This window comes from Streptomyces sp. NPDC058576 (assembly GCF_042718715.1).
GTDB lineage: Bacteria > Actinomycetota > Actinomycetes > Streptomycetales > Streptomycetaceae > Streptomyces.
The window spans coordinates 27,094-68,913 of the sequence record NZ_JBHXPF010000040.1 but is presented as its reverse complement, the minus strand read 5'-3'; the positions used below and the strand labels follow the sequence as shown (position 1 = coordinate 68,913).

At 71.7% G+C, this 41,820-nt stretch carries 40 protein-coding genes, 1 tRNA gene and 1 riboswitch; of the genes, 15 read left to right on the top strand and 26 right to left on the bottom strand.

The window, feature by feature from the left end:
* Positions 1–36 precede the first annotated feature (36 nt).
* A tRNA-Pro gene (locus tag ACFWRV_RS25285) sits at positions 37–110 on the bottom strand.
* Between the two features lie 127 nt (positions 111–237).
* On the opposite strand from ACFWRV_RS25285, the gene ACFWRV_RS25280 reads away from it, so the two are divergent.
* Positions 238–963: a transketolase gene (locus tag ACFWRV_RS25280; RefSeq protein WP_384338024.1), complete on the top strand. Its 726-nt coding sequence runs from the start codon at positions 238–240 to the stop codon at positions 961–963.
* 32 nt (positions 964–995) lie between these two features.
* Complete coding sequence (locus tag ACFWRV_RS25275; RefSeq protein ID WP_384338023.1) at positions 996–1,898, top strand: transketolase family protein; 903 nt, start codon at positions 996–998, stop codon at positions 1,896–1,898.
* A 41-nt stretch (positions 1,899–1,939) separates the two neighbouring features.
* Here ACFWRV_RS25275 and ACFWRV_RS25270 read toward each other — a convergent pair whose 3' ends face one another.
* Positions 1,940–2,323, bottom strand: coding sequence for an MmcQ/YjbR family DNA-binding protein (locus ACFWRV_RS25270; RefSeq protein WP_384338022.1), 384 nt, complete (start codon positions 2,321–2,323; stop codon positions 1,940–1,942).
* Between the two features lie 334 nt (positions 2,324–2,657).
* Here ACFWRV_RS25270 and ACFWRV_RS25265 point away from each other — a divergent pair, with 334 nt between their 5' ends.
* Complete coding sequence (locus tag ACFWRV_RS25265; protein ID WP_384338021.1) at positions 2,658–6,158, top strand: ThuA domain-containing protein; 3,501 nt, start codon at positions 2,658–2,660, stop codon at positions 6,156–6,158.
* A gap of 182 nt (positions 6,159–6,340) precedes the next feature.
* Positions 6,341–7,069: a sugar phosphate isomerase/epimerase family protein gene (locus ACFWRV_RS25260; protein WP_384338020.1), complete on the top strand. Its 729-nt coding sequence runs from the start codon at positions 6,341–6,343 to the stop codon at positions 7,067–7,069.
* A gap of 66 nt (positions 7,070–7,135) precedes the next feature.
* On the opposite strand, the gene ACFWRV_RS25255 is transcribed toward ACFWRV_RS25260, so the two are convergent.
* From ACFWRV_RS25255 to ACFWRV_RS25240, 4 genes are all read right to left on the bottom strand, one after another.
* Positions 7,136–8,086 carry an NAD-dependent epimerase/dehydratase family protein gene (locus tag ACFWRV_RS25255; protein ID WP_384338019.1) on the bottom strand — a complete coding sequence of 317 codons (951 nt, stop codon included), beginning with the start codon at positions 8,084–8,086 and terminating at the stop codon, positions 7,136–7,138.
* A 382-nt stretch (positions 8,087–8,468) separates the two neighbouring features.
* Positions 8,469–9,299, bottom strand: a complete 831-nt coding sequence (locus tag ACFWRV_RS25250; protein WP_384338018.1) for an ABC transporter ATP-binding protein — start codon at positions 9,297–9,299, stop codon at positions 8,469–8,471.
* Positions 9,296–10,315 (bottom strand): ABC transporter substrate-binding protein, encoded by a 1,020-nt coding sequence (locus ACFWRV_RS25245; protein WP_384338017.1) that lies wholly within the window; start codon positions 10,313–10,315, stop codon positions 9,296–9,298. Before ACFWRV_RS25245 ends, ACFWRV_RS25250 begins: the two co-directional genes overlap by 4 nt.
* Positions 10,316–10,363: 48 nt before the next feature.
* The gene (locus ACFWRV_RS25240; RefSeq protein ID WP_384338016.1) at positions 10,364–11,227 is read right to left on the bottom strand and encodes an ABC transporter permease; all 864 of its coding nucleotides are present in this window, start codon (positions 11,225–11,227) and stop codon (positions 10,364–10,366) included.
* Between the two features lie 256 nt (positions 11,228–11,483).
* Here ACFWRV_RS25240 and ACFWRV_RS25235 point away from each other — a divergent pair, with 256 nt between their 5' ends.
* Positions 11,484–12,506 (top strand): LacI family DNA-binding transcriptional regulator, encoded by a 1,023-nt coding sequence (locus tag ACFWRV_RS25235; RefSeq protein WP_384338028.1) that lies wholly within the window; start codon positions 11,484–11,486, stop codon positions 12,504–12,506.
* Between the two features lie 65 nt (positions 12,507–12,571).
* Here ACFWRV_RS25235 and ACFWRV_RS25230 read toward each other — a convergent pair whose 3' ends face one another.
* From ACFWRV_RS25230 to ACFWRV_RS25210, 5 genes are read right to left on the bottom strand one after another with little or no spacing between them, the layout of a single operon-like run.
* On the bottom strand, positions 12,572–13,156 hold the full coding sequence (locus ACFWRV_RS25230) for a GAF domain-containing protein (RefSeq protein WP_384338015.1): 585 nt from the start codon (positions 13,154–13,156) through the stop codon (positions 12,572–12,574).
* Positions 13,153–13,776, bottom strand: coding sequence for an ATP/GTP-binding protein (locus tag ACFWRV_RS25225; RefSeq protein WP_384338014.1), 624 nt, complete (start codon positions 13,774–13,776; stop codon positions 13,153–13,155). Before ACFWRV_RS25225 ends, ACFWRV_RS25230 begins: the two co-directional genes overlap by 4 nt.
* Complete coding sequence (locus ACFWRV_RS25220; RefSeq protein WP_384338013.1) at positions 13,754–14,125, bottom strand: DUF742 domain-containing protein; 372 nt, start codon at positions 14,123–14,125, stop codon at positions 13,754–13,756. The genes ACFWRV_RS25225 and ACFWRV_RS25220 overlap by 23 nt, the downstream gene beginning before the upstream one ends.
* Before the next feature lie 2 nt (positions 14,126–14,127).
* On the bottom strand, positions 14,128–14,562 hold the full coding sequence (locus ACFWRV_RS25215) for a roadblock/LC7 domain-containing protein (protein WP_006128963.1): 435 nt from the start codon (positions 14,560–14,562) through the stop codon (positions 14,128–14,130).
* A gap of 5 nt (positions 14,563–14,567) precedes the next feature.
* Positions 14,568–16,688: an ATP-binding protein gene (locus ACFWRV_RS25210; protein ID WP_384338012.1), complete on the bottom strand. Its 2,121-nt coding sequence runs from the start codon at positions 16,686–16,688 to the stop codon at positions 14,568–14,570.
* A 422-nt stretch (positions 16,689–17,110) separates the two neighbouring features.
* Between ACFWRV_RS25210 and ACFWRV_RS25205 the strand changes: the two genes are divergently transcribed.
* A complete protein-coding gene (locus ACFWRV_RS25205; RefSeq protein ID WP_384338011.1) occupies positions 17,111–18,556 on the top strand; it encodes a glyceraldehyde-3-phosphate dehydrogenase in 1,446 nt (481 codons plus the stop codon).
* A gap of 153 nt (positions 18,557–18,709) precedes the next feature.
* Here the strand turns inward: ACFWRV_RS25205 and ACFWRV_RS25200 are convergent, their stop codons facing one another.
* From ACFWRV_RS25200 to ACFWRV_RS25190, 3 genes are all read right to left on the bottom strand, one after another.
* Positions 18,710–19,639: an oxidoreductase gene (locus tag ACFWRV_RS25200; protein WP_384338010.1), complete on the bottom strand. Its 930-nt coding sequence runs from the start codon at positions 19,637–19,639 to the stop codon at positions 18,710–18,712.
* 90 nt (positions 19,640–19,729) lie between these two features.
* Positions 19,730–20,158: a pyridoxamine 5'-phosphate oxidase family protein gene (locus tag ACFWRV_RS25195; RefSeq protein ID WP_384338009.1), complete on the bottom strand. Its 429-nt coding sequence runs from the start codon at positions 20,156–20,158 to the stop codon at positions 19,730–19,732.
* Between the two features lie 87 nt (positions 20,159–20,245).
* Complete coding sequence (locus ACFWRV_RS25190) at positions 20,246–20,725, bottom strand: hypothetical protein (protein WP_384338008.1); 480 nt, start codon at positions 20,723–20,725, stop codon at positions 20,246–20,248.
* A gap of 358 nt (positions 20,726–21,083) precedes the next feature.
* On the opposite strand from ACFWRV_RS25190, the gene ACFWRV_RS25185 reads away from it, so the two are divergent.
* The gene (locus tag ACFWRV_RS25185) at positions 21,084–21,845 is read left to right on the top strand and encodes a MerR family transcriptional regulator (protein WP_384338007.1); all 762 of its coding nucleotides are present in this window, start codon (positions 21,084–21,086) and stop codon (positions 21,843–21,845) included.
* A gap of 94 nt (positions 21,846–21,939) precedes the next feature.
* Here ACFWRV_RS25185 and ACFWRV_RS25180 read toward each other — a convergent pair whose 3' ends face one another.
* Positions 21,940–23,163, bottom strand: a complete 1,224-nt coding sequence (locus ACFWRV_RS25180; protein WP_384338006.1) for an MBL fold metallo-hydrolase — start codon at positions 23,161–23,163, stop codon at positions 21,940–21,942.
* Positions 23,164–23,265: 102 nt separating this feature from the next.
* Entirely contained in the window at positions 23,266–23,706 is a 441-nt protein-coding gene (locus ACFWRV_RS25175) for a PPOX class F420-dependent oxidoreductase (RefSeq protein WP_384338005.1), read from the bottom strand.
* A gap of 112 nt (positions 23,707–23,818) precedes the next feature.
* Between ACFWRV_RS25175 and ACFWRV_RS25170 the strand changes: the two genes are divergently transcribed.
* Positions 23,819–24,445 carry a TetR/AcrR family transcriptional regulator gene (locus ACFWRV_RS25170; RefSeq protein ID WP_384338004.1) on the top strand — a complete coding sequence of 209 codons (627 nt, stop codon included), beginning with the start codon at positions 23,819–23,821 and terminating at the stop codon, positions 24,443–24,445.
* A 10-nt stretch (positions 24,446–24,455) separates the two neighbouring features.
* On the opposite strand, the gene ACFWRV_RS25165 is transcribed toward ACFWRV_RS25170, so the two are convergent.
* Together ACFWRV_RS25165 and ACFWRV_RS25160 are read right to left on the bottom strand one after the other, a co-directional pair.
* On the bottom strand, positions 24,456–25,457 hold the full coding sequence (locus tag ACFWRV_RS25165; protein WP_384338003.1) for a DUF6745 domain-containing protein: 1,002 nt from the start codon (positions 25,455–25,457) through the stop codon (positions 24,456–24,458).
* A gap of 60 nt (positions 25,458–25,517) precedes the next feature.
* The gene (locus ACFWRV_RS25160) at positions 25,518–25,844 is read right to left on the bottom strand and encodes a hypothetical protein (protein ID WP_007449868.1); all 327 of its coding nucleotides are present in this window, start codon (positions 25,842–25,844) and stop codon (positions 25,518–25,520) included.
* Positions 25,845–26,020: 176 nt separating this feature from the next.
* Here ACFWRV_RS25160 and ACFWRV_RS25155 point away from each other — a divergent pair, with 176 nt between their 5' ends.
* From ACFWRV_RS25155 to ACFWRV_RS25130, 6 genes are all read left to right on the top strand, one after another.
* The gene (locus ACFWRV_RS25155) at positions 26,021–26,983 is read left to right on the top strand and encodes an STM4015 family protein (RefSeq protein WP_384338002.1); all 963 of its coding nucleotides are present in this window, start codon (positions 26,021–26,023) and stop codon (positions 26,981–26,983) included.
* 5 nt (positions 26,984–26,988) lie between these two features.
* Positions 26,989–27,939 carry an STM4015 family protein gene (locus ACFWRV_RS25150; RefSeq protein ID WP_384338001.1) on the top strand — a complete coding sequence of 317 codons (951 nt, stop codon included), beginning with the start codon at positions 26,989–26,991 and terminating at the stop codon, positions 27,937–27,939.
* Positions 27,920–29,077 (top strand): STM4014 family protein, encoded by a 1,158-nt coding sequence (locus tag ACFWRV_RS25145; protein ID WP_384338000.1) that lies wholly within the window; start codon positions 27,920–27,922, stop codon positions 29,075–29,077. Before ACFWRV_RS25150 ends, ACFWRV_RS25145 begins: the two co-directional genes overlap by 20 nt.
* Before the next feature lie 61 nt (positions 29,078–29,138).
* Complete coding sequence (locus tag ACFWRV_RS25140; protein WP_384338027.1) at positions 29,139–29,984, top strand: STM4013/SEN3800 family hydrolase; 846 nt, start codon at positions 29,139–29,141, stop codon at positions 29,982–29,984.
* Positions 29,981–31,375 carry an STM4012 family radical SAM protein gene (locus ACFWRV_RS25135; protein ID WP_384337999.1) on the top strand — a complete coding sequence of 465 codons (1,395 nt, stop codon included), beginning with the start codon at positions 29,981–29,983 and terminating at the stop codon, positions 31,373–31,375. The genes ACFWRV_RS25140 and ACFWRV_RS25135 overlap by 4 nt, the downstream gene beginning before the upstream one ends.
* A 7-nt stretch (positions 31,376–31,382) precedes the next feature.
* Positions 31,383–32,300: an STM4011 family radical SAM protein gene (locus ACFWRV_RS25130; RefSeq protein ID WP_384337998.1), complete on the top strand. Its 918-nt coding sequence runs from the start codon at positions 31,383–31,385 to the stop codon at positions 32,298–32,300.
* An 8-nt stretch (positions 32,301–32,308) separates the two neighbouring features.
* Here the strand turns inward: ACFWRV_RS25130 and ACFWRV_RS25125 are convergent, their stop codons facing one another.
* Together ACFWRV_RS25125 and ACFWRV_RS25120 are read right to left on the bottom strand one after the other, a co-directional pair.
* Entirely contained in the window at positions 32,309–33,136 is an 828-nt protein-coding gene (locus ACFWRV_RS25125) for an SGNH/GDSL hydrolase family protein (protein WP_384337997.1), read from the bottom strand.
* A 161-nt stretch (positions 33,137–33,297) separates the two neighbouring features.
* Positions 33,298–34,254, bottom strand: coding sequence for a peptidoglycan DD-metalloendopeptidase family protein (locus ACFWRV_RS25120; protein ID WP_384337996.1), 957 nt, complete (start codon positions 34,252–34,254; stop codon positions 33,298–33,300).
* A 3-nt stretch (positions 34,255–34,257) separates the two neighbouring features.
* A riboswitch (cyclic di-AMP (ydaO/yuaA leader) is annotated at positions 34,258–34,418 on the bottom strand.
* Positions 34,419–34,864: 446 nt separating this feature from the next.
* Here ACFWRV_RS25120 and ACFWRV_RS25115 point away from each other — a divergent pair.
* Positions 34,865–35,677 (top strand): tyrosine-protein phosphatase, encoded by an 813-nt coding sequence (locus tag ACFWRV_RS25115; protein ID WP_384337995.1) that lies wholly within the window; start codon positions 34,865–34,867, stop codon positions 35,675–35,677.
* Positions 35,678–35,696: 19 nt separating this feature from the next.
* On the opposite strand, the gene ACFWRV_RS25110 is transcribed toward ACFWRV_RS25115, so the two are convergent.
* The 6 genes from ACFWRV_RS25110 to shc form a co-directional block, all read right to left on the bottom strand.
* Entirely contained in the window at positions 35,697–35,870 is a 174-nt protein-coding gene (locus ACFWRV_RS25110; protein WP_384337994.1) for a DUF6126 family protein, read from the bottom strand.
* Positions 35,871–35,934: 64 nt separating this feature from the next.
* The gene (locus ACFWRV_RS25105) at positions 35,935–36,543 is read right to left on the bottom strand and encodes a helix-turn-helix domain-containing protein (protein WP_384337993.1); all 609 of its coding nucleotides are present in this window, start codon (positions 36,541–36,543) and stop codon (positions 35,935–35,937) included.
* 65 nt (positions 36,544–36,608) lie between these two features.
* On the bottom strand, positions 36,609–38,006 hold the full coding sequence (locus ACFWRV_RS25100) for an aspartate aminotransferase family protein (RefSeq protein ID WP_384337992.1): 1,398 nt from the start codon (positions 38,004–38,006) through the stop codon (positions 36,609–36,611).
* Complete coding sequence (hpnH, locus tag ACFWRV_RS25095; RefSeq protein WP_384337991.1) at positions 38,003–39,022, bottom strand: adenosyl-hopene transferase HpnH; 1,020 nt, start codon at positions 39,020–39,022, stop codon at positions 38,003–38,005. The genes ACFWRV_RS25100 and hpnH overlap by 4 nt, the downstream gene beginning before the upstream one ends.
* 5 nt (positions 39,023–39,027) lie before the next feature.
* Positions 39,028–39,675, bottom strand: a complete 648-nt coding sequence (locus ACFWRV_RS25090) for a 1-hydroxy-2-methyl-2-butenyl 4-diphosphate reductase (RefSeq protein ID WP_384337990.1) — start codon at positions 39,673–39,675, stop codon at positions 39,028–39,030.
* A complete protein-coding gene (gene shc / locus ACFWRV_RS25085) occupies positions 39,675–41,675 on the bottom strand; it encodes a squalene--hopene cyclase (RefSeq protein WP_384337989.1) in 2,001 nt (666 codons plus the stop codon). The genes ACFWRV_RS25090 and shc overlap by 1 nt, the downstream gene beginning before the upstream one ends.
* Between the last annotated feature and the right edge of the window lie 145 nt (positions 41,676–41,820).

Below are 41,820 nucleotides of genomic sequence, written 5' to 3'. Positions count from 1 at the left end.
CTCCGAAACCGGCCCTCGATCGACGACTGCTTCCAGTCGGGACGACAGGATTTGAACCTGCGACCCCTTGACCCCCAGTCAAGTGCGCTACCAAGCTGCGCCACGTCCCGCTGCCCGCCTGACCTGGGGTTTCCCCCGGCCCGAACGCGCATGAGAACAATACCGCACTCCAGCAGGTGGTCACCAACACCATTCCGCGCTTGACCTCAACCATGGTTGATGTTGAACGCTCGGATCATGACGAACACGACCGCCGCACCTGCCCTCGACCGCCGGGACGCCCCGACCCACGACCGCCAGGACCTGGCCCGCCTGATCGGCCTGATGACCGGAGACGAGAAGCACGCCCCCGCCGCGCATTCCACACTGGACGCCCTGTGGGTGCTCTACAGCAGGGTGCTCCGGGTCACACCGGCCACCGTCGACGACCCCGGGCGGGACCGATTCCTGTTGTCCAAGGGGCACGGGCCGATGGCCTACTACGCCGTCCTCGCCGCGCACGGCTTCTTCGGCGAGGATCTGCTGCCCGGCTTCGGAGCGTACGACTCGCCGCTCGGCCACCACCCGGACCGCCTGCTGGTGCCGGGGGCGGAGATCGGCAGCGGGTCCCTGGGGCACGGGCTGCCGCTCGCGGTCGGGACGGTGCTGGGGCTGCGCGCCCAGGGCCTCGGCGACCCCCGGGTATGGGTCCTGATCGGCGACGCCGAGCTGGACGAGGGCAGCAATCACGAAGCCATCGCCCACGCGGGCCCGGCCGGACTCGAACAGCTCCACACGCTGGTGATCGACAACGCGTCCGCCACCCACGGCTGGCCCGGCGGGATCGCCTCCCGCTTCGCGTCCGCCGGATGGGACGCCGTGACCGTGGACGGGCGCGACCACGAGGCCCTGTACGCGGCGTTCACCACGCCCCACCCGGGCAGGCCGCTGGCCGTCGTCGCCCGCGTCGAACCGAAGAACTGACCCCAGCGAACCGCACTCGGGAGGAACCCCTCATGGACACCATGCGTGACCGATTCATCAGCACCGCCTCACAGCTCCTGGACGAGGAGCCCCGGCTGGCCGTCGTCCTCGCCGACATCAGCGCCGACGGCTTCGCTCCGGCCCGGCGCACCCATCCGGACCGGGTGATCAACGTCGGCATCCGGGAACAGCTGCTGGTCGGGGCCGGCGCGGGCATGGCGCTGACGGGCATGCGGCCGATCGTGCACACCTTCGCCAGCTTCCTGGTCGAGCGCCCGTTCGAGCAGGTGAAGCTGGACTTCGGGCATCAGGGGGTCGGCGGGATCCTGGTGAGCGCCGGTGGCTCGTACGACTGGCCGGCCGGGGGCTTCACGCACATGGCGCCCGGTGACGTCGCCCTCCTGGACACACTGGACGGCTGCACGGTCCACGTGCCGGGCCATCCGGACGAGGCCGAGGCTCTGCTGCGGGAGGCGGCCACCGGCGACGACCGGGTGTACGTACGTCTCTCGCTCCAGGCGAACCGGGAGGCGCGGCAGGTGAGCGGTGCGGCCGGGTTCACCGCGGTGCGCGAGGGGCGGCGCGGGACCGTGGTCGCGGTCGGCCCGATGCTCGACAACGTCCTCGCCGCCACCGAGGGGCTGGACGTGACCGTGCTGTACGCGACGACCGTGCGGCCCTTCGACGCGGCAGGGGTGCGCCGGGCCGCCGGTGCGACCGCTTCCGCGGACGTGGTGATCGTGGAACCGTATCTGGCCGGTACCTCCGCCGCGGCGGCGGGCGAAGCGCTCATCGACCTGCCGCACCGGGTGCTCGGGCTGGGCGTGGGCCGCGCCGAGCTGCGCCGGTACGGTCAGATGGAGGAGCACCTCACGGCTCACGGCCTGGACCCGAAGGGGCTGCGGGAGCGGATCACCGGGTTCCTGCGCCCCTGACCGGCGAGCGCCCCGGGGGGCTGTGACGGCGGCCGCCGCCCTCAGCCGTCACTCTCCCCCGCCTCGCCCAGCTCCGGGTGAGCCGCCGCCAGCCGGCGTGGGGCGACCTGCCGCCAGGAGTCTGCGAGGATGGCGGCCAGCTCGTCCGTGCCCTCAAGCGCCGCCAGCCGGACGCGCATCCACGCGTAGTGGTCGTCGTGCCCCTCGCGGATGAAGAACTTCGCCGGTTCGGCGGCGATCAGCTCGGCACGGTCCTCCTGCGGGCACTTCACGCCCATCGCCGTCTCGTCGTCGCCGAGCGAGGCGAAGATCTTGCCCGCCACCCGGAAAGTGGGCTGCCCCCAGGCGAGCTTCTCGGTGGTGTCGGGCAGGGACAGCGCGACCGACCGGACGTCGGCGGCGGTGATCGTGGCATCGGCGGTCATCCGGGTCTCCGATCGACAGGTGCGACAGCTTCGGCTGGTGAGACGGGTTCAGCTGGTGCGGCAGGTCCGACGCGTTCAGCTGGTGCGGCAGGTCCGACGGGTACGGCTGGTTCTTGGGGCCCGGCGCGAGCCATTGCCGGGATTCGACCGTAACGCCCGGCACCGACATCCACCCGTGATCGTCCCCGCGCCCCGCGTCCCACGTCCCGCCGCCACGGTGGGCGCTGCAGACCCATTGACCCCGTCGGAAGGCTGAACCTACTCTGAACGGCGTACTTCAGAAAGCGCTTTCTATACACCCCACAGTCGGCTTCTACCGCACAGGGAGCGCCCCATGAGACGCCGTTCGTTACGCCGGGCCGGCCGCGTCGGCCGATCCCCCGGCGGCCCGTCCCCCCTCATCGCCGTCACCTCGCTCCTGGCGCTGGTCCTCGCCCTGCTGGTGGCCTCACCGGCCGGCGCGCAGGCGGCCCCCTCGTACCGGGTGCTCGTCTACTCCGAGGTCACCCATTCCGATCACCCCTCGATCCCGGCCGGGATCGAGGCGGTGAAGAAGCTCGGAGCCGAGCACGACTTCGAGGTGGAGGCCACCGCCGACTCCTCGGTCTTCAACGACACGGACCTCGGCCGCTTCCAGGCGGTCGTCTTCAACAACACCAACTCCACCCCGGAGACGGGTGACTTGCTGAACGCCGAGGAGCGGGCCGCCCTCCAGCGGTACATCCGGGCGGGCGGCGGGTGGGTCGGGCTGCACTCCGCGTCCGCCAGCGAGCGCGACTGGGAGTGGTACGAGGGCCTCGTCGGCGCGATCTTCGACAAGCACCCCACCCCGCAGACCGGCCGGATCAAGGTCCTCGACCACGCGCACCCCTCGACGCAGCACCTTCCCGACCTCTGGGAGCGCCAGGAGGAGTGGTACAACTGGCGCACCAACCCCACGTCCAAGGTGCACACCCTCGCCCAGATCAAGGTGCGCGACGGGATCGACGGGCTCGACGAGGGCGTGGACCACCCGTTCTCCTGGTGCCAGAACTACGACGGTGGCCGCTCCTGGTTCACGGCGGGCGGGCACGACAAGGCGTCCTTCGAGGAGGAGGCGTTCGTCCAGCATCTGCTCGGCGGCATCCAGTGGGCGGCCGGCGCGGCGGAGGGCGACTGCACGGCGACGCGCACCGGTTCGTTCCAGCGGACCCCGCTCGCCACGAGCGATCTGGCCGACCCGTTCGAGCTGGCCGTCGCCCCCGACCGCCGGGTGTTCTTCGCTCAGCGGACCGGGAAGCTGAAGGTGATCGACCAGGAGACGATGAAGGTCTCCACCGCGCTGGACTTCGCGTACACGCCGGAGATGACCAGCCAGTCGGACGGACTGCTGGGGCTCACCCTCGACCCCGGGTTCGCGGAGAACAACTGGCTGTATCTGCTCTACTCCGACAAGGTCGAGAAGCGGCTGAACCTGTCCCGGTTCACCGCGGACGGCAACACCGTCGACCCGGCGTCCGAGAAACGCCTGTTGACCGTGCCGACGCTGCGCGGCGAGGGCCGGGCCAACTCGCACATGGCCGGTTCGCTCGCCTTCGACAAGGACGGCAACCTGTACGCGGCGACCGGCGACAACACCGACCCGTTCGCCTCGGACGGCTTCACGCCGATCGACGAGGGCGAGGGTCGCCGGGCCTGGGACGCGCAGATGACCGCGGGCAACACCAACGACCTGCGGGGCAAGGTCCTGCGGATCACTCCCGAGGACGACGGGACGTACTCCGTCCCCGAGGGGAACCTCTTCGCCCCGGGCACGGAGAAGACCCGGTCCGAGATCTACGCGATGGGGATGCGCAACCCGTTCCGGATCACCACCGATCCGCTCAGCGGAGCCCTGATGGTCGCCGACTACGGCCCCGACGCCCGTGAGGCGAAGGCGGACCGGGGGCCGGAGGGCACGGTCGAGTACACCCGTATCACCGAGGCGGGCAACTTCGGCTGGCCGTACTGCATCGGCGACAACACCCCCTTCAACGACTACGACTTCGCCACGAAGAAGTCCGGCCCCACGTTCGACTGCGGGGCGCTGGTGAACGACTCTCCGAACAACACCGGCCTGCGGGAGCTGCCGCCGGCCCAGCCCGCGACGGCCTGGTACGCCTACTCCGCATCGGCCGAGTTCCCGGAGGTGGGAACCGGGGGCGGCGGTCCGATGGGCGGTCCGGTCTACGACTACGACCCGGACAACACCTACCGGACCAAATTCCCGGAGTACTTCGAAGGGAAGGCGTTCAACTACGAGTTGACCCGGCGCTGGTTCAAGACGTTCTCCTTCCAGAGCGAGGACCAGACGTTCACCGATCCCCGGTTCGACCCGGTGAAGGCGGGGGACCTCCAGTCGATCAACGGCATTTTCGAGGACATGGAGTGGAACCAGCCCTTCGACGCGGACTTCGGTCCTGACGGAGCGATGTACGTCATCGACTTCGGACTCGGCAGCGGTACCGGGCGCGGCGGGAGCAACGAGGGCGCGGGCATCTACCGGATCGACTACGTCGGCGACGGCCGGCTGCCCGACGCCAAGATCTCCGTCGACCGGGACAGCGGACCGGACCCGCTGACCGTGGAGTTCTCCAGCGAGGGGTCCGGCCTGCCCGACGACCAACCGATCGGCCTCGCCTGGGACTTCGACGGCGACGGCACCACGGACTCGACCGAGGCCAACCCCACGCACACGTACACAGACAAGGGGCTGCACACCGCGCGGCTCACCGTGACCGGTCCCGACGAGCTGACGGCGCTCGCGGTGCAGGACATCACGGTGGGCAACACCCGGCCTGAGGTGACGATCCAGCAGCCGCCGGACGGAGGGATGTTCGGCTTCGGGGACACCATCCCCTTCACGGTGAAGGTGACGGACGCGGAGGACGACGCGAGCGGTCCGATCGACTGCTCGCGGGTCGTGGTGCAGTCGCAGCTCGGCCATGACACCCACCTGCATCCGCTGGACAACTACACCGGCTGCACGGGGGAGATCGTCACGGACGCCGGGGACAGCCACGGTCCGGGACAGAACCTCTACTACGGGATCACCGCCCAGTACGAGGACAAGGGCGCCCCGGACGCTCCGGCGCTGACCGGCTCCACCTCACTGACCCTGCGCACCTCCTTCCGTGAGGCAGAGCACCGCACGACGACCGGTGGCGCCAACGGCGGCGTGGACATCGGGAGTCGGGCCGACGCGTCCGGCGGGAAGCGGCTGATCGAGATCGAGGACGGTGACTGGGTCGCCTTCGACCCGGTGAACCTGAAGAACGTCGACTCGGTGACGGTAGGCGCTTCCTCCGGCGGGCTCGGCGGCACGGTGGAGTTCCGGGCCGGCTCCCCCACCGGCGAGCTGCTGGGCTCGGTGGACATCCCGAACACCGGCGGCTACGAGAAGTTGATCTCCCCGACGACGGAGCTGAAGGATCCGGGCGGCTCGACCACGCTGTACGCGGTCTTCACCAACCCGGACTGGAGCCCCGGCAAGGCCGACCTTCTCTCGGTCGACTGGCTGCACTTCAACGGCCCGGGCGTGGAGAAGGAGGGCGGTACCACGGTGGCGGTGAAGGCCGAGCCGACGTCCGGCACCGCGCCTCTCGCCGTGTCGCTGAGCAGCACGGTCGAGCCCGCCGAGGGCCGCACGATCGCCTCGTACCACTGGGACTTCGGCGACAACGTGAAGCCTGCCGGGGCCGAGGGGCCGACGGCGACGCACACCTATGACCGCAAGGGCGCCTACACCGCGCATCTGACGGTCACCGACGACAAGGGCGACACGACCACCGGCGCCGTCCGCATCGACGTGAAGTGAGTCGGGGCAACGTGAATCGACGTGAAGTGAGGAGTCTCGTGGGAACGCAGCACGTGAACGGAGCCCGAAGAGCCTTTCTCGGTACGGCGTTGGGGGCGGTGGCAGCCGTCGGACTGGGCGCGGCCCCGGCCGCCGCGTCCGGTCGGCGGGGCTGCCGGCGCATCCCGCCGTCGGGGATCGGCATGCACCTGTACACCATGCGGACGCCGCTCGCGGCGGACTTCGCGGGGACGCTGGAGCAGCTCGCGGAGATCGGGTACGCGACGGTCGGCGTGAGCGGACGGCACGGCAACTCCCCCGCCGCCATCCGGCAGATGCTCGACCGGGTCCGGCTCAAGGCGGTGCTGGAGCACGTCGGCTACGACATCGTGACGGGCACCGGGCTGCCGCAGGCACTGGAGGACGTCCATACCCTCGGCGGTCAGTGGATCGTGGTGCCGAGCCTGCCGGGTTCGCTGCACTCGCCGGACGGATACCGGGAGGTGGCACGGCAGTTCAACCGGGCGGGGCTGGCCGCCCGGGAGTCCGGGCTGAAGCTGCTGTACCACAATCACGGCAGCGACCATGAGGTGGTGGACGGCGTCAGCCTGTACGACATCCTGCTGAACGAGACCGATCCGGAGCTGGTCGGCTTCGAGCTGGATCTGTACTGGGCGGCCGACGGCGGCTCCTCCGACCCGGGCGAGCTGTTCGTCCGGCACCGTGGCCGCTTCCCGGCGCTCCATGTGAAGGACATGGCCCCGAACGGGGACTTCGCGGGCGTCGGGTCGGGGATCCTGGACTTCCCGGCGATGTTCGACACCGCGCGGCAGGGCGGGGTGAAGCAGTGGCTGGTGGAGCACGACGCCCCGGCCGACCCGTTCGCCTCGGCGCGGGCCAGCTACCGGTATCTGTCCAGGCTGCGCTACTGAGCGGTGGTCCGTGGGTTCCGGTCCGGCCCCGGGTGTGCGGTACGGCGCCCGGGGCCGGACCGCGTCTCAGTGGTGCGCGGCGAGGAACTCCTCGTACCAGGCGAGGGTGGCGTCCACTGCCTTCTCCAGCGGGGTGGGGGTGAGGCCGTAGGCCTTCTCGATGGCGGAGGAGTCCAGGATCTGCGGTTCGGTGTGCTGGTAGAACATCTCGGCGTACTCCGCCATGAAGGTCTCGTCGAAGGGGCCGAAGGGGCGGGGCTCGGCGACGACGGTGAGGTCGATGGACCGGCCGGTGCGCTGCTCGACGAGCGCGAGGATCTCGCGGGTGGAGCGGGCCGGCGCGGTGGGCAGGTGCCAGACCCGGCCGTCGCCGTCCGGGTGTTCGCCGAGGGTGGCGAGGCCGGCGGCCACGTCCTCGATGTACGTGTAGCTGTGCGGCAGATCGATGTCGCCGAGCGCGGGTACGGGCTGCCCGGTGAGCGCGGCGGGGAAAACAGCCCCGCCGAGCGTGGAGTTGAGGACCCCGGGCCCGACGAAGTCGGCGGAACGCCCGAGCACGACGGGGAGCCGGCCCTCACGGTGGGCGGCGAGGTAGCGGGCGTCCAGTTCGGCGCGCATCCGGCCCTTCCGGGTGGTGGCGTTCCACGGGGTCTCCTCGGTCATCACCGCGCCGTGCGTCTCCCCGTACGGGTACACCGTGTCGAGCACGACCAGCCTCGCCCCCTCCGCCTCGGCGGCGCCGAGGACCGCCTCCTGGATCTTCGGCATGACCTCCACCTGGAGGTGATAGCCGACGTTGACGCATTGGTGGACGACGCCGGCCCCGGCCACGGCGGCGCGGGCGCCCTCGGAGGTGGCGACATCGGCGGCGTACCGCTCGACGCCGTCGAGCACGGGACCGCTCCCCGACCGGTCGACCAGCCGGACGGGGTGGCCCCGGCGGACCAGCTCGCGAGCGAGGGCGGTACCGGCGGGTCCGGAGCCGAGGACGGTGTGGAGGGGGCGGGTGGTGGCCATGGCAGGTCCCTTCGGGGCGGAGGCGGCGAGAGAAACAGCCCGTTTGCAGGCGCTCACTTCTGTTAGAGACCATAACTTTCGCGAGAGCTAATCGCAAGTGCTCCCGTTAGAGACCTTAACGAGAATGAACAGCCTTATCTGCGGCCGACGACAGCCGGACGCTCCCCGAGGCCCGGGCGTTGCTGGAGCTGATACTCGGTGGTGGCCATCACGGCACCGGGCCCGAGATCGAGCTGCTGGCACGGAGACTGCGCGCGGTCGGCATCGCCGCCTCGGCCGTGCGGCCTTAGCCCCGCCGCGCGGCACTCACCGCCCCCGTAAACGCGCCGGTGCCGGGCAGGAGACCCTGCCCGGCACCAAACACAACCTCGCGAGGACGACCTCAGTCGTGCGCGGACACCGCCCCCAGCAGATCCCGGATGTGGGCCGCTGCCGCCCGGAACTCCGGGCGGCCCAGCGTCTCGCTGTAGTCGCGCTCGGCGGGCAGGCCCACCTCGATGATCTCCGTGACGGTGCCGGGGCGCGGGCTCATCACCACGACCCGGTCGGCCAGGTAGACCGCCTCCGAGATGGAGTGGGTGACCAGCAGGACCGTGGTGCCGGTGGTGCGCCAGATGCGGTTCAGTTCGGTGTTCATCTGCTCGCGGGTGAGGGCGTCCAGCGCGCCGAACGGCTCGTCCATCAGCAGGACCGGCGGTTCGTGCAGCAACGCCCTGCAGAGCGCGACGCGTTGCTGCATTCCGCCGGACAGCTCGTGGGGGTAGGCGTCCTCGAATCCGGTCAGTCCGGTCATCCGGATCAGCTCGTCGGCCCGGCCGCGCGCCTGCGCCGGCTCCATGCGGCGGATCTCGGCCTGGAGCAGGATGTTGCGCAGCGCCGAGCGCCACTCCAGCAGGGCCGCGCGCTGGAAGACGTACCCGATGTCGTGGCGGGGCCCGGTGACACGCTCGCCCCCGAGCAGGACCTCCCCCGAGGAGGCGGTGAGCAGACCGGCCACCAGCTTGAGGAGCGTCGACTTGCCGCACCCGGACGGCCCGACGATCGCGACGAACTCCCCCGGCGCCACGTCCAGCGAGACATCGCTGAGCGCGGTGACATCGCGCTTCTTGCTGCGGAACCGGACCGCCACGTCCGCGAGCCGGACCCCCGCCGCCGGACCCGCCCCGAAGGCGGCGGAGGCGCGCGGGGTCGTCTGCTGCTTCGGCATCGTCATCCCTTCAGCGCCGTCTTCGCGTCCCAGTACTCACCGACGGCCTTCGGCTTCGTGACCATGCCGGCCTCCGCGAAGACGTCGATGGTCTGCTGCCAGTCCTCCTCGGTGTTGACGCCGGGCGCCTTGCCCTCGGTCGCCGCCGTGTGCAGCAGGGTCAGCGTCGTCGCGAACTGCTCGGACAGCACGGCTTTCGGCGGCAGTTGCTCGGAGGCGCCCTCCATCGCCGCCACGGCCGGCTCGGGCGCCTTCGCGGCGGCCGCCCAGGCCTCGCTGACCGCCTTCACCATCCGCTCCGCCACCTCCGGCTTCGAGCTGAGGATCCTCTGACCGGCGAGCAGCCCGTTGGAGTAGAAGTTCAGGCCGTGCTCGGAGAACCGGAGGTAGGAGACCGGCTTCTTGGCCTTGTCCTGCATGGTCGGGCCCTGGTCGCTGGCGTAGCCGAGGAGCCCGTCCGTCTTCCCGGAGATCACCGCGGCGATCTTGCCCGCCGGGTCGGTGTTCTGGACGGTGACGTCGGATTCCCCGATGCCGTTCTTCTTGAGGAAGATCGGGAAGGTCTTCGACAGCGCGTCCCCGGCCGTCCCGGCGATCGTCCGCCCCTTGAGGTCGTCGGGGGCCCCGATCCCCTTCGCGTCGAAGGACTGCACGGAGGCCGGGGTGGTCTGGAGGAAGACACCGAGGCTCTTCACCTTCACGCCCTGGTCGACACCCGCGAGCAGGGCCGGGGTGTCGGCCCAGCCGAAGTCGCTCTGCCCGGCGGCCGTCGCCTGGACCGTCTTCTGGGAGCCCTGGCCCGCCCGGATGTCCAGGTCGATGCCGTGCTTCTCGAAGATCTTCTGCTGCTTGCCGTAGTAGAACGGCGCGTGTTCGCCGTACGGATACCAGTTGAGCGTCAGCGTGACCTTGTCCAGCTTCTTGCCGGAGTCGCTGGTACTGGTCGACGCGTCCTCGCCGCCGCAGGCGGTGGCCACCAGGACGAGGGGTACGACACCGATCAGGAGTCTGCGCGCATGCATGGGCTGGCCCTTCTCGCAACGGGGAGGTACGTGGGGCACCTTGGGTGCTCAGTACGTGGTGGTGGCCGAGGACTCCCGGCGGCTGGCGTGCCACGGCAGGAGCAGCTTCTCGGCGATCTCGACGACGACGAACAGCACGACGCCGATCAGCGACATGACCAGCAGCCCCGCGAAGAGCATCGGGGTGTCGAGGTTGCCGTTGGCCTGGAGGATGACGTAGCCGAGGCCTTCGTTGGCTCCGACGAACTCGCCGACGACCGCACCGGTCACCGCGAGGGTGACGGCCACCTTGAGTCCGGAGAACAGGTGCGGCAGGGAGGCCGGGAAGCGGATCTTCACGAAGGTCTGCCAGGGCTTCGCCCCCATGGTGGCGGACAGTTGGAGCATCTCCGGGTCGACGGCCTTGAGCCCGGTGACCATGGAGATCACCACCGGGAAGAAGGCGATGAGCACGGCGATCAGGATCTTGGGGGCGATACCGAATCCGAGCCACACCACGAACAGCGGGGCGATGGCGATCTTCGGCACGACCTGGGCGAAGAGCAGGATCGGGTAGAGCGTGCGCTCCACCGTGGAGGAGTACACCATCACGACGGCCGCGAGCACGCCGACGGCGACCGCGATGACGAAGCCGAGGAGCGTCTCGTACGTCGTCACCCAGGTGTGCTGCCAGAGGTACCCGGTCTTCGAGGTCAGGACGTCGAGCGTCGCACCGGGCGACGGTACGAGATAGGCCTCGATCAGCTCGGCGGCCGCGATCGCCCACCAGACCACCAGGGCGGCCAGCAGCAGGGCGAGGGGCCGCCAGCTCTGCTCGACCGCTCGGGCGAGCCGCTCCCCCGCCGTGGGACCGGCCCTGCGGGCGACCCCCGCCACATCGGCGGGGCGCTTGGTAAGCGCGCTCTGGCTCACGGTGAACTCCCTGGACTTCGGGGGCAGTTGTGGAGAGCTGTGCAATGCTGCGATGCTGCGGACCCGAACCGTGAAGGCGCTTTCAGAAAGCGCTTTCTGGTAAGGTGCCGCCACGCTAATGACTGCTCCCGCGCACGGTCAATAGGTCGTCCCGAAGTTTCGGGGCCCTGCCACCACCGCACCCCTGGGGGTCGAGTTGAGTGAACGGGAAACACCGGTCCACCCCGATACGCGACGACGGGCCCCCGCCGCCCACGTGACGCTCGACGCGGTGGCGCGCGAGGCGGGCGTCTCGCTCGCCACCGCGTCCCGCGCGCTGAACGGCACCACCCGGGTCCGCGACGACCTGCGCGGCCGGGTCCGCGCGGCGGCCGATCTCCTCGGCTACATCCCCAACGCCCATGCCCAGGCCCTCGCGAGCCCCGAGGGCAACCGTACGGTGGGGCTGATCTGCCACGACGTCGGCGACCCCTACTTCGCCGGCATCGCCGGCGGGGTGATGCGCGCGGCGGCCGAGCAGGATCTGCTGGTGATGCTGGCCTCCACCTTCCGCGAACCGGCGCGGGAGATCGCGTACGTCTCGATGCTGCGGGCCCAGCGGGCGCGGGCCATCCTGCTGATCGGCTCGGGCTTCCAGGACCGGGCGTGGGAGCGGGCGATGGACGCGGAGCTGGAGCCGTACGTCCGGGCGGGCGGCCGGGTCGCGGTGGTCAGCCGGCACCGGAGTATGCGGGTGGACACCGTGCAGCCGGAGAACCGGGCCGGGGCGGCGGCACTCGCGGCCTCGCTGGTGGCACTGGGGCACCGGGACTTCGCGGTGCTCAGCGGGCCGCCAGAACTGACCACGGTGGCCGACCGGTTGGCGGGGTTCCGCGAGGGGCTCGCCGGCGCGGGCATCACCCTGGAGCGAGTGGTGCGGGGCGCGTTCACCCGGGAGGGCGGGCACGCGGCGGCACGGGAGCTGCTGGCCGCCGGGGGCGCGCGGCCGACCTGTGTGTTCGCGGTGACCGACGTGATGGCGGTCGGCGCGCTGGCCGCTCTGCGGGAGGCAGGGGTGCGCGTCCCCGCGGACATGTCGCTCGCGGGGTTCGACGACATCCCCGTCGTACGGGAGGTGTCGCCGCCGCTGACCACGGTGGCACTGCCGCTCACGGAGATGGGCGAGCAGGTGATCGCCCTCGCCCTGCGGACGCCGTCGGGGACGGGGCGCTCCCGGGTCCTGCGGATCGAGGGGAACGTGGTCCTGCGGGGCAGTACCGGTGCGCCGCCCGGGAGTTGAGCATGACACCGCACCGCATCACACCGCACCGCCGACGAGAGCGGGGGGTGCCGAGGGCGGCGGTGTCAGGCGGTGTGGTGGCCCTCCCGGTCGTCGATCTGGCGGACGAGTTCATGGGCGAGCGACTTGATGGTGTCGAGACCGGCCCGCCCCCAGGGGCGCGGCACGGTGTCGACGGCGCAGACGGTGCCCAGGGCGATGCCGGTGCGGTCGATCAGCGGCGCCCCGAGGTAGGAGCGGATGCCTATGTCGTCCACCACCGGATTGCCCGCGAAGCGCGGGTAGTCGCAGACGTCGTCCAGAACGAGGGCCTTGCGCCGGACGAGGACGTGCGGGCAGTAGCCGTGGTCGCGGGCCATGTAGCGGCTGCTTCGGTTGCTGCCCGCGGCGGCCGAACCGAGTTCCTGGCCTCGGCGGTTGCCCGCCGGGGTGTGCAGCCCGGCGAAGAACTGCCGGTTCTCGTCGATGAAGTTGACCATCGAGAAGGGCGTCGCGGTGACTTCGGCCACCTTGTCGGCGAAGGCGTCGAAGTTGTCGTAGGAGGAGTCGGGGCGTTCGCCGAGGTCCAGTTTCCGCAACCGCCGTGCGCGGGCGGGGCCGTGCCGGTCGGTGGGCGTGAGAAGCATCCGGCCGGTGGCGAAGGATGTCACGGGTGGGCTCCGAAGGTCTGGAGTGGGGCGGGGGCCGAGGTGGCGTTGATGAGGTGCTGTACGAGCGTGACGAGGGCGCCCGTGCCGGAGCTGGCGATCCGGGCGTCGCACAGGACGACGGGCACCTCGGGCCCGAGGTCGAGCGCGGAGCGGACCTCGTCCGGCTCGTAGCGGTAGGCGCCGTCGAACTCGTTGACGGCGACGATGAATCCGATGCCGCGTCGTTCGAAGAAGTCCACCGCGCCGAAGCACTCCGCGAGGCGCCGGGTGTCGGCCAGCACCACCGCTCCGAGCGCGCCGTGGGAGAGCTCGTCCCACATGAACCAGAAGCGCTCCTGGCCCGGTGTGCCGAACAGGTAGAGCACGTGCTGCTCGGAGAGGGTGATGCGGCCGAAGTCCATGGCGACGGTGGTGGCCGTCTTGGACTCGACGCCCTCCAGGCTGTCGGTGCCCACACTGCTCTGGGTCAGCAACTCCTCGGTGGACAGCGGGGCGATCTCGCTGACCGCTCCCACGAACGTCGTCTTGCCGACGCCGAATCCTCCGGCGACCAGAACCTTGAGGGCTACGGGGAAGAACTCGGGGGTTCCGGTGCGGTCAGAGCTGTCGTCGTAAACCATCGAGCACTGCCTCCAGCAGGGATCGGTCGGTGGGCATGTCGTGGAAAGCGGGAGCGTGCGCGGTGACCGCGCCGCAGGCGACCAGGTCGGAGAGGATGACCTTGGCGACGACCGCGGGCAGCCGGAGGTGTGCGGCGATCTCGGCGACGGACATCGGCCCCTCGCACATGCCGAGGGCGATGGTGTGTTCCGGGCCGAGCGGAACGTCCGGGTCGATGCCCGTGGCCATGATCAGGGACAGCAGGTCGAACGCGGTGGACGGCCGGGTGCGGCCGTTGCTGATCGTGTACGGGCGGATCAGCCGGCCGGCCGCGTCGTCGAGCAGGGGCCCGTCCTGCGGGGCCGGCACCCTCAGATCCCCGGGGTGAACGGCGCCCCGGCCGGCTGCCGCAGCGGGGTCGTCAGATAGGGGCGGACACTCTTGACCAGCATCGCCATCTCGTAGCCGAGCACCGCGGCGTCCGCCTCGCGCCCGGCGAGGACCGCGAGACACGTGCCGGATCCGGCGGTGGAGACGAACAGGAGCGTGGAGTCCAGTTCGACGACCACCTGCCGGACGTCCCCGTTGTCCCCGAAGCGGGCCCCGGCGCTGCGGCCCAGCGAGTAGAGGCCGGCGGCCAGGGCCGCCATGTGGTCGGCGCTGTCGGGGTCCATGCCGTGCACGGATTTCACCAGCCCGTCGGCGGAGAGCAGAACCGCGCTGCGCGTGTAGGGCACGCGCTGGACCAGTCCGCTCAGCAGCCAGTCCAGGTCCGAGACCTGACCGGACGGCATATCGCTCGTCATGGTGTCTACTCCTTGAAGGTGGTGTCTTTGCGGGGTTCCGGGCCGGCCTGGCCCGGCACGAAGGGCTCGGCCGTGAACGCTCCGGGCTCGCCCGCTTCGCGGTCGTGGGCGCCCTCGGCGTAGGTGCCGCGCTGATACGTGGCGGTGTCGTGCGGGTACGCGTCGGGCGGGTAGCTGTCCGGTACGGGCAGGCCGGCCGCGGGCAGCGCGTGGTCCGGCAGCGATGCCCGGCCCGGGACGGGGCGGTCGGGCGGAGCCGTGGCTCCGCGTACGGGAAGCGGCGAGAGGGATTCCAGGGGGGCGTCGAGTGCGGTCTGCCCCCCGGTCCGCGTGCGGCCGGGGCTCCCGTAGCCGCCGTCGGGGCTCTCCTCCTGGGCGTTCTGGGCCTCGGCGAGGTCGACGCCGCGCCGGAAGGCCGCCATGAGGCCCGGATCGTGCAGGGCGTGCTCGTCCTCGACGCGCGGGGCGGGTGCTTCGCGGAGCTGCGGGACGAGGCTTTCCTGGTTCGTCCGCTTGGGCAGTTCGGGCCGGGCGGGCGGCGGAGCCGAGTGGTCGCGCTCGTGGACGATCGCCGACGCGGGCCGGCCGTCGCGCTCGGGCGGGGAGGCGGGCGGAGTCGGGCGGTCGATGCGCTCGGCGCGCAGCGGGAGGGGCGGCGCCTCGCCCGCTGGCGGTTGCGGGCGGCCGTTCGGCCCGTGGCCGGGCGCCTGGTGCGGCACAACCGTGGGAGCCGGGGCCGCGGGCACCTGGGCTACGGACGTCCGGGCCGGGGCCGCGGGCCGGGGCGTGCCGCTCCGCGGCGGAGCGGCGGAGGCGCCGGCCTCGACGGGCGGCCGGTGCACAGCGCCGGGGGGCGGCACGGGCACGGCGTCGGGCGACGGCGGGGCGTCGGGATCGGCCCCGAGCAGCGACTGCGGGAGGACCAGCACCGCCTGCGTACCGCCGTAGATGTTGCTCTGGAGGCGGACGGCGATGCCGTGGCGGCGGGCCAGGGCCGAGACGACGAACAGGCCGATCCGGCCGTCCTGGAGCAGATGGGCGACGTTGACCTGGTCGGGGTCGGAGAGCAGGGCGTTCATCCGCTTCTGCTCGTGGTCCGGCATCCCGAGACCGCGGTCCTCCACCTCCAGGGCGAGCCCGGCGGTGACGTGCTGGACGCGCAGCAGCACCTGGGTGTGCGGGGCGGAGAACACCGTGGCGTTCTCGACCAGCTCGGCCAGCAGGTGGATCACATCGGCGACGGCGTGGCCGCGCAGGGTGCCGTCCATCGGCGGGACCAGCTTGACCCGGGGGTACTGCTCGACCTCGGCGATGGCCGAGCGGAGCACCTCGGTCATGGTGACCGGGTTGCTCCACTGCCGCCGGGAGACGGCCCCGCCGAGGACGGCGAGGTTCTCCGCGTGGCGGCGGATCCGGGTGGCGAGGTGGTCGACGTGGAAGAGGCCCTTGAGGAGGTCGGGGTCCTCGACCTCGTGCTCCAGCTCGTCGAGGATCTGGATCTCGCGGTGGACGAGGGATTGCAGCCGTCGCGCGAGGTTGACGAAGACCTCGACCTTCTGTTCGTTGCCGGCGCTGCTGAAGAGCTGGGACGCCTGGACGACGGCGGCGACGGCGGCGTCCTGGCCCCGCGCCATCTCCTGTCCGAGCAGGTCGAAGGCGTCGGCCCCGGGCGTGGGGGGTTGCGCCGGTCGCCGCGCGGCGACGGTTTCCCCGTTGCGGAGCTGTTCCACCACCCGCTGCAGCTCGGCCTGTCCCTGGGCGCTGGCGCGGCGGAGCGCGAGGGCCCGGTCGAGCACCTGGCCCGCCACGCGGTTGGCGCCGAGGTAGGCGGCGGCGACGGCGGCGACGGCCAGGGCGGCCGATCCACCGAGCGCGGCCCAGAGGCTGGGCGAGGAACCGGCGTCTCCGGCGCGGACGGTGAAGATGACGGCCGCGGCGCCGCTGAGCACCGCGGCGACGGCCGGGAGAAGCGCGGTCCGCAGCAGCTGGGGGCGGATGCGGGCGTCGGGGGAAGGCCCTGTGGCGCGTGGCCTGCTCGGGGCCGAGTGGCCGCGCGTGCCGGGGCGGCCGTGCCGCCCGCCCTCACGGCGGTCCGGTCGCGCGTCGGGTGCGCGAAGTTGAGACATCAGCGTCCTCGGTACAGGGGGCACCGGGGATCGGCGGTCGTGCCGGCGTCCATGTGGTGGCCCCTACGGTGGTCGGTCAGGCGCGGGTCATCGGTCGGGCAGGCCCGAACGTCATGAGCCCACCGTTGATCACCGGGCACACACGGTAGTCGTCAATGACGTATGCGCGACGGGCAGTTGTCGAACTTGCCCGCCATCCGTCCCACTCTGGTATGACCTCTCGCACGCGCGCCCGATTGCGCCGCCTTGGCCCAGAATCGGCCCGCGCCGGCGCCGGCCGCCCACATGCTGGACACCGCGAGCCCGTCAAGACCCCGCACGGGGCTCCGATTCAGGGTTTACCCGCAGGTAGGGCACCGCCCGAAGGGGCGACGACGCGGCCGGTTACCATATGAGCGCCGCCTAGCTCGAAAGATAAACTTGTGACTGTCAATGACGACTCGTTCACCAACTGGATGCACCGCGAGGAGATCGCGGAGTCGATGATCCCGATCATCGGGAAGCTGCACCGCGAGCAGGACGTGAATGTCCTGCTGCACAGCCGCTCCCTGGTGAACAAGTCGGTGGTCAGCATCCTCAAGACGCACCGCTTCGCCCGGCAGATCGCGGGCGAGGAGCTCTCGGTCACCGAGACGATGCCCTTCCTGAAGGCTCTGACGACGCTCGATCTCGGCCCCTCCCAGATCGACATAGGCATGCTGGCCGCGACGTACCGGGCCGACGGGCGCGGACTCTCGGTCGAGGAGTTCACCGCCGAGTCCGTCGCCGGGGCGACCGGCGACAACAAGATCGAGCGGCGCGAGTCGCGCGATGTCGTGCTCTACGGTTTCGGCCGCATCGGACGGCTCATCGCCCGCCTGCTCATCGAGAAGGCCGGTTCGGGCAACGGCCTGCGCCTGCGGGCCATCGTCGTCCGCAAGGGCTCCGGCCAGGACATCGTCAAACGCGCTTCGCTGCTGCGGCGCGACTCGATCCACGGCCAGTTCCAGGGCACGATCACCGTCGACGAGGCGAACAGCAAGATCATCGCCAACGGCAACGAGATCCAGATGATCTACTCCGACGACCCGACGACGGTCGACTACACGGCGTACGGCATCAAGGACGCCATCCTGATCGACAACACCGGCCGGTGGCGCGACCGCGAGGGCCTGTCCAAGCACCTCCAGGCGGGGATCGCCAAGGTCGTGCTCACCGCGCCGGGCAAGGGCGACGTCCCCAACATCGTGCACGGCGTCAACCACGACACGGTCAAGCCGGACGAGCGGATCCTGTCCTGCGCGTCCTGCACGACCAACGCGATCGTCCCGCCGCTGAAGGCGATGGCCGACGAGTACGGCGTACTGCGCGGGCACGTGGAGACCGTCCACTCGTACACCAACGACCAGAACCTGCTGGACAACTACCACAGCTCCGACCGCCGTGGCCGTTCGGCGGCGCTCAACATGGTCATCACCGAGACCGGGGCCGCCTCGGCCGTGGCGAAGGCGCTGCCCGACCTGGACGCCCCGATCACGGGCAGCTCGATCCGCGTCCCGGTGCCGGACGTCTCGATCGCGATCCTCAGCCTGCGGCTGGAGCGCGAGACCACCCGCGAGGAGGTCCTCGACTACCTCCGCAACGTGTCGCTGGCCTCGCCGCTCAAGCGCCAGATCGACTTCATCAGCGCGCCCGACGCGGTCTCCAGCGACTTCATCGGCTCGCGCCACGCCTCGATCGTCGACGCGGGGGCCACCAAGGTCGACGGCGACAACGCGATCCTCTACCTCTGGTACGACAACGAGTTCGGCTACTCGTGCCAGGTCATCCGGGTCGTCCAGCACGTCTCCGGGGTGGAGTACCCGACCTACCCGGCCCCGGCGGTCTGACCCCGGCGCTCGTCCGGTACGTCGCCCGGTGCCCGGCAGGTCCTCCTGCCGGGCACCGGCGTCTCTCCCGACTTCCCTGCGCCCAGAGCCGGGCGTCCGCCTCGCCAACGCGCCCCCGGGCCGCACGACATGTCTTCGGCGCTCCCTCACGCGTCACACGGCGTCGGCGTCCAGCCCGGTCAGCCGGGCCGACTCGTCCCACAACGCCCGTGCCGTGGAGGCGTCCTGGGCGCGGTGCGACTTCCTGGCGGGCGCGGGGGCTCCCCGGGTCTCGCCGAGCCGGGCGGGGCCGTAGTAGGAGCCGCCCGGGGCGTCGGGCAGCGTCGCCGCGTACAGGACGGGCAGGGCGCCCGCCGAGGCCGGCTGGGTGTACAGGCGGGAGGTCCGCTCCAGCTTCGCGGCCCAGTTCCGCCCGGCCAGGCGCGGCCCGGCCTGCCCCAACTCCGTGGCGGAGAGGCCGGGATGGGCCGCCAGGGCGACCAGGTCCCGGCCGGCGGCGCGGGCTCGCCGGTCCAGCTCGTTCGTGAACAGGAGATTGGCGAGCTTGGACTGGCCGTAGGCCCGCCATTTGCCGTACGAGCGCTCGGCGTTGAGGTCGTCGAGATCGATGCGGCCGATGCGGTGGCCGAGCGAGGAGAGGGTCACCACGCGCGCCGGGCCCTTGACCCCGAGGACCGGGAGCAGGCGGAGCGTCAGAGCGAAATGCCCCAGGTGGTTGGTGCCGAACTGCATCTCGAAACCGTCCGCCGTACGGAGTGGCGGCAGGGCCATCACCCCGGCGTTGTTGACCAGCAGGTCGAGCCGCCCGTCGACCTCCTTGGCGATGACCTCGGCGGCCTCGGCCACGCTGCTCAGATCGGCCAGGTCGAGGCGGACGAGCCGCACGTCCGAGCCGGGGGCGGCCCGGCGGACGGCTTCCACGGCACGCCGGCCGCGCTCAGGGTCGCGGCACGCGAGAAGGGTACGGGCGCCGGAGCGGGCCAGCACGAGGGCGGTCACCGCGCCGATGCCGCTGTTGGCGCCGGTGACCACGGCGGTGGTCCCGCCGAGGTCGGGCATGTCGTCAAGGGTCCAGGAGTGCATGGGGCACCCCTCCCCCGTGTCGGCGTCGCCACACGTGGAAGGCCCCCGCCGGTCCGGGGGGCCTCCGTGTGCGGGCCGCACGGCCGGGGCTCAGACCTGGCCGAGGTCCGAGCTGACCCAGCGCTCGGGGCGCAGGGTGATCACCACTTGCTCACCGTGGTTCTCCCAGGCGAAGTCCACGTAGCCGGCGACCTTCTCGGCCGGGAGGTAGCGCGCCGACACCTCCTCCAGGTCCGCGCGCGTCGCGGGGCGGGTGTCGATGACGCGTCCCTCGACGGAGACGTACCGGATGGTCGGCTCCAGCCGGTCGACCAGCAGCGTGAACCGGCCTGCGGCAGCGATCAGTTCAGCCTTGCGCGAGGTCCGGCCGGTGAGGATGCGGACATCGCCGCCTGCTTCGTACTCGTACCAGATGGGCACGCTGAGCGGGGCCCGGTCGCCGTCCCCCGAAGCGACCGCCAGCGCGGCGACATGGGGTTCGGCGAGGAACTGCTCGCGCTCTTCACGGGTGAGTGCCACGGGACTCTCCTTCGTACGGGGATTTCGGGGGCTGCCCCAGTGTGCCCGCGCGCCGGGCGTGTCTCCCGTCCCCGCCGTCGGCGTGTCCTAAGCGGTGCCCGGGGATCGGGGAACCTCCTCGGCGCGCCGTACGACGGCCGCCCCGCGCAGTGCGACCGCGCACCAGACGGCCACCAGCAGCAGCCCCGCCGCAGCGAGACCGGCGACTTCCAGAGGCTCCGGCCGCCAGCCGAGGGAGAGCCGCGTGCCGATCATGACGACGCCGATGACGGCCGTCTCCGGTTCGTAGACCGGCACCCTGGCGGCCACGAACCGCAGGACGGCGGCCAGCGTCAGGCCGATCACGGTCCAGGCGAGCAGATAGGGCCAGAGCGCTCCCGGAGCGGCGGGCGGCAGACCGAACTCCTCCGGCCCGATGCGGAACAAGGCGCCCACCCATCCCAGCGCCACTCCGGCGGCGGTGACGGCCGCGGCCCACACCGCATGGCGCCAGAACGGGCCGGGGCGGACGCTCGCGTCGTCGTCGTCGTAGCTGTCAGCGGTGGCCGGAGACTCAGGAAGATCCATCACGCTTGATGAGACGCGCACCGGGCGGAGATCGTTGCGCCACTTCCGCGAAGAGACCGCGCAGGCCCGTCCCCGGCCGCCCCGAAACCGCCCCAAACGGCCCGGAACAGCCGACACTTGGGCTCCCGGGCAGGAGCAAGGGCCATGGCGGTCACCGGGCCTGACGAGCATCGAGGTCAGCCTCTCCATGACCGTCGAGGAGGGCCGGTGCTGAGCCCGGCCGTGCCGCCCGGTGGCCCGGTCCGCCGACGGGTGCGGATCGGGGCTTGAAGTTGCCCCTGCGGCAGCTTCTACGGTCATGACCAGGGCCGGAGAAGCCGGCCCGGTGAGGCGCTTGTGAGGGAGTGAGGACGTGGCGATGGACTGGCCGATCTCCGAGGTCGCCCGGATGTCGGGGGTGACCGCCCGGACACTGCGGCACTACGACGAGATCGGTCTGCTGCCGCCGGCCCGGATCGGCTCCAACGGCCACCGCTACTACGAGGAGCACCAGCTTCTGCTGCTGCAGCAGATCCTCGTGCTGAGGGCGTTGGACGTAGGGCTGCCGGAGATCGGCAGGGTCCTCGCCGACCAGGTCGACACGTTGGAGGCCCTGCGCGGACACCATCTGCGGCTGCTCGCCGAGCGGGACCGGCTGGACGCCCTGGCCGCGACCGTCTCCCGCACGATCGCCGAGCTGGAACAGTCCAGAAAGGACGGTAGGCCCATGGCCGCGATCAACCGACCGGAGAACCTGTTCGAGGGCATCCAGCCCTCTCAGTACGAGGGGAATCTGCGCGACTTTCCCGAGCTCGCCGAGGAGGCCGGCCGACGGGCGGCCGCCATGACCCCGGCCGAGACCGAGGCCGGACAGCGCGAGCGCACGGCGCTGATGATCCGGCTGGCCGAGCACATGGCCGCGGGCGCCCCGGCCGACGCCGGGCCCGTGCAGGCCGAGATCGAAGCGCAGTACCGGGCGCTCACGGCACTGCACGCCGTGTCCGCCGACGAATACCGGGCGATCGGGCGCTCCTGTGTGGACAACGCGCAGTGGCGCGCCGCGTACGAGGCCATCGCCCCGGGGCTGGCCGCGTATCAGCGGGACGCCATCGAGGTCTACACGGCGTCCCGGCTCGCCTGACGGCCACGCCAGGCTCCAGGGGCCGCCGCCGGACGACCCGGCGGCGGCCCTCAGGTGTGAGCGGTACGGGAGGAGTGCTCCGCCGCGCGCGTGGTCAGCGCTCCCCGGCGAGGTCGAGATCGCCCCGCGCCGCCGGTGCGGGGCCGGGGCCGGGGTCGGGCGCGGTTCCGGTCTGCTCCCCGGCGAGGCGCCACGGGCGGGCGAGCACGGGCGACAGCGCTCGCCACCAGGACTCCACGGGGAGCACCCCGGCAGGCTCGAACGGTTCGCCCGGGCGGGGAAACGCCACCGGCTGGTCGGCCTCCTCGCCGGCGTCCTTCGTCCACTCGCCCGGCTCCGCCCAGGCGTGCGGCGCCAGGTTGAACGTGCCCCAGTGGATCGGGAGCAGCACGCCGTGCGGGCGGCCGCCCTGGAGGTCCAGGTGGGCGCGCATGCCTTCGGCGGGGGTCATGTGGATGTCCGGCCAGTACTCCGAGTACGCGCCGATCTGGATCATGGTGGCGTCGAAGGGCCCGTGCTCGGCCCCGATGTCCCGGAAGCCGGGGAAATAGCCGGTGTCCCCGCTGTGGTAGATCCGGTGCTCCGGGCCCGTGACGACCCAGGACGCCCAGAGGGTGTGCTGCCCGTTGCGCAGCCCGCGCCCGCAGAAGTGGCGTGCGGGGGTGGCGGTGAGGCTGATTCCGGCGACCGTCGCGGTCTCGTTCCAGTCGAGCTCGCGCATCCGGTCGGCGGGAACGCCCCAGCGCTCCAGATGGGCTCCGACACCGAGCGGCACGGCGAAGACCGTGTCGGTGCCGGCCAGTGCGCGGATCGTCGGCAGGTCGAGGTGGTCGTAGTGGTCGTGGGAGATCACGACGACGTCGACGGGTCCGAGCGCGGCCAGCGACAGCGGAGTGGGGTGCAGCCGCTTGGGCCCGGCGAACGGGAACGGGGAACAGCGCTCGCCCCAGACCGGGTCGAACAGGATCCGTCGGCCGTCGATCTCCGCCAGCACGCTGGAGTGGCCCATCCAGGTCAGTCGGAGCCCGGTGACGGGCGGTGCGGCCAGATCGGCGAGGGTCGTGGGATGGACGGGCACGGTGCCGTTCGGCGTCCTGCGGGCCCGCTGCTCCTTCTGGAAATAGATCTTGGCGAATTCGACGGTGGACCCGGAGGGCCTGGTCCGGGCTCCCACCGGGTTCTGGAACGCTCCGTCGACGAAATGGGGCGAGCGGCGGATGCGCTCCATCCGCGCTCCGGCCGGATCGGCCCCGAAGGACTCGGTGCGCATCGAGCGCAACTTGGTGCGGAGCGGAAGCAAGTAGTCAGCGCCGGTCACAACATCTCCTGAGGGAGTCGGTGTCGTCTCATTATGGTCGGCCTGTACGACAGGGCGAGCAGAGGATGCTGAACGGGGCAGCCGCTCCGGCCGTCGGGGGTGTCAGCCACGTGGTTGCCCGTAGACGTGGTCGATGTGCAGGGTGAGCAGCACCCTGCGGTCCTGGACCATGGCCCGCCGGTAGTCGTCCCAGTCGGGGTGCTCGCCCCGGACGTCCCGGTAGAGCCCGATCAGGGCCTCCACCGTGGCGTCGTCGGCCGCCGCGGCGGGCGGGGTCAGCTCGGCGGTCGCGTCGGCGACGGTCCACGCCCAGCGGTCGTCACTGGTGACGTGGTAGCTAGCCCGGGGGTCGCGCCGCAGGTTCCGGGTCTTGGCCCGGCCCTCGGTGATCGAGACGCGGATGACCTGCTCGTCGGGGTAGTAGGCGTGATTGACGTTGGACAGCTGGGGGCGTCCATCCTGCTTGAGGGTGACCAGAACACCGCCGTCGTGCTCGCCGAGCAGACGGAGCAGTGCTTCCTGTGCCGGTTCGATGCGCGTCATGCAGGATGCAACGTCCGAGGCGGCCACAGGATTCCGGTGCGGGCACCTTCCCGTCACCTTCTCGGCCGCCGTATCACCATCGCTGACCTGGCGTATTGGTTAGGGTGTCCCGGTGGCAAGAGTCCGGTTGAACGTGGCGGAGCGGCGTGAGGAGCTGCTGCGCGCGGCGGTCGAGCAGATCGAGGTCCGCGGGGTCTCGGCCGTCCGGATCGCCGACGTTGCCTCGGTGCTGGGCGTGAGCAACGCGCTCGTTCTCTACCACTTCTCGACCAAGGAGAAGCTGGTCGCGGCGGCGTTCGCGTACGCGGCCGAGGGCGATCTCGCCCACCTCCGCAAGCTGCTGGCCCGCCGCACCAGCGCTGTACGACGGCTGCGGGCCGCCGTGCGGTGGTACGCGCCGACGGGGCAGGCCAAGGGCTGGCGGCTGTGGATCGAGGGCTGGGCGGCCTCCCTGCGCGACGCCGCCCTCCGTGAGGTCGCCGGCGACCTCGACCAGCGGTGGAAGGCGGAGCTGGCCCAGGTCATCGAGGAGGGCGCCGCCGCCGGAGAGTTCCGGTGCGAGGATCCCCGGTCGGCGGCCTGGCGGCTGACCGCCCTGCTGGACGGGATGGCGGTGCAGACGACCTCGTACTCGGGTCCGCTGTCCCGGTCCACGATGCTGCGGTGGACCGACGAGGCGCTCGCCCGCGAGCTGGGCATCGACCTCGCGGACCTGACCGGCTCCCCCGCCGGCGGCTGACCGCCCGGTCTCAGGTCTGGCGCACCGGGGCGTAGACCGCACCCTCCAGTCCGAACGTCCAGGCGACCCCGTCCTTCGCGGTCCGGGTCGCGGGTGGCACGCGAAGCCAGTAGGTGCGGTAGGTGCCGTCCGGCTCGGGGGTGGAGTTGACCACCTCGACCATCACCACGTCCTCGTCGCCGTCGAGCGCGATGCGCCAGAGGATGCCCGTCTCGTCGCGGTGGACGGGCTCGGCGCCCGACTCGGTGAGATACCGGTCGTAGCCGTAGTACTCCAGCATCACGCGGCGCAGCTCCGCGTTCTCCTCGGCGCGGATCCGCTCGGGGGTGAGGGCGGACAGCTCGGCCAGGAACGCGGCGGGAACGGGCATGCCGCGCCAGGCGTGGAGGGCGAACCCGTCCCCGTACGCCAGGGCCGGGCCCTCGCCGTGGTCGAGCCGGCCCGCCTCGTCCCGGTGGAGGACGTCGGGCCGCTCGGTGATGACCACGGCCCTCTCGTAGGGCCACCACCAGCCGGCGTTGCGGGCCACCTCCGCGAGGCCCGTCAGCCGGTCGCCGCGCCCGTCGAAGGCCGCGAGCCAGGCGGCGTCGTGCTGGCCGAGGACCGCGTCCAGGAGCACCAGCCGGACGGCCCCCTCGTCCTCGGGCCGCGGCGCCAGGTCGGCGACGACACCGGTCCGTATCCGTTCGGCGAGGGCGGCAGTGGTCTCCCACAGCTGCGCTCCGGTGGCGGACCAGAGCGCCGACCAGCCCGCCGGGCCCAGCTCGTCGTACATCCGGCGGCGTTCCTCGGCCCAGGGACGGGTGCGGACCTCCTCGCGCACCGACCGTCCGGCGTCGGTCAGCTTCTCCACCGTCTCGACGGCGGCCCGGGGCGATGGGGCCCAGATGATCCGGTCCGGCTCGGCCAGTCCGGCGGTGCGGTAGGCGCACCGCACCCCGGCCTCGGCCGCCACCCGGTCCGCCCGGCCGGTCGCCGCCGCCACGCTCCGCCAGGAATTCACGTTCTGCATCGGTTGTCCCCGTCCCCTGCTGTACTGGTTGGCTGTGCTTGCTCCGGCATGGCGGAGCGGTCAGTCCGCCACGATGCGGATGGCGCCCGGTGCGTACTCCCGCTGGCGCACGACGCGGAACCAGCCCTTGGGGAGCGGGATCACCGCGTGCTCCTCGTGCACCACCCGCCCGCCCTCGGGGAGATGGAGCAGCATCGGGCCGAACTGTCCGGCTTCCCGGATCAGCCGGCCGGGGCCCTGCACGGCGTGCGCGTGTCCGGTGACCTCGCCCAGCGCGAGCACCAGCCGCCCCCGCCCGTCGCGCAGTTCGCCCGGGGCCTCCAGGAAGGGGGCGGGCACCGCCGACTCCTCCAGCTCCATGATCAGTACATCTCCCTGCCGGTACACAGACGTCTCCCCTCGGTCGCGGCACCCGCTGTGCCGGCCACGGGAAAAACGCTAAGGGCAGGGTCTGACAACGGACCCTCGCGGCCGCCGTGAACGGGTCCCGGTCGCGGCGTTGTCAGTGCGGCTTGATACACCTAGCGGACATCAGCCGTCCCCAGGATCAGGAGTTCAGGGCCATGTACGGTGCGCAGCATCTGCACGAGTTCGGCGGCCTTTCGGCCGTCGACTTCCGGCACTCGACCGACGAGGGCTCCCGGCCCTCCCCGGACGCCGTGGCCTGGCGCGTCTCCGCCGATCCGTACGGCGGCGACGACGACGGGGACCGCTCCTGGGCGGAGGAGTTCGCCCTCTTCCTGGACACGGTCGATCCGGCCCGGGTCCGGGCCCTGATCATCGGTCAGTGGGGCGAGGCGTACGAGGAGAAGTCCTCCGTGCCGATCGACCTGGTGATCGCCGCCGCCGACCGGCTGACCTCCTTGGAGGCGGTGTTCGTCGGTGATCTGGAGGCGGAGGAGGCCGAGATCACCTGGATCGAGCAGTCGGACGTGACGGCGTTGCTCGCCGCCTTCCCTGCGCTGACGGAGCTCGGAGTGCGCGGCGGGACGGATCTGGTGTTCCCGCCGACGAAGCACGAGCGGCTGCGGTCGCTGACCGTCCAGGCGGGCGGGCTGCCGGTCGAGGTGGTGCGCGGGATTCTGGACAGCGAACTGCCCGCGCTGGAGCGGCTGGACCTCTGGCTCGGAGTGTCCGCCTACGAGGGGAACACCGATGTCGCCGACCTCGCCCCGCTGCTGTCCGGCACCCGTTTCCCCCGGCTGAGCCGGCTGGGCCTGCGCAACAGCGAGATCCAGAACGAGATCGCCGCCGCCATCGCCTCGGCTCCGGTCGTGGCCCAGCTGCGGGTTCTCGACCTGTCGAACGGGACGCTGGGCGACGAGGGGGCGGCCGCCCTGCTCGAAGGACAGCCGCTGACCCACCTGGAAGTCCTGGATCTGCACCACCACTTCCTGACCGGGGCGATGGAGGAGCGGGTGCGTTCCGCCCTGGAGCCGCACGGCGTGCGCGTCGATCTCTCCGAGAAGTGCGAGCCATGGGGCGACCGGGGCGCCGAGGGCCGCTACACCGCCGTATCGGAGTAGGCGCCATGACGTATCTCGGCATTGAGCGTCTCGACCACTTCCACGGGCTGCCGGTCCACACCCCGGAGCCGTCGTCCGTCGCCCTGCCCGCCGCCGACTCCGTCGCCTGGCGGCTGGTGTACGACTACGACGAGGAGGCCGGCTTCGCCGTTCTCTGGGAGCGGTTCCTGGAGACGGTGGACACGACCCGGGTCCGGGCGCTCGTCATCGGCCCCTGGTGGGAGGACGATTACACGCCCTTCGCCCCGGTGATGGAGCTGATCGTCGCCCACGCCGACCGCTTCCCGGCGCTGCGCGCGCTCTTCCTCGCCGATGTGGTGGGCGAGGAGTGCGAGGTGTCCTGGCTGAAGATGTGCGATGTCACCCCGGTGCTCGAAGCGCTGCCGGCGCTGGAGGAGTTCGGCGTGCGCGGCTGCGGTCAGGAGGGGCTCGGACTGCGTCCGCTGCGCCACGCGGCGCTGAAGACGCTGCGTTTCGAGTCCGGCGGTCTGCCCGGCGAGCTGGTGCGGGCGGTCGCCGCTAGCGAACTGCCCGCGCTGGAGCGGCTGGATCTGTGGTTCGGCAGTTCCTGGTACGGGGGCGACGCCACGGTCGACGACCTCCGGCCGGTCCTGTCGGGCGGCGTGTTCCCCCGGCTGCGCCACCTGGGGCTGCAGAACAGCGAGATCCAGGACGAGATCGCCGCCGCGGTGGGATCGGCCGCCGTCGTCGCCCAGTTGGAGTCCCTGGCGTTGTCGATGGGGACCCTGAGCGACACGGGCGGCGAGGCCCTGGTCAACGGTCAGCCCCTGAGCCACCTGTCCACGCTCGACCTGCGCCACCACTTCCTCAGCGACCCGGTGCTGGACCGCATCAGGGCCGCGTGTGCCCCGGCCGTCGTCGAGGCCGGCGAGGCCGAGGAGGACTACGGGGACCCGGACGACGAACCGGAACGCTATGTCGCGGTCAGCGAGTAGCGCCGGGGCCGGCCCGGCGCCGCGCTTCGTGGTCGTCGGCAATCCGGACAACCGCCGGGTCGCCTTCTTCGAGGAGGCCGCACGGGCCGCCGGCCTGCCGCCGGTCCGGGTCGTGTCCTGGCTCCAGGTGCTGCGCGGCGAGGCGGCGTTCCATGCCGGCGAGAGCGTACGGATCGATTCGCCCGGCGAGGACGCCGCGGTGGAGCGGCTGTTGCGCGGGGTCGACGACCCGACCCGGGTGGAGGGTTCGGCCCGGTGGTACGCGCACTTCACCGCGGCGGTGGAGGCGGTGGCGAGCGCGGCGTCCAAGGCGGGCGCCGAGGTGCTGGGCTCCCCCGCCGACATCGCCGTGCTCTTCGACAAGCGGCTGTGCCACGGGCTCCTCGACCGGGCGGGCGTCCCCGTGCCGCCTTCGCCGACGTCCGGACCGGGGGCGGCCCCGGTGCGCGGCTGGTCGGACGTGCGGGAGTCGCTGCGCGAGCACCGGATGCCCCGGGCGTTCGTGAAGCTCGCGCACGGTTCCTCCGCCTCCGGGGTGCTGGCGGTGGAGACGGCGGGCCCCGGGCGGGTGCGGGCGAGCACCTCGGTGGAACGGGACGCGTCGGGGCGGCTGTTCAACTCGCTGCGGATCAGGCGCTACACCTCGGAGGCGGAGGTCGGCGCGGTCGTGGACGCGCTGGCCCCGGACGGGCTGCACATCGAACGCTGGCTGCCGAAGGCGTCCCAGCGGGGGCGGGCCGCGGATCTGCGGATCGTGGTGGTCGGCGGCCGGGCGACGCACGCCGTGGTGCGGACGAGCCTGAGCCCCATGACCAATCTGCATCTCGGCGGCGCGCGCGGTGACCTCGACGAGGTCCGGCGCGCCGTGGCGGCGGCGGGCGGCTGCTGGCGCGAGGCGCTGGCGATGTGCGAGCGGGCGGCGGCCTGCTTCCCCGGGACGCCCTGTGTGGGCGTCGACCTCCTGCCCACGGCCGGCTGGCGGCGCTTCGCCGTCGGCGAGGTCAACGCCTTCGGCGATCTGCTGCCCGGACTGACCGGTCTGCCGGGCAGCGGCGCCGAGGGGCTGGACACCTATGCGGCGCAGGTCGCCGCCGTACTGGACCGAGCAAGGAACCACCGTGCCGTCACCGCTTCCTGACCCCGCCGCCTCCCCCGGGCCCACCGCGCCCACCGCGCCCGACAGTCCCGGCAGGCCCGACATGGGCGAGGTCGTGGGCAGCCACGATCTGCTGCTGGTCACCCTGGACACCCTGCGCCACGATGTCGCCGTCGAACTGGCGGCGGCCGGGCGCATCCCCAACCTCGCCCGGCATCTGCCCGCCGGCGGCTGGGAGGAGCGGCACGCTCCGGGCAGCTTCACCTACGCCTCGCACCAGGCGATGTTCGCCGGGTTCCTGCCGACGCCCGCCTCTCCGGGGCCGCATCCCCGGCTGTTCGCGGCGCGGTTCGCGGGCAGTGAGACGACGGCGGACGGCACGTTCGTGTTCGACACCCCGGATCTGGTGTCGGGGCTGGCCGCCGAGGGCTACCGCACGGTGTGCGTCGGCGGGGTCGGCTTCTTCAACCGTCAGGGGGCGCTCGGTTCGGTGCTGCCCGGAATGTTCCAGGAGAGCCACTGGGAGCCCGGCTTCGGCGTCGCCTCCCCCACCTCGTTCGAGGAGCAGGTGGCCAGGGCGGAGGAGGTCGTCGCGGCCCTCCCCCAGGAGCAGCGGCTGTTCCTCTTCGTCAACGTGTCCGCCCTGCATCAGCCGAACTGGTTCCATCTCCCCGGGGCGACCCGCGCGGCAGGCGACTCCCGGGCCACGCACGCGGCGGCCCTGGAGTACGTGGACCGGCACATCGGCCGGCTCTTCGCCGCCGCGAGCAGCCGCCGCCGGTGCTTCGCCGTCGTCTGCTCCGACCACGGCACCGCCTACGGCGACGACGGCTACACCGGTCACCGGCTCGGCCACCCGGCCGTCTGGACCGTCCCGTACGCCCATTTCTTCCTCGAACCGCCCGCACCGATCCCATCCGTACCGCTCGAACCGGGGGCCGCCCGATGACGCTCACCACCAGCCCTCCCGCGCTGGCCGCCGTCCGGCCGTACGAGAGTTACGTCTACGCCTATCCGCACAAGACGGCCTACCGGCCGCTGGAGGACCGCCCGGCCCTGCGCTCGCTGTGGGCGGCGGAGCCGAAGGAGGCGCTCTCCCTCTATCTCCACATACCGTTCTGCGAGGTCCGCTGCGGCTTCTGCAACCTCTTCACCCGGATCGGCGCGCCCGAGGAGCTGACGACGCGCTATCTGGACGCGCTGGAGCGGCAGGCAGGAGCCGTGCGGGAGGCGCTGGGCGACGCGGAGCCGGTGCGGTTCGCGGCGGCGGCGTTCGGCGGTGGGACGCCGACGTTCCTGACCGCCGGGGAGTTGGAGCGGCTCTGCGACACAGCGGAGAAGCGGATGGGCGCCGACCTGCGGTCGGTGCCGTTGTCCGTGGAGACCTCGCCGTCCACGGCGACGGCGGACCGGCTGGCGGTGCTGGCCGACCGGGGCACGACCAGGATCAGCATCGGCGTGCAGAGCTTCGTGGACGAGGAGGCCCGGGCGGCCGTCCGTCCGCAGCGCCGCGCCGACGTGGAAGCGGCGCTCGGCCGGATCCGCGAGGCCCGGATCCCGGTGCTCAACATCGACCTGATCTACGGCATCGACGGTCAGACCGAGCGCAGTTGGCTCGCCTCGCTGGACGCGGCGCTGGCCTGGCGGCCGGAGGAGCTGTATCTGTATCCGCTGTATGTGCGCCCGCTCACCGGCCTGCACCGCCTCGGCGCGGCGGCCGGTGAGCGGGCGCGGGCGGAGACGGAGTCCCCGGAGGAGGCCGCCTGGGACGAGCAGCGGCTGCGGTTGTACGCGGTGGGACGCGACCATCTGCTGGCCCACGGCTACGAGCAGGTGTCGATGCGGATGTTCCGGCGGACCGACGCCCCGCGCGAGCAGGAGGGCCCCGAGGACTACGCCTGCCAGACCGACGGCATGATCGGCCTGGGCTGCGGGGCGCGTTCGTACACGTCGGCCCTGCACTACTCCTTCGACTACGCGGTGGACATGCGGGAGATCCGGTCGATCATCGACCGTTTCACCGGGACCGAGGACTTCTCCCGGGCCGAGGTCGGCCGGTACGTCGACGCGGACGAGGCGCGCCGGCGGCATCTGCTGCAGTCGCTGCTCCAGGCGGCGGGGCTGCCGGTGGCGGAGTACCGGGCCCGGTTCGGCACGGATCCGAACGGGGACTTCCCGGCCGAGCTGGCGGGGTTCGCGGCCCGGGGCTGGCTGGACGCGTCGGCCCCGGCGGGGCTGCTGCGGCTGTCCCCGTCGGGTCTCGCCCACTCCGACGCGCTGGGGCCCGCGCTGTTCTCCCCCGGGGTGCGGGCGGCGATGGCCGCGTACGAGCGGAAGTGACCGGGCCGTGGACCTGACGATCCTCTACCGGGGCCCGCTCGCCTCCTGCGACTACGACTGCCCCTACTGCCCGTTCGCGAAGCGGCGGGACAGCCGCGCGCAGCTCACGGCGGACCGGGAGGCGCTGGAGCGCTTCACCGGCTGGGCCGCGGCGCAGAGCGGCGACCGGCTGTCCGTGCTGTTCACGCCGTGGGGCGAGGGGCTGGTGCGCTCCTGGTACCGGCGGGCGCTGACCGAGCTGTCGCGGCTGCCGCACATCGGCCGGGTCGCGATCCAGACGAACCTGAGCGGCCGCACCGACTGGCTGGCCGACGCCGATCCGGAGCGGATCGCGCTCTGGTGCACCTACCACCCGGGGCAGACCCCGTACGAGCGGTTCCTGGGCAAGTGCCGGGAGCTGTCCGCGAGGGGGATCCGCTACAGCGTGGGCGTGGTGGGGTTCGACGAGCACCTCGACGAGGCGCGGCGGCTGCGGGCGGCGCTGCCGGGCGAGGTCTATCTCTGGGTGAACGCCGCCGAGGGGCACACGTACACCGACGAGGAGGCGGCGCGGTGGACGGAGCTGGATCCGCTGTTCCCCTACAGCCGTGACCCCCACCGCTCGGCGGGGCTGCCCTGCCGGACGGGCGAGTCGGTGATCTCGGTCGACGGGGACGGCACGGTGCGGCGCTGTCACTTCGTCACGGCGGAGCTGGGCAATCTCTACGACGGCAGCTACCGCCGGGCGCTCGGCCCGCGGGCCTGTCCGCTCGCCGTCTGCGACTGCCACATCGGCTATGTGCATCTGGAGTCGCTGCCGCTGTACGACGTGTTCGCGGGCGGCGTCCTGGAGCGGATACCCGCCGGGTACGGCACGGGCACGCCGCCGGACGGGCTCGTCGTGCCGAACCCGTCCCGGCGTGCGCTTCCGCTGCTGGAGCCCTGAGGGGCCCGCTAGAGCGGCAGCAGGTCCGGGCGCTTCGCCGCGACGTGGTCCCCGGAGGACTCGCCGCGCAGCCGCCGGCCGATCCAGGGCACCAGGTATTCGCGGGCCCACTGGATGTTGTCGCGCCGCTCGTCGAAGGGACGGCGCAGGGCCTGCGGCGGCCAGGGCTGGTCCGGGTCGGCGGGCACGTCGTGGCCGAGGACCTGGGCGGCGCGCAGCGCGACCCGGGTGTGGCCCTCGGGCGACAGGTGCAGCCGGTCGGCGTCCCACGCGCGCCGGTCCTGGACGGACCGCAGCGACCACAGGTCCAGCACGGGGCACCGGTAGCGGTCGGCGATGGCCCGCAGATGGACGTTGTACGTGGCGATCTTGCCGCGCATGTGGCGCAGCACCGGAACGCCCCGGGTGTCGAAGCCGGTGGTGACCATGACCGTGCCGACGGCGTTGCTCAGGTCGGCGACGGCCCGCTCGAAGCGTTCGGCGAGATCGTCGGGGTCGGTGCCGGGCCGGATGATGTCGTTGCCGCCCGCGCAGAAGCTGACCAGGTCGGGAGCCAGTTCCTTGGCGCGCGGGATCTGCTCCTCGACGATCTGGTCGAGGAGACGTCCTCGTACGGCGAGATTGGCGTAGCGGAAGTCCCCGTGGGGTGAGTACTCGGGGCCGGTCGCCCCGTCGGGGGCCGGGAGCCGGTCGGCGAGGAGCACCGCGAAGCGGTCCGCCCAGCCGAGATAGGTCCCGCCGGGGCCGGGGTCGCCGACGCCCTCGGTGAAACTGTCGCCAATCGCCGCGTACGACCCGATGATGTGCTGCTGGTTGTTTCTCGAATCGTCTGCCACAACCACGTATCCTGCATCGTTCGATGTGACCTACGCGACCGTAATACGGGGTTGACGGGTGGTGAGATAGACCACCCGGTCAGTTTTTGGTAAAGCCGGAATAAAGAGAGGGGCGGTACGCCGCCGCGCACCGCCCCTCGGACACTTCTCGTCGTGCTGGGTCAGACGGAGACGCCGTGCTGACGGAGGTACGCGACGGGGTCGACGTCCGAGCCGTAGCTCGGGCCGGTGCGGACCTCGAAGTGGAGGTGCGGGCCGGTGGAGTTGCCGGTGGAGCCGGAGAGGCCTATCTGCTGTCCGCCGGTGACGGTCTGGCCGACCGAGACGTTCAGCGAGGACTGGTGGGCGTACTGGGAGTACATGCCGTCCTCGTGCTGGATGACGACCTCGTTGCCGTACGAGCCGCTGTTGCCGGCCGAGACCACGGTGCCCGGGCCGATGGCGAGGACGGGGGTGCCGGAGGCGGCCTGGAAGTCCGAGCCGGTGTGGTAGCCGCTGGACCAGCTGGCGCCGGAAGCGCGGTACTGGGTGGTGACGTTGGCGTTGGCCAGCGGGGCGGACCAGCCGGAGCCGGTGGCCTCGGAGGAGCCGGTCTGAGCCGAGTCGCCGGAGCCCTCGGAGTCGTCGGCGGAGATCGTGTCGCCCTTCGGGGCTTCCTTCGGCGCGGCCTTCGGGGCCGGTTCGGCCTTCTTCGGGGCGGCCTTGGGGGCCGCGGACTTCTCGGCCGGAGCGGAGCCCTTGGCGCCGAGGGTCAGCTTCATGCCCGGGTGGATCAGGCCGGGGTCGTCGCCGACGGTGGAGCGGTTGTCCTGGTAGAGCTTCTCCCACCCGCCCTTGAGCTGGTGCTCGGCGGCGATCTTCGACAGGTAGTCGCCGGAGACGACGGCGTACGTCTTCGGGGCGGCCTTCGACGCGGCGGGGGCGGCGGCCGGAGCGGTGTGCGCGGCGGCGACCGAGGCGGCGGCCGGCTTCGCGGCCGGGGCGGCCTGGTCCGCGGCGTTCGCGGCGGTGGCGCCGATGAGCGGGAGGGCGAGTGCGGCGCCGCCGGTACCTGCGGCGAGGACGCCGCGGGAGATCGGGCCGGACTTGGGACGACGGTGCTTACCCTTTGCGGGCATGGGGAAGTTCCTCTCCGGCGCCTGCGAGGTGAGCTGTCGGGTTCGGGCTGGAGATGCCCGGTCGCGTTGCGGCGACTTCACCCCTAGCCGGTCCGGATCACTCCGGATCGGCGGCTTACCTGGTTCCCCCGCTCCTGCCACACGTGAGTGGGTGGGTGCGAATTCCGGGCGGCGGCAGGATTAGGCGATCCGTCCGGATTGACGGTGACCGTAAACCGGTCAGGACGGGCGGAACAAGCCATCGGTTGCGCGCCGGAATCATCGATTCGATATCGCTCCGGATTTCCGGTCACACTCCGTGGATTACGGATCTTGGATTTCCGTACGGGCAACGGGAATGCCTCGGGACGCGCTCACCACGGACCGTCACGGATATGATCCCGCTCACCTCCGGAATACCATCTCCCCCATTAGCGGGGCATGTTCTGCGAAATGCACCAATACGGACATGCTGTGGGCGGCACTCCTGACGCCGCGTCAGGCAGGACCGCCCGGCACTCCGCACCGGGGAGGCAACCGTGATGATTTTCCGCCGAATCGATGTCGTATCGTCACGGGAGCGCCCTCGCCGGCGAGCCGCGCCGACGCCAGAGATCACAGAGGAGCCCCCGTGACGCAGCAGGTGCCGCAGGTCCCGCCGACAGAGACCGCGCTGAGCGGAGTCCGCAACTTCCGCGACGTGGGCGGGCTCCCCACCACGGACGGGCGGCACACCGCCTTCGGACGGCTCTACCGCAGCGGCCACCTGGCGCACGCCACCGCCGAGGACGCGGTCTTCCTCGGCGGGCTGGGACTGCATACGATCTTCGACTTCCGCCACTCCGCCGACCACCGGCTCGACGGGTACGACATCGAGCTGGCCGGTGTCCGCAATGTCAGCATTCCGCTCTCGGACCCGGCCGACGGCGCGGAGTTCTGGCGGCTGGTGGGCGACGGGAACATCGAGCAGCTGCGCTCGGTCCTCGCGGACGGCAAGGGCGTCGACCGCATGATCCGGATGTACCGCGCGACGATCGAGGACCGCACCGCCGAGCACAGCCGCGTCCTGCACGCCCTGGCCGAGGACAGCGTCCCGGCGCTGATGCACTGCGCGGCGGGCAAGGACCGGGCCGGCCTCTCGATCGCGGTCGCCCTGCTGGCGGTCGGGGTCCGGCCGGAGGCGATCGAGGAGGACTACCTCAAGTCCAACGACCTCCACCGCCGGTACAAGGTGAAGCGCACCGACACGTCCCGGGCCGGTATGTCGCCCGAGGTGATGGAGCTGCTGGACCCGCTCTTCGGGGCGCGGCCCGCCTACCTCGCGGCGGCCTTCACAGCCATCGAGGAGAACTGGGGAACGACGGACCGCTACCTGTCCGAAGGACTGAAGGTCTCCCCCGAGACCCGCGAGCGGCTGCGCGAGCGCCTGCTCGACCAGGGCTGACCCCTCCGGCGGAGTGCCGTCACTTGCTCCCGGCCACCACGAAGAGCAGGTAGAGGAAGGCCGCGATCACGTGGCCCGCCACCAGGTAGGCGAAGAGCCGGATGACGACTCCGCGCGGCATCCGCTTCTCCTGCGGGTCCTCGTTCGCGCGGCGTCCGGGGCCCAGGGGGTCATAGTGTTCGGAATCGGACATGACGGTCCTCTCTGTCGGCCTGGCGGCCGGTGGAGCGAAGGATGGAGCCGGCGGGGACGGCCGGTCAGCGCACGCGCAGGCCGCTGCCGAGACAGAGCTCCGCGGCGGGGCTCTGCAGCAGGGAGTGGACGAAGAGCAGCTCCGCGCCGCAGCGGTCGACGGCCGCGATCCGGTGCGGGGTGAGGGAGTCGAAGTGGGCGCTGTCGCCGGGTTCGAGGTCGTGGACGGTGTCGCCGAGGCCGACCCGCAGCCGGCCCTCCAGAACGTACAGCCACTCCTCGCCGGGGTGGACCCGGACCAGGTCGCCCTGGGCCCCGTACGGGACACGCACCCGCAGCGCCTGCATCGCGCGGCCGGAGCCACCCGCCTGCCGGTACATCCAGCCGTCGGCCTCCGCCCCCTCGAAGCCACCGCCGCGGATGATCGCGTCCCGTTCGGGCGGCTGCTCGCCGAGCAGCTCGGAGACCGTCGTACCGTAGATGCGGGCGAGCCCCAGCAGCATGGGCAGCGAGGGCTGCCTGCGGCCGGTCTCCAGCCGGGAGAGATGGGCCGGGGAGAGTCCGGCCCGGCCGGCGGCGGTCTCCAGGGTGAGACCACGGGCGCGGCGCAGGTCGCGCAGTCGGGGTGCGACGCCGGGGAGCTCGTCCGGCACCCCTTCGTCCGGAGGGTTCATGCCTCTATTGGGCCAGGACCTTTCCTCCGAGGCAAATAACTTGCCTCGGAGGCAAACCGGGTCCGTCAGCGGTTGGCCACGGCCTGTCTGACCAGCGTCCGGCCGAAGTCCCACATCAGGCCGCCGCCGCTGTGCGCGTCCTCCATGACGTCGGTGAACGCCGTCACGAAGCGGTCCACCTCCGCGTCCCCGATGACCAGCGGCGGGATGAGCTTGATCACTTCCAGGTGGTCGCCGGAGACCTGCGTGAGAATCCGGTGCTTCTGGAGCAGCGGCACCACGACCATCTGGGCGAAGAGCCCCTTGCGGGCCGCCTGGAGCATGGTCCAGCGGCTGCGGAGTTTCAGCGACGACGGCCGGCCGAACTCGATGCCGATCATCAGCCCGCGGCCACGCACCTCGTGCAGCAGCTCGTAGCGGTCCACCAGGGCCGCCAGCCGCTCGCGCAGCAGGTCGCCGGTGCGCCGGGCGTTCGCGACGGTCTCCTCGTCCTCCATCACCGTCAGGACGGCGAGCCCGGCCGCCATCGCCTGGGCGTTGGAGCCGAAGCTCGCGGAGTGGACGAGGACCCGGTCCATCGAGGAGTAGACCTTGCGGAAGATCCAGTCCTTGCCGAGGGTCGCGCCGACGGGCACATAGCCGCCGGAGAGCGCCTTGGCCACGCACACCAGATCGGGCTCCACACCGTCCTCGTGCTGGTAGGCGTAGAAGTCCCCGGTCCGGCCCAGACCGGTCTGCACCTCGTCGGCGATCAGGAGCGCCTTGTGCCGGTGCAGCAGTTCCTGTGCCTGGCGCAGATAGCCCGGCGGCGCGGCGTGCACCCCCTTGCCCTGGATCGGCTCGACGACCAGGGCCGCGACGTCGCCCCGCTTCAGCTCGCGGCGCAGTGCGTCCAGGTCGCCGAGCGGGACGGCCGTGTCGGGGAGCAGCGGCGCGAAGCCGTCGCGGAAGCCGCTCTCCCCGTTGACGGACAGCGAGCCCGTGGTGAGCCCGTGGAAGGCGTGGTCGCAGTAGAGGACCCTGGGCTTCCCCGTGGCGTACCGGGCGAACTTCAGCGCCGTCTCGACCGCCTCCGTGCCGCTGTTCCCGAAGAAGACGCGGTCCAGGTGCGGGCTGTGGGTGAGCAGCTTCTCGGCCAGCAGTCCGGGCAGCGGCTGGCAGTCGAAGCGGGTGAGGTCGGCGAGCTGGGCGTCGAGCACGTCGTGCAGCGCCCTGCGGACGACCGGGTGGTGCCGGCCGATCCCCATCACGCCGAACCCGGCGAGCATGTCGAGGTAGTCGTTGCCCTCCGCGTCCCAGAAGTACGCGCCCTCGGCCCGCTCGTAGACCTTGTCGAAGCCGATGGTGTGCAGCATGCGCGGCAGCTGGTGGTTGAGATGACGCGCATGCAGCTCGTACCGCTCGGCCCCGCGCTCGGCGAGGAGCCGTCCCAGGTCGAAGCCGCCCGGCCCGCCGTCCGTCACCGGTTGCCGCCCACACTCTCCCGCGCGGCGCGCAGCGACTCCTTGAGCGATCCCATGGTGGCGAGCACCGCCGTGGGCTCGTAGCCGCAGTGCGCCATGCAGTTGGCGCAGCGCGGGTCCTTGCCCCGGCCGTACTTGTCCCAGTCGGTCTCCTCGATGAGCTGACGGTACGTCGGTACGTAGCCGTCGTTCATCAGGTAGCAGGGGCGCTGCCAGCCGAAGAGCGAGTAGTTCGGGATCGCCCAGGCGGTGCACGGGAAGTCCGCCTTGCCCTCCAGGAAGTCCAGGAAGAGCGGCGAGTGGTTGAGCCGCCAGCGGGCCCGGTTGCCGCCCGCGAAGGCCTTCTTGAACAGCTCGCGGGTCTGCTCGACGCCGAGGAAGTGCTCCTGGTCGGGGGCCTTCTCGTAGGCGTAGGCGGGCGAGATCATCATCTCGTCGACGTGCAGGTCGTCGTTGAGGTAGTTGAGGACCTCGATGATGGTCTGCGGGGTGTCGGTGTTGAAGAAGGTGGAGTTGGTGGTGACGCGGAAGCCCCGCGCCTTGGCCTCCTTCATCGCGGCGACGGCCTCGTCGAAGACGCCTTCCTTGGCGACCGACTCGTCGTGCCGCTCGCGCAGTCCGTCGATGTGCACGGCGAAGGCGAAGTACGGGGACGGGGTGAACTTGTCGAGCTTCTTCCGCATCAGCATCGCGTTGGTGCAGAGGAAGACGTACTTCTTCCGCGCGACGAGCTGGCGCACGATCTCGTCGATCTGCGGATGCATCAGCGGCTCGCCACCGGCGATGGACACCATGGGGGCCCCGGATTCGAGCACCGCGCCCACCGCCTGGGCGACCGGCATGCGCTGCTTCAGGACACCGGCCGGGTGCTGGATCTTGCCGCATCCCTCGCAGGCGAGGTTGCAGGCGAACAACGGCTCCAGCTCGACGATCAGCGGGAACTTCTCACGCTTGCGGAGCTTCTGTTCGAAGAGATACGTCGCAACCTTGATGGTCTGGCGGAGCGGCATGGCCATCTAGCTCACCTCCTGGGGAGCAGTAAAGATCGGTGCCATTCGTAGAAAGCCGGAAGGACGGCGCGGAGAACGCGGAAGGCCGATATTCCACCGCGAACCGTGCCGATGCGGACGAGCTCATGCTCTGGAGCGTCCACGACCACCCGGACGGCCGCAACCGGGCGGGGTCCGTGGCACAGGGCGGTACGCAGTGTCGCGGCGGACTCCATGTCGACCGCGATGGCCCCGCTCGCCCGCAGCGCGGCCCGCTCGGGCCCCCGTACGACGTGGTCGGAGCCGGTCAGCGGGCCGGTGTGGACGGTGCGGCCGGGGATGGCGCGGGAGAGGGCGGCGACCAGGATGCCGGTGCCCGTGCAGGGGGTCGTGCCGTCGACATCCCGGGTCTCCTCGGCGACGACGAGGTCCCCGGGGTGCATGCCCGGGGCGAGGCCGGCGCAGAAGCCGGAGGCGATCACGGCGGCGTCGGGGACCCCGCCGGGGCCCAGGAGGCGCGCCACGGCCGCCTCCGCCGCCCGGGGGCCCATCCCGGTGCGCAGCACCTGGACCGGACCCGGGGCGCCCCTGCCGCTGCGCAGGGCCACCTGCTCGATGCCGAGGGCGCAGGCGACCAGCAGCGGCGTCACCGGTTTCCCGGGCCCTCGCGGATCGCCCATCAGGCCGCCTCGGCGGCGTCCGGGCGGTCCGCGAACGGGTCGCCGTACACGTAGCGCCCGAGTGCGGTGAGGGGGAAGACCTGGCGGTAGAGGTGGTAGTTGATGGAGAAGTCCCAGGGGAAGCCGGTGCCGGTGAAATACGGCTCGTCCCAGGAGCCGTCGGCCTGCTGCGCCTCGGTCAGCCAGGTGACGCCACGGGTGACGGAGGCGGTGTCCCGGCGGCCCGCCGCGAGGAGGGCGAGCAGCGCCCAGGCGGTCTGGGAGGCGGTGGACTCACCGTGCCCGATCCACTTCTCCTCGTGGTAGGAGCGCAGGTCCTCGCCCCAGCCGCCGTCGTCGTTCTGGACGGACTCCAGCCAGGTGACGGCCCGGCGGATCGCGGGGTGTCCGGCGGGCAGGCCGGCGGTGACGAGGGCGGGCACCACGGACCCGGTGCCGTAGACGTAGTTGACGCCCCAGCGGCCGAACCAGGCCCCGCACGCCTCCTGTTCGGCGAGCAGCCACTCGATGCCCTCGCGGGTACGGGGGTGGTTCGCGAGCCCCTCGACGGCGAGCATCTCCACGACATGGCCGGTGACGTCGGCCGACGGCGGGTCGATGACCTCGCCGAAGTCGCAGAAGGGGAGGCGGTTGGGGAAGGGGCTGGTGTTGTCGGCGTCGAACGCGCCCCAGGCCCCGTTGCGGGACTGCATCCCGAGGTTCCAGCGGACCCCGCGAGCGATGGCGGCTTCCATCCGGGCGGGGTCGGGGTGGCGCACCCGGCGCAGCGCCAGGACGACTTCGGCGGTGTCGTCGATGTCCGGGTAGTTGTCGTTGTGGAACTCGAACGCCCAGCCGCCAGGTGCGAGTTCAGGCTTTCGCACCGACCAGTCACCGGGTCTGGTGATCTCCTCGGCCAGCATCCAGTCGGCGGCCTTCACCAGGGCGGGGTGGTCGGGTCTGAGTCCGGCGTCGGCGAGCGCGATGGTGGCCAGGCAGGTGTCCCAGACGGGCGACTGGCAGGCCTCGATCATGCGGGCGCCGTCCTCGCGCCGGACGGCGAACCGGTCGAGCGAGGCCAGGCCGGCCTTCATCACCGGGTGGTCGAGGTCGTAGCCGAGGAGGTGCAGGGCGATGACGGAGTAGACGGCGGGCGGCTGGATCCCGCCCCAGCAGCCGTCGTTCTCCTGGCGCTCGATGATCCACCGGGCGGCCACGTTCATCGCGATGCGGCGCAGCGGGCGCGGGGCGACCTTGTGGTAGAGGTGCAGCCCTTTGTCGAGGCGCTGGAAGAGTCCGTCCCAACTGGTGGGCGGGGCAAGCTTCCTGGGCGGGTTGGGGTGTGCCGGGTCGGTGTGCAGCTCGTCGAGGGCGAAGGGCGCGGGGCGCACAGGGCGCTTCGCGGAGACGATGGTGAGCGGCACGATGGTCTGCCGGGCCCAGCAGCCGAAGTCGTAGATGTTGAGCGGGACCCACTTGGGGAAGAACATCAGCTCGGGCGGCAGTTCGGGGAGGTCGTCCCATTTCCACCAGCCGAAGAGGGCCAGCCAGATGCGGGTGAAGACGCGGGCGGCCGCGATGCCGCCCTGCTCGCGGATCCAGCCGGAGGCGCGGGCCATGTGCGGTTCGTCGGGGCGGTCCCCGGCCAGCCGCAGGGCGACGTACGCCTCGATCGTGGCGGAGAGGTCGCCGGGTCCGCCGTAGAAGGTGTTCCAGGTGCCGTCGCCGAGTTGTTCGCCGCGGATGAAGAGAGCGGACGCGCGGGTGGTCTCGGGGTCCTGGATGGAGAGGAACTGGCGCAGGAGCAGGTCCTCGGCGTCCATCGTGACGTTGGTGGCGAGGTCGCCCTTCCACCAGCCCTGCTCGTCCTGCCTGCCGAGAAGATGCTCCACCGAGCGTTCCGCGGCCCGTCGCGCGGCCACGGTCACGTCGTCCGCGGCATCTCTCGTGTCGGTCGGATCGTAGGCCGGGGCCCCGGTGAGCTTCGCGGCCCCGGTCGATCCGTCGGTCGTCGCTGTCATGAGCTTCCCCTTACGTGCAGTCGGTTCTCTGCTGTGCTGGGGTCTCCGTCGGGGGGGGGCCCCCGGGGGGGGGTGGGGCGCGCCTTGCTGGCCGTATAGGATGAGGGGGGGGAGGAGTGGTACACCACCCAGTGTGCCGCTGGGG

Bases quoted from the DNA above. Each gene is read 5' to 3' on its own strand.
- ACFWRV_RS25280 (WP_384338024.1), top strand. From the start codon at position 238: ATGACGAACACGACCGCCGCACCTGCCCTCGACCGCCGGGACGCCCCG.
- ACFWRV_RS25275 (WP_384338023.1), top strand. From the start codon at position 996: ATGGACACCATGCGTGACCGATTCATCAGCACCGCCTCACAGCTCCTG.
- ACFWRV_RS25270 (WP_384338022.1), bottom strand. From the start codon at position 2,323: ATGACCGCCGATGCCACGATCACCGCCGCCGACGTCCGGTCGGTCGCG.
- ACFWRV_RS25265 (WP_384338021.1), top strand. From the start codon at position 2,658: ATGAGACGCCGTTCGTTACGCCGGGCCGGCCGCGTCGGCCGATCCCCC.
- ACFWRV_RS25260 (WP_384338020.1), top strand. From the start codon at position 6,341: ATGCACCTGTACACCATGCGGACGCCGCTCGCGGCGGACTTCGCGGGG.
- ACFWRV_RS25255 (WP_384338019.1), bottom strand. From the start codon at position 8,086: ATGGCCACCACCCGCCCCCTCCACACCGTCCTCGGCTCCGGACCCGCC.
- ACFWRV_RS25250 (WP_384338018.1), bottom strand. From the start codon at position 9,299: ATGACGATGCCGAAGCAGCAGACGACCCCGCGCGCCTCCGCCGCCTTC.
- ACFWRV_RS25245 (WP_384338017.1), bottom strand. From the start codon at position 10,315: ATGCATGCGCGCAGACTCCTGATCGGTGTCGTACCCCTCGTCCTGGTG.
- ACFWRV_RS25225 (WP_384338014.1), bottom strand. From the start codon at position 13,776: ATGGTTTACGACGACAGCTCTGACCGCACCGGAACCCCCGAGTTCTTC.
- ACFWRV_RS25215 (WP_006128963.1), bottom strand. From the start codon at position 14,562: ATGACGAGCGATATGCCGTCCGGTCAGGTCTCGGACCTGGACTGGCTG.
- ACFWRV_RS25210 (WP_384338012.1), bottom strand. From the start codon at position 16,688: ATGTCTCAACTTCGCGCACCCGACGCGCGACCGGACCGCCGTGAGGGC.
- ACFWRV_RS25200 (WP_384338010.1), bottom strand. From the start codon at position 19,639: ATGCACTCCTGGACCCTTGACGACATGCCCGACCTCGGCGGGACCACC.
- ACFWRV_RS25190 (WP_384338008.1), bottom strand. From the start codon at position 20,725: ATGGATCTTCCTGAGTCTCCGGCCACCGCTGACAGCTACGACGACGAC.
- ACFWRV_RS25185 (WP_384338007.1), top strand. From the start codon at position 21,084: ATGGACTGGCCGATCTCCGAGGTCGCCCGGATGTCGGGGGTGACCGCC.
- ACFWRV_RS25175 (WP_384338005.1), bottom strand. From the start codon at position 23,706: ATGACGCGCATCGAACCGGCACAGGAAGCACTGCTCCGTCTGCTCGGC.
- ACFWRV_RS25165 (WP_384338003.1), bottom strand. From the start codon at position 25,457: ATGCAGAACGTGAATTCCTGGCGGAGCGTGGCGGCGGCGACCGGCCGG.
- ACFWRV_RS25155 (WP_384338002.1), top strand. From the start codon at position 26,021: ATGTACGGTGCGCAGCATCTGCACGAGTTCGGCGGCCTTTCGGCCGTC.
- ACFWRV_RS25150 (WP_384338001.1), top strand. From the start codon at position 26,989: ATGACGTATCTCGGCATTGAGCGTCTCGACCACTTCCACGGGCTGCCG.
- ACFWRV_RS25145 (WP_384338000.1), top strand. From the start codon at position 27,920: ATGTCGCGGTCAGCGAGTAGCGCCGGGGCCGGCCCGGCGCCGCGCTTC.
- ACFWRV_RS25140 (WP_384338027.1), top strand. From the start codon at position 29,139: ATGGGCGAGGTCGTGGGCAGCCACGATCTGCTGCTGGTCACCCTGGAC.
- ACFWRV_RS25135 (WP_384337999.1), top strand. From the start codon at position 29,981: ATGACGCTCACCACCAGCCCTCCCGCGCTGGCCGCCGTCCGGCCGTAC.
- ACFWRV_RS25120 (WP_384337996.1), bottom strand. From the start codon at position 34,254: ATGCCCGCAAAGGGTAAGCACCGTCGTCCCAAGTCCGGCCCGATCTCC.
- ACFWRV_RS25110 (WP_384337994.1), bottom strand. From the start codon at position 35,870: ATGTCCGATTCCGAACACTATGACCCCCTGGGCCCCGGACGCCGCGCG.
- ACFWRV_RS25105 (WP_384337993.1), bottom strand. From the start codon at position 36,543: ATGAACCCTCCGGACGAAGGGGTGCCGGACGAGCTCCCCGGCGTCGCA.
- hpnH (WP_384337991.1), bottom strand. From the start codon at position 39,022: ATGGCCATGCCGCTCCGCCAGACCATCAAGGTTGCGACGTATCTCTTC.
- ACFWRV_RS25090 (WP_384337990.1), bottom strand. From the start codon at position 39,675: ATGGGCGATCCGCGAGGGCCCGGGAAACCGGTGACGCCGCTGCTGGTC.
- shc (WP_384337989.1), bottom strand. From the start codon at position 41,675: ATGACAGCGACGACCGACGGATCGACCGGGGCCGCGAAGCTCACCGGG.